This window comes from Hwanghaeella grinnelliae, from assembly GCF_004005845.1.
Lineage (GTDB): Bacteria > Pseudomonadota > Alphaproteobacteria > UBA8366 > Aestuariispiraceae > Hwanghaeella > Hwanghaeella grinnelliae.
Genome location: NZ_SADE01000002.1, coordinates 171,817 through 229,487, shown reverse-complemented (window position 1 = coordinate 229,487; position 57,671 = coordinate 171,817). Strand labels below are relative to the sequence as shown.

Annotated in this window: 49 protein-coding genes and 1 tRNA gene (2 of these 50 only partly in view); 31 read left to right on the top strand and 19 right to left on the bottom strand. The window is 60.7% G+C overall.

The genetic code is table 11. From position 1 onward, the window contains the following. Both EOI86_RS11760 and EOI86_RS11755 read left to right on the top strand, forming a co-directional pair. Positions 1-333, top strand: the end of a protein-coding gene (locus EOI86_RS11760; RefSeq protein WP_127765400.1) for a phosphotransferase family protein. It extends 729 nt beyond the left edge of the window; the window shows 333 of its 1,062 coding nt (coding positions 730-1,062); its start codon lies beyond the left edge, outside the window; its stop codon occupies positions 331-333. A 12-nt stretch (positions 334-345) separates the two neighbouring features. Then, entirely contained in the window at positions 346-1,992 is a 1,647-nt protein-coding gene (locus EOI86_RS11755; protein WP_240035645.1) for an acetate--CoA ligase, read from the top strand. On the opposite strand, the gene EOI86_RS11750 is transcribed toward EOI86_RS11755, so the two are convergent. Together EOI86_RS11750 and pdxA are read right to left on the bottom strand one after the other, a co-directional pair. Then, a complete protein-coding gene (locus tag EOI86_RS11750) occupies positions 1,989-2,684 on the bottom strand; it encodes a 4-hydroxythreonine-4-phosphate dehydrogenase (RefSeq protein WP_127765399.1) in 696 nt (231 codons plus the stop codon). The two genes, EOI86_RS11755 and EOI86_RS11750, sit on opposite strands and share 4 nt — an antisense overlap. A gap of 17 nt (positions 2,685-2,701) precedes the next feature. Beyond that, on the bottom strand, positions 2,702-3,703 hold the full coding sequence (pdxA, locus tag EOI86_RS11745) for a 4-hydroxythreonine-4-phosphate dehydrogenase PdxA (protein WP_127765398.1): 1,002 nt from the start codon (positions 3,701-3,703) through the stop codon (positions 2,702-2,704). 201 nt (positions 3,704-3,904) lie between these two features. Between pdxA and EOI86_RS11740 the strand changes: the two genes are divergently transcribed. Together EOI86_RS11740 and cueR are read left to right on the top strand one after the other, a co-directional pair. After that, positions 3,905-6,160 carry a heavy metal translocating P-type ATPase gene (locus tag EOI86_RS11740; protein ID WP_127765397.1) on the top strand — a complete coding sequence of 752 codons (2,256 nt, stop codon included), beginning with the start codon at positions 3,905-3,907 and terminating at the stop codon, positions 6,158-6,160. Continuing rightward, the gene (cueR, locus tag EOI86_RS11735) at positions 6,157-6,543 is read left to right on the top strand and encodes a Cu(I)-responsive transcriptional regulator (protein ID WP_127765396.1); all 387 of its coding nucleotides are present in this window, start codon (positions 6,157-6,159) and stop codon (positions 6,541-6,543) included. Before EOI86_RS11740 ends, cueR begins: the two co-directional genes overlap by 4 nt. 9 nt (positions 6,544-6,552) lie before the next feature. On the opposite strand, the gene EOI86_RS11730 is transcribed toward cueR, so the two are convergent. Next, positions 6,553-7,341, bottom strand: coding sequence for a 2-keto-4-pentenoate hydratase (locus tag EOI86_RS11730; RefSeq protein ID WP_127765395.1), 789 nt, complete (start codon positions 7,339-7,341; stop codon positions 6,553-6,555). 178 nt (positions 7,342-7,519) lie between these two features. Here EOI86_RS11730 and EOI86_RS11725 point away from each other — a divergent pair, with 178 nt between their 5' ends. The 3 genes from EOI86_RS11725 to EOI86_RS11715 are packed head-to-tail and all read left to right on the top strand — an operon-like array spanning position 7,520 to position 10,365. Then, the gene (locus tag EOI86_RS11725; protein WP_127765394.1) at positions 7,520-8,923 is read left to right on the top strand and encodes an FAD-binding oxidoreductase; all 1,404 of its coding nucleotides are present in this window, start codon (positions 7,520-7,522) and stop codon (positions 8,921-8,923) included. Positions 8,924-8,956: 33 nt separating this feature from the next. Next, positions 8,957-9,862: a dihydrodipicolinate synthase family protein gene (locus EOI86_RS11720; RefSeq protein WP_127765393.1), complete on the top strand. Its 906-nt coding sequence runs from the start codon at positions 8,957-8,959 to the stop codon at positions 9,860-9,862. 2 nt (positions 9,863-9,864) lie between these two features. Next, a complete protein-coding gene (locus tag EOI86_RS11715; RefSeq protein WP_127765392.1) occupies positions 9,865-10,365 on the top strand; it encodes a GNAT family N-acetyltransferase in 501 nt (166 codons plus the stop codon). Positions 10,366-10,477: 112 nt separating this feature from the next. On the opposite strand, the gene EOI86_RS11710 is transcribed toward EOI86_RS11715, so the two are convergent. Further along, entirely contained in the window at positions 10,478-11,677 is a 1,200-nt protein-coding gene (locus tag EOI86_RS11710) for a mandelate racemase/muconate lactonizing enzyme family protein (RefSeq protein ID WP_127765391.1), read from the bottom strand. A gap of 252 nt (positions 11,678-11,929) precedes the next feature. On the opposite strand from EOI86_RS11710, the gene EOI86_RS11705 reads away from it, so the two are divergent. Together EOI86_RS11705 and EOI86_RS11700 are read left to right on the top strand one after the other, a co-directional pair. Continuing rightward, positions 11,930-12,430 carry a MarR family winged helix-turn-helix transcriptional regulator gene (locus EOI86_RS11705; protein WP_127765390.1) on the top strand — a complete coding sequence of 167 codons (501 nt, stop codon included), beginning with the start codon at positions 11,930-11,932 and terminating at the stop codon, positions 12,428-12,430. 11 nt (positions 12,431-12,441) lie between these two features. After that, the gene (locus tag EOI86_RS11700; protein WP_127765389.1) at positions 12,442-13,782 is read left to right on the top strand and encodes an HlyD family secretion protein; all 1,341 of its coding nucleotides are present in this window, start codon (positions 12,442-12,444) and stop codon (positions 13,780-13,782) included. A gap of 40 nt (positions 13,783-13,822) precedes the next feature. Here EOI86_RS11700 and EOI86_RS11695 read toward each other — a convergent pair whose 3' ends face one another. Then, on the bottom strand, positions 13,823-14,218 hold the full coding sequence (locus EOI86_RS11695) for an ACT domain-containing protein (RefSeq protein ID WP_127765388.1): 396 nt from the start codon (positions 14,216-14,218) through the stop codon (positions 13,823-13,825). A 9-nt stretch (positions 14,219-14,227) separates the two neighbouring features. Then, positions 14,228-14,956, bottom strand: a complete 729-nt coding sequence (locus EOI86_RS11690; protein WP_127765387.1) for a 3-deoxy-manno-octulosonate cytidylyltransferase — start codon at positions 14,954-14,956, stop codon at positions 14,228-14,230. A 278-nt stretch (positions 14,957-15,234) separates the two neighbouring features. Between EOI86_RS11690 and EOI86_RS11685 the strand changes: the two genes are divergently transcribed. The 6 genes from EOI86_RS11685 (at position 15,235) to EOI86_RS11660 (ending at position 22,592) form a co-directional block, all read left to right on the top strand. Beyond that, positions 15,235-15,780, top strand: coding sequence for a c-type cytochrome (locus EOI86_RS11685; RefSeq protein ID WP_240035644.1), 546 nt, complete (start codon positions 15,235-15,237; stop codon positions 15,778-15,780). Between the two features lie 67 nt (positions 15,781-15,847). Then, complete coding sequence (gene hisN / locus EOI86_RS11680) at positions 15,848-16,639, top strand: histidinol-phosphatase (RefSeq protein WP_127765386.1); 792 nt, start codon at positions 15,848-15,850, stop codon at positions 16,637-16,639. A gap of 212 nt (positions 16,640-16,851) precedes the next feature. Next, positions 16,852-18,711: an extracellular solute-binding protein gene (locus tag EOI86_RS11675; RefSeq protein ID WP_240035643.1), complete on the top strand. Its 1,860-nt coding sequence runs from the start codon at positions 16,852-16,854 to the stop codon at positions 18,709-18,711. 40 nt (positions 18,712-18,751) lie between these two features. After that, the gene (locus tag EOI86_RS11670; RefSeq protein ID WP_127765385.1) at positions 18,752-19,852 is read left to right on the top strand and encodes a microcin C ABC transporter permease YejB; all 1,101 of its coding nucleotides are present in this window, start codon (positions 18,752-18,754) and stop codon (positions 19,850-19,852) included. Further along, positions 19,853-20,911 (top strand): ABC transporter permease, encoded by a 1,059-nt coding sequence (locus EOI86_RS11665; protein WP_127765384.1) that lies wholly within the window; start codon positions 19,853-19,855, stop codon positions 20,909-20,911. 37 nt (positions 20,912-20,948) lie between these two features. Beyond that, a complete protein-coding gene (locus tag EOI86_RS11660) occupies positions 20,949-22,592 on the top strand; it encodes an ABC transporter ATP-binding protein (RefSeq protein ID WP_127765383.1) in 1,644 nt (547 codons plus the stop codon). Positions 22,593-22,604: 12 nt separating this feature from the next. On the opposite strand, the gene EOI86_RS11655 is transcribed toward EOI86_RS11660, so the two are convergent. From EOI86_RS11655 to EOI86_RS11645, 3 genes are all read right to left on the bottom strand, one after another. Next, positions 22,605-22,943, bottom strand: coding sequence for a MarR family transcriptional regulator (locus EOI86_RS11655; protein WP_420810087.1), 339 nt, complete (start codon positions 22,941-22,943; stop codon positions 22,605-22,607). Positions 22,944-23,116: 173 nt separating this feature from the next. Continuing rightward, complete coding sequence (locus tag EOI86_RS11650; protein WP_127765381.1) at positions 23,117-24,493, bottom strand: leucyl aminopeptidase family protein; 1,377 nt, start codon at positions 24,491-24,493, stop codon at positions 23,117-23,119. Between the two features lie 88 nt (positions 24,494-24,581). Then, positions 24,582-25,415, bottom strand: a complete 834-nt coding sequence (locus EOI86_RS11645) for an EipB family protein (protein ID WP_127765380.1) — start codon at positions 25,413-25,415, stop codon at positions 24,582-24,584. Between the two features lie 198 nt (positions 25,416-25,613). Between EOI86_RS11645 and EOI86_RS24925 the strand changes: the two genes are divergently transcribed. The 8 genes from EOI86_RS24925 (at position 25,614) to EOI86_RS11605 (ending at position 35,669) form a co-directional block, all read left to right on the top strand. After that, positions 25,614-29,372, top strand: a complete 3,759-nt coding sequence (locus tag EOI86_RS24925) for a hydantoinase B/oxoprolinase family protein (protein ID WP_161973803.1) — start codon at positions 25,614-25,616, stop codon at positions 29,370-29,372. A 245-nt stretch (positions 29,373-29,617) separates the two neighbouring features. Continuing rightward, positions 29,618-30,628, top strand: a complete 1,011-nt coding sequence (locus EOI86_RS11635; RefSeq protein ID WP_240035642.1) for an AAA family ATPase — start codon at positions 29,618-29,620, stop codon at positions 30,626-30,628. 11 nt (positions 30,629-30,639) lie between these two features. After that, complete coding sequence (locus tag EOI86_RS11630; RefSeq protein WP_127765378.1) at positions 30,640-31,536, top strand: DUF58 domain-containing protein; 897 nt, start codon at positions 30,640-30,642, stop codon at positions 31,534-31,536. Then, complete coding sequence (locus EOI86_RS11625; protein WP_127765377.1) at positions 31,520-31,909, top strand: hypothetical protein; 390 nt, start codon at positions 31,520-31,522, stop codon at positions 31,907-31,909. Before EOI86_RS11630 ends, EOI86_RS11625 begins: the two co-directional genes overlap by 17 nt. 1 nt (position 31,910) lies before the next feature. After that, positions 31,911-32,867, top strand: coding sequence for a VWA domain-containing protein (locus tag EOI86_RS11620; RefSeq protein WP_127765376.1), 957 nt, complete (start codon positions 31,911-31,913; stop codon positions 32,865-32,867). Beyond that, positions 32,864-33,817, top strand: a complete 954-nt coding sequence (locus EOI86_RS11615; RefSeq protein ID WP_127765375.1) for a VWA domain-containing protein — start codon at positions 32,864-32,866, stop codon at positions 33,815-33,817. Before EOI86_RS11620 ends, EOI86_RS11615 begins: the two co-directional genes overlap by 4 nt. Beyond that, positions 33,814-34,440 (top strand): hypothetical protein, encoded by a 627-nt coding sequence (locus EOI86_RS11610; protein WP_205032181.1) that lies wholly within the window; start codon positions 33,814-33,816, stop codon positions 34,438-34,440. Before EOI86_RS11615 ends, EOI86_RS11610 begins: the two co-directional genes overlap by 4 nt. After that, entirely contained in the window at positions 34,434-35,669 is a 1,236-nt protein-coding gene (locus tag EOI86_RS11605) for a BatD family protein (RefSeq protein WP_161973802.1), read from the top strand. Before EOI86_RS11610 ends, EOI86_RS11605 begins: the two co-directional genes overlap by 7 nt. Positions 35,670-35,676: 7 nt before the next feature. Here EOI86_RS11605 and EOI86_RS11600 read toward each other — a convergent pair whose 3' ends face one another. From EOI86_RS11600 to EOI86_RS11585, 4 genes are all read right to left on the bottom strand, one after another. Then, positions 35,677-37,641 carry a sensor histidine kinase gene (locus tag EOI86_RS11600; RefSeq protein ID WP_127765373.1) on the bottom strand — a complete coding sequence of 655 codons (1,965 nt, stop codon included), beginning with the start codon at positions 37,639-37,641 and terminating at the stop codon, positions 35,677-35,679. Then, a complete protein-coding gene (locus EOI86_RS11595; RefSeq protein WP_161973801.1) occupies positions 37,638-38,726 on the bottom strand; it encodes an ABC transporter substrate-binding protein in 1,089 nt (362 codons plus the stop codon). Before EOI86_RS11595 ends, EOI86_RS11600 begins: the two co-directional genes overlap by 4 nt. Positions 38,727-38,782: 56 nt before the next feature. Then, entirely contained in the window at positions 38,783-40,009 is a 1,227-nt protein-coding gene (locus EOI86_RS11590; protein ID WP_161973800.1) for an ATP-binding response regulator, read from the bottom strand. A 261-nt stretch (positions 40,010-40,270) separates the two neighbouring features. After that, positions 40,271-40,360, bottom strand: a tRNA-Ser gene (locus tag EOI86_RS11585). Positions 40,361-40,700: 340 nt separating this feature from the next. Between EOI86_RS11585 and EOI86_RS11580 the strand changes: the two genes are divergently transcribed. Beyond that, positions 40,701-41,039, top strand: coding sequence for a hypothetical protein (locus EOI86_RS11580; RefSeq protein WP_127765370.1), 339 nt, complete (start codon positions 40,701-40,703; stop codon positions 41,037-41,039). Between the two features lie 56 nt (positions 41,040-41,095). Here EOI86_RS11580 and lepA read toward each other — a convergent pair whose 3' ends face one another. Beyond that, complete coding sequence (lepA, locus tag EOI86_RS11575; RefSeq protein ID WP_127765369.1) at positions 41,096-42,904, bottom strand: translation elongation factor 4; 1,809 nt, start codon at positions 42,902-42,904, stop codon at positions 41,096-41,098. A 192-nt stretch (positions 42,905-43,096) separates the two neighbouring features. On the opposite strand from lepA, the gene EOI86_RS11570 reads away from it, so the two are divergent. From EOI86_RS11570 to EOI86_RS11560, 3 genes are all read left to right on the top strand, one after another. Beyond that, a complete protein-coding gene (locus EOI86_RS11570; protein WP_127765368.1) occupies positions 43,097-44,194 on the top strand; it encodes a quinone-dependent dihydroorotate dehydrogenase in 1,098 nt (365 codons plus the stop codon). Positions 44,195-44,321: 127 nt separating this feature from the next. Continuing rightward, complete coding sequence (locus EOI86_RS11565; protein ID WP_127765367.1) at positions 44,322-45,695, top strand: EAL domain-containing protein; 1,374 nt, start codon at positions 44,322-44,324, stop codon at positions 45,693-45,695. A 60-nt stretch (positions 45,696-45,755) separates the two neighbouring features. Further along, positions 45,756-46,625 carry a TIGR01459 family HAD-type hydrolase gene (locus tag EOI86_RS11560; RefSeq protein WP_127765366.1) on the top strand — a complete coding sequence of 290 codons (870 nt, stop codon included), beginning with the start codon at positions 45,756-45,758 and terminating at the stop codon, positions 46,623-46,625. Between the two features lies 1 nt (position 46,626). Here the strand turns inward: EOI86_RS11560 and EOI86_RS11555 are convergent, their stop codons facing one another. The 5 genes from EOI86_RS11555 to EOI86_RS11535 form a co-directional block, all read right to left on the bottom strand. Beyond that, entirely contained in the window at positions 46,627-47,838 is a 1,212-nt protein-coding gene (locus EOI86_RS11555; protein ID WP_127765365.1) for an aminotransferase class V-fold PLP-dependent enzyme, read from the bottom strand. Positions 47,839-48,047: 209 nt separating this feature from the next. Continuing rightward, positions 48,048-50,147 carry a hypothetical protein gene (locus EOI86_RS11550; RefSeq protein ID WP_127765364.1) on the bottom strand — a complete coding sequence of 700 codons (2,100 nt, stop codon included), beginning with the start codon at positions 50,145-50,147 and terminating at the stop codon, positions 48,048-48,050. Further along, positions 50,144-52,879: a DUF4159 domain-containing protein gene (locus tag EOI86_RS11545; protein ID WP_127765363.1), complete on the bottom strand. Its 2,736-nt coding sequence runs from the start codon at positions 52,877-52,879 to the stop codon at positions 50,144-50,146. Before EOI86_RS11545 ends, EOI86_RS11550 begins: the two co-directional genes overlap by 4 nt. After that, on the bottom strand, positions 52,876-53,802 hold the full coding sequence (locus EOI86_RS11540; RefSeq protein ID WP_240035641.1) for a DUF58 domain-containing protein: 927 nt from the start codon (positions 53,800-53,802) through the stop codon (positions 52,876-52,878). Before EOI86_RS11540 ends, EOI86_RS11545 begins: the two co-directional genes overlap by 4 nt. Before the next feature lie 76 nt (positions 53,803-53,878). After that, the gene (locus EOI86_RS11535) at positions 53,879-54,844 is read right to left on the bottom strand and encodes an AAA family ATPase (RefSeq protein WP_240035700.1); all 966 of its coding nucleotides are present in this window, start codon (positions 54,842-54,844) and stop codon (positions 53,879-53,881) included. Positions 54,845-54,977: 133 nt separating this feature from the next. Here EOI86_RS11535 and EOI86_RS11530 point away from each other — a divergent pair, with 133 nt between their 5' ends. From EOI86_RS11530 to EOI86_RS11515, 4 genes are all read left to right on the top strand, one after another. After that, positions 54,978-55,679, top strand: coding sequence for a DUF1285 domain-containing protein (locus tag EOI86_RS11530; protein ID WP_240035640.1), 702 nt, complete (start codon positions 54,978-54,980; stop codon positions 55,677-55,679). Between the two features lie 37 nt (positions 55,680-55,716). Further along, positions 55,717-56,367, top strand: coding sequence for a CoA pyrophosphatase (locus tag EOI86_RS11525; RefSeq protein ID WP_127765361.1), 651 nt, complete (start codon positions 55,717-55,719; stop codon positions 56,365-56,367). Further along, positions 56,364-56,648, top strand: a complete 285-nt coding sequence (locus EOI86_RS11520; RefSeq protein WP_127765360.1) for a DUF6111 family protein — start codon at positions 56,364-56,366, stop codon at positions 56,646-56,648. Before EOI86_RS11525 ends, EOI86_RS11520 begins: the two co-directional genes overlap by 4 nt. 123 nt (positions 56,649-56,771) lie before the next feature. After that, positions 56,772-57,671, top strand: the 5' portion of a protein-coding gene (locus tag EOI86_RS11515; RefSeq protein ID WP_127765359.1) for a CCA tRNA nucleotidyltransferase. Its footprint extends 297 nt past the window's final position; only the first 900 of its 1,197 coding nucleotides appear in the window; its start codon is at positions 56,772-56,774; the stop codon falls past the right edge of the window.

Below are 57,671 nucleotides of genomic sequence, written 5' to 3'. Positions count from 1 at the left end.
CCCCTGTTCGATCTGGCCGTCACGCTCGCCTATTGGACGGAACCGAACGACCCCCAAGTCATGCACAAGCTGAACCAGATGCCGACCGCCGCCCCCGGCTTTCCGACAAGGGCGGAGGCGATGGAAGCCTATGCCGAAGCATCGGGCCGGGATTTGTCGGATTTCATCTTCCAGCGGGTGTTGGGGCAATTCCGCTTGGCGGTGGTTTTCGCGCAGCTCCACCGGCGTTGGCGTGAAGGCGGAACGATGGATCCCAAATTTGCGGAATTCGGATCGCTCGCCGAGGATCTGCTGACGTTTACCCATGACATCGCCCAAGGCCGGGTAGATTAAAAGGGAGGTTGGATGATGGTCGAGAAAGCCGTCCCCGTACCGGACCGCATGAAGGACTACGAAAAGACTCACGCGGCGTTCGAGTGGGAAATACCCAAGACCTTCAATTTCGGCGGCGATGTCGTGGATGTTTGGGCCCGGGATCCCGAAAGGCTTGCGCTGATCTGGTGCAACGCCGAAGGGGCGGAAGCGCGCTACACCTATGCGGATATCGCCGCGCTGACCAACAAGCTTGCGACTGTACTAAAAGCCGCTGGGTTGGAGAAAGGCGACCGCATCCTTGTCGTCCTGCCGCGGATTCCCGAATGGCAGATCGCAATCGTTGCCTGCACGAAATTGGGCGTGATCCCGATTCCCTGCATCACCATGTTGACGCAGAAAGATTTGGACTATCGTTTCGACCATAGCGAGGCGAAGGGCGTTATCACCACGCTTGAGAACTGTGGCAAGATCGATCCGGACCGGCCGCTGGCGCTACGCTTGGCGGTCTGTAGCGGGGATGCCGCGCCGGCCGGGTGGTCGTCCTATGAAAAGGAAATGGAGGCCGCGAGCGATGTGTTCGATCCAGTTTCCGTGGCGATCGACGATCCGGCCATCCTCTATTACACCTCAGGCTCCACGGGTAATCCCAAGGGCGTCGCCCATGGCGCGCGGGCACTTTATACGTGGCGTGGGTCCGCCTGGTATTGGCTTGACCTACGGCCGGGCGACACAATCTGGTGTACCGCCGATACTGGCTGGAGCAAGGCCGGGACAAGCATTCTGTTCGGCCCTTGGAGTTGCGGGGCGACGGCGCTTTTCTACGATGGCCCTTTCGAACCGGCGAAACGTTTCGGGATTCTGGAAAAATACAATGTTTCGGTATTTTGTGCGGCGGCCACTGAATTGCGCCGCCTGATCGGCGAGGAACCACCGGCGGCTGGGTTGCCCGCGCTGCGGCTTACCGTGTCGGCGGGGGAATCCGTGAACCCGGAAGTCGTCACCCGCTGGAAGGACCTGACCGGGGCGCAACTGCTTGATGGGTATGGGCAAACGGAAACCCTGATGACGGTCCTGAATTATCCGTCAATGGCCGTCAAGCCGGGCTCCATGGGGCGACCCTTGCCGGGTGTTGAGATGGCGGTATTGGCCGATGACGGAGATGGCTTGGCGGCAACCGATCAACCGGGTCGGCTGGCGATGAAGCTGCCGAACCCACAGGTCATGCTGGGCTATTGGCGGGACGCGGACAGGACGGCGGCCAGCATCGTGAAAATCGACGGAACGGACTGGTTCGTCACGGGTGATCGGGCACGCTGTGATGCGGACGGCTATCTGTTCTACGAGGGCCGGGACGATGACGTCATCGGGTCCGCCGGGTATCGCATCGGGCCGATGGAGGTGGAAAATGCCTTGATCGAACATCCCGCCGTGCAGGAATCCGCGGTCGTCGGCAGTCCCGATCCCGACCGGGGTGAGATCGTTTGCGCTTATGTGGTTTTGAATGCCGGGTTTCAAGCGGACGACACCCTCATCAAGGAACTGCAGGATTTCGTGAAAGCATCGACCGCACCCTACAAATACCCCCGCAAGATTGTCTTTGCCGATGAGCTTCCCAAGACCGTTACCGGAAAGATCCGGCGGCGCGATTTACGCGACCTTGAATACGGCCACGCCTAGGCGGCGATGCCGCCGCCATATTTTCCGGCCAGTGCGCCGATCGCTTCGACCTGTCCGCGCAGGCCGGGCGCGGCTGCGGGAAACCGGTTGTCGAAAGCGGCGGTTCCGACAGTGAACCCCAATGCGCCGGCGGCGCCGACATCGGCGATCTTCTGCTCCCCGTCGATGCTGCCCGCCATGATGACGGGCTTCCCCGCCGCATCGCAGACTTGCTTCATCAAGCTTGGCACATCACCGGCATAGCGATAGGCAAGCAGGTCCAGGCCATGCACATCGTCGCGAGCGGCGAGGTCCCGGGCGCTGGCCGCTATTTCCGCCGCGTCACCTTCCAGCACGCTGGGATGTCCGACGATCCTGCCGGGGAAGGGGAAATATTGGATCGGTGTGCCGTGCAGAAGCGGGGCGACGTCCGCCGCGCGTGTCCCTCCCAGCAGGTAATCCACTTCAAAACCCAAGGCCGCCTTGGCCGACGTCAATTCGCTTTCCCGGTTCAAACTCACGACTTCCAGATAGACGGTGCCGCCGGCCGATTTGATGTCATGGGACAGGCGGGTGAGTTCGTCGAAGGGCAGACCCACATCCTTGAAGCCGATATGCCGGCACCCGCCGGCCAAGACATCTTCCAGGCGGTCCCTCGCGTCGGCAACGGTCCGGTCGTTATGGGTCAACATGAAGATGAAGGTCAGTGCCATCTCAGCCTGCGACTCCCCTACAACACACGGGCATCGGCCATGCGCGCGGCATAGCGCAGGGCCGTTCGAAGGCTTTCCGCATCGGCCGTTCCCGTCCCCGCGATGTCGAAGGCGGTGCCGTGGTCCGGGCTTGTGCGAATGAAGGGCAGGCCCAGGGTGACATTCACGCCTTTCTCTATCCCCATATACTTTACCGGGATCAAACCTTGATCGTGGTATTGTGCGACGACGATGTCGAACCGACCCTGCCGGGCTTGCATGAAAACCGTATCGCCCGGCCAGGGGCCGGTGACGTCCATGTTTTCGGCGACCGCGGCGCGAATGGCGGGCGAGATGATCTCAATCTCCTCCTGCCCGAACAATCCGCCTTCGCCCGCATGCGGGTTCAAACCGGCAACCGCGATGCGGGGCTTTTCTATGCCAAGGGCCAGGCATCCTTCATGCGCCAACCGGATGGCCGCCAGCTGGGCGTCGAAATCCGCGCGTTCTATCGCATCGCGCAAGGAACAATGGATCGTTACCAGAACGGTACGCAATTCGTCATTGGCCAGCATCATGGCGACGCGTTCCGCGCCCCCTTTGTCTGCCAGGACTTCCGTATGCCCCGGATAGCGGATGCCGGCCGCCGACATGGCTTCCTTGTGCAAGGGGGCGGTCACTATTCCGGCGATCTCGCCCGTCTTGGCAAGGTCGATGGCGGCAATCACGGCATCATAGGCGGCCTTGCCGCTGGCGGCGGAAACAACCCCGAATTTGGGCGGTTCCGACATGTCCACGGCGGGCAGGATATCGATCGTGGTTCCGATCCCGGCATCGTCGAAATCGCCCAGCCGATCGAGAATGCGGCATGACAGGGCCGCGCCGGTGATGTCGATGGCCCGTTCGATCACCGCGGGGTCGCCGATCACGACCACCGGCCGGTCGACGACGCGGTCGACCAATGTCTTGACCACGATCTCGGGCCCGATACCGGACGGATCGCCCATGGTGATGGCCAGCGGTTTCTTGTCGATTCCCATAGGTTGCCTTAGCCCTCAACCTCTGCCGATACGGTGCTGTTCAGTCTATCGTCTGGCCCAGAATTCTAAAGTTGGAATTCGAGAGGCTCTTCGCCGGTGCTTTTCGTGACTATGAAGGATTCGACGGCAAAACCCAGCACCTTGCCCTTGACCTTCCAGTAACTGGAAACCCTATATGGGATGGGAAAGGATACCAACCCTATGTCCGAAGCGACCGCCCAATTCTCGTCCGCCACCCTTCCCGAAGCGGAGAAGACAACCGTCTTCGAGTTCGGTGTCAGCGGCATGTCCTGCGCCGGATGCGCGGCGCGGCTTGAAAAATCGTTGAACGCGGTCCCGGGCGTGTCGCTCGCAACCGTCAACTTCGCGCTGGAAAGCGCGCGGGTGGAGGCGTCCGACGGTATCAATGCCGACACGATCACTTTTGCGACGGAACAAGCCGGTTTCGGCGCTCAATTCGCCGACCAGGTCGCCAAGGGCGGCCCGTCCGAAGACAAGACGGTTCTTTACCTGTGTATCGCCTCGGCGCTGCTGACGCTGCCGCTTATGGCGGAAATGCTGTTGATGCCTTTCGGCGTATCGGTCCACGTGACGCCCTGGATTCAACTGGCCCTCGCCGCGCCGGTTCAATTCGTCATCGGCTGGCGGTTCTATCGCGGCGCCTGGGCCAGCCTGCGCGGTGGGGTCGGGAATATGGATGTCCTGGTCGCGTTGGGCACCACGACGGCCTTTCTCTACAGCACTTATCTGACGGTGACGTTGGGGGATGCGGCGCGTGGATCGCTGTATTTCGAAGGGGCGGCGGTGGTCATCACGCTCGTCCTTCTCGGCAAATATCTGGAAGCCCGCGCCAAGCATAGGGCAACCAGCGCATTGCAGGCCCTGCTTGCCTTGCGCCCGGCCCGCGCCCGGCTGGTGACGGCGGAGGGCGAAAAGGATGTCCCCATCACACGCGTCGCGGTTGGTGATTTGATACGGGTACGGCCGGGTGAAGCCTTGCCGGTCGATGGCGAAATCACCGAAGGCACGGCCGATATCGATGAAAGCATGCTGACCGGCGAAAGCATGCCTGTGACGGCGGCGGTTGGCGCATCGGTCATCGCCGGGTCCACCAACCTGACCGGTCTTTTGACGATCCGCGCGACGCAGATCGGCAAGGACACGCGGCTCGCCAAGATCGCCGACCTGGTCCGTGCCGCACAGGCGGAAAAGGCGCCGGTGCAAAAACTGGTCGACCGGATCAGCGCGATCTTTGTGCCCACGATCGTCGCGATCGCGGCGCTCACCTTTCTGGGTTGGATGGTCTTCGGCCCGGGTGTCGAATCCGCCGTCGTCGCCGCCGTCTCGGTCCTGGTTATTGCCTGCCCCTGCGCCTTGGGACTCGCCGCCCCCGCCGCCATCGCAGCGGGGCTGGGGGCCGCCGCGCGGAACGGCATTCTGGTTGGCGATGTCACCTCGCTTGAGCGCGCCGGGCGCATCGACACCGTCGTCTTCGACAAGACCGGAACCTTGACGGCGGGTCAGCCCACCGTGCGCCACATCGCCTGGGCCGGGGGTAAGGAAGACGGTTTCGCCCTGGCCGCGGCAATTGCCGTGCAGCGCCAAAACAATCATCCGCTGGCCAGGGCCTTTCAGGACCTACCGGTCAACCCGTCCCAAGCCGCGCTCCAAGCAACGGATTTCCGGTCCGTTACCGGCCAGGGCGTCGCGGCGACAGTCGACGGCAAGCCGGTCCTGATCGGTAAGCCGGCGCTGTTAGACGTCGAAGGCATCGCCCTTCCAGAGGCTCTTGGCAATTGGAGCGAAGAGGAGGATGTCGGCACCCATGTCTGGCTCGCCGTGGACGGTGTCTGCGTCGCCCGCGTCGATATCGTCGACCGCATTCGCGACAAGGCGGTGGCGGCCGTCGCCGCGCTGCATGCCTCGGGCCGGTCGGTCACTTTGCTTTCGGGCGATACAAAGCGTGAATCGGAACGGGTCGCCGGTCTGGTTGGCATTGACGCGGTGGTCGCGGAAGTCAGCCCGGAAGACAAGGCCGCTGAAATTGTGGAAATGCAGAAACAAGGCCGGTCCGTCGCCATGGTCGGTGATGGCATCAACGATGCTCCGGCGCTAGCCGCGGCAAGTCTCGGCATTGCCATGGGCGGTGGATCCGACGTGGCCGTCAATTCCGCCGGCATAACGCTGCTGCGGGACGATCCGCGCCTTGCGCCGGCCGCCTTGGAGATATCGGAACGCACCCTGGCCAAGATCCGCCAGAACCTGTTCTGGGCCTTCGCCTATAATACGGTCGGCATTCCGCTGGCGGCGCTTGGATATCTCAGCCCCGGCATCGCGGGCGCGGCCATGGCGTTGAGTTCCGTCTGCGTCGTCACAAATGCACTGCTGTTGCGCGGGTGGCGCCCACGGTTGGACGAAATGGGCCGGCTGGAAACGAGGGGGAGGGCCAATCCATGAATATCGGGGAAGCCGCCAAGAAGTCGGGCCTTCCGGCCAAGACCATCCGGTATTACGAGGAAACAGGTCTGATCGCACCGGCGGGGCGGACGGCGGCGGGTTACCGGTCCTACAGCGAAGCCGATGTTCATACGCTAAGCTTCCTGAAACGCGCTCGCGACCTGGGCTTTTCGGTCAAGGATTGCGCGGTGCTGTTGTCGCTGTATCAGGACAAGAACCGGTCGAGCGCGGATGTGAAAGCAGTGGCCCGGCAGCACATCGACAGGATCGTCGCGAAGATCGAGGAGTTGGAGCAAATGCGCTCGACCCTGGAAACCTTGGTCAGTCAATGCCACGGGGACGACCGCCCGGACTGCCCGATCCTGGAAGACCTGGCGCACTAGCCGGACCGGTTATTCCACGATCAGCGTTGCGACACCCAACCCGTCGATTTCGGTCACGACCTCATCTCCCGCTTCGATCCATTTGGTTTTGACGATACTGCCCAAGGTCACGAATTCGCCGGCTTTCAGGAGCTGGCCCCGACCCGCTCGGAATTCCGCCAGCCAGGCAAGCGCATCCATCGGATGGCCCAGAATGTCACGGCCGATGCCTTCGCCGATCAGTTTGCCGTTGATGCGCAGCCGCCCGGTCAAGCTGTCCATGGCCAAGGGATCGAGATCGACCGGCGTGCTGAACACACAGCCCGCGTTGAAGAAATCGTCGGCGACGAGGGAGGATGTCGGCCTTTCCCGAAAATCGGTCCACCGTTCGTCCACCAATTCGATGCTGGCCATGGCGCCGGCGACGGCTTGAGCGGCCGAGATGCGGTCATATCCTTCTGCGCGGGCAGGCAGGTCTTTGGCGAGGGCGACCGCGATTTCGCATTCGATCCCAGGGCGCACCAACTCGGCCCGTTTGAAGCGGCCAGTACCTTCATGAACCATCGCGGCCGGTACCATACCGGCACAAGGGTGATCGATTTTCAGATATTCCTGCATGACTTTTGTCGTGCACCCGATCTTATGGCCCCGCATTGGGCCGAACCGGTCCGTCAGGCGCTCATGCAGCAGGTCCTGAATCCGATAGGCGGTATCCAGATCGACGGATTCGGGTTCCATCGGCAGGCGATCCAGCGCTTTTGCCGAAATGCGCGCGTTGGCCAAGGCGTTTGCGGCTTCCGACAATGTCGTTACGTCCATGGATGTTTTCCCCCGAAGTACATATTGGACTCAAGCTGGCCCGTTGGCAGGCGCATTTCTGATGCTATTGTATAAGGAATAAAAGGAAACGCACTCGGTCGGAAGGACGTTCCCGGAAAGCACGCTATCTCAGCGCCCCGGGCAGGGCCACGACCGCTTTCAGAAAAAGGAATATGATATGGCTTCAGTAACGGCGCGGCTCGCCGAAACCGATACCGGCAGTTTGATTGCTGAATTGACGGAAGCCTTCGGCGATCAAGTGTCGACCTCGGCCGCTGTGCTTGAGCGCCATGGCAACGACGAAAGCTATCACAAGGGCGAACCGCCGGATGCCGTGGTTTTTGCCCGCTCGACCGATGACGTCTCGAAAGCGGTCAAGATCTGCGCCAAGTTCAACGCACCGATTATCGCGTTCGGAACCGGTACCGCGCTGGAAGGGCACATCACCGCGCCTTTCGGCGGCGTATGCATCGATGTTTCCGAAATGAACGAGATTATCAAAGTGAACGCCGAAGACCTCGACGTCACGGTGCAGGCGGGTGTCACGCGCAAGCAGTTGAACGAATATCTGCGCGACACGGGGCTGTTCTTCCCGATCGATCCGGGCGCCGATGCCTCGCTTGGCGGGATGGCGGCGACGCGGGCGTCGGGAACCAACGCGGTGCGCTATGGCACGATGCGTGAAAACGTCCTGAACCTGACGGCCGTCCTGGCCGACGGACGCGTCATCAAAACGGCGCGTCGGGCTAAGAAGTCATCGGCGGGTTATGACCTGACCCGGCTTTTCGTTGGGTCGGAAGGAACGCTCGGTATCATCACGGAACTGACCGTGAAGGTCTATGGCGTGCCGGAGGCCACATCCGCGGCCGTCTGCGCGTTTCCCAGCCTGGAAGACGCGGTAAATACGACGATCCTGACGATCCAGTCGGGTGTTCCGGTCGCGCGGGTTGAGCTTGTCTCCAAGGAAATGATGGGGGCCTGCATCAACTATTCCAAACTGGAAGGTTTCGATGTTTCCGATCACCTGTTCTTCGAATTCCACGGGTCCGAAGCAGGCGTGAAGGAGCAGGCGGAAACCGTTCAGGCCATCGCGGCGGATTTCGGCGGTGAGAATTTTAAATTCGCGACCAAGCAGGAAGATCGGAACGCCTTATGGACGGCCCGGCATAATTGCCATTACGCCACCAAGTCGCTTCGTCCGGGCTGTGAGGTCTGGTCGACCGATGTCTGCGTCCCGATTTCGCATTTGGCCGAGATCATCGCCGATGCAAAAACCACGATGGACGAACAAGGCATCGTTGGCACCATTGTCGGCCATGTGGGCGACGGCAATTTCCACATCGGCTATGTCGTCGACCCCAACAATCCCGAGGAATTGGCCAAGGCGGAAGAGCACAACAAGCAGCTCGTCTACAAAGCCCTCGCGGTCGATGGAACCTGTACCGGTGAACATGGGATCGGGTCCGGCAAGCGGAAGTTCCTGGAAGCGGAACACGGCGAAGCGGTCAGCGTGATGCGCATGATCAAGAATGCGTTGGACCCCGAAGGCATCATGAATCCGGGCAAGGTTTTGCCGGCCTGACCGTCGGGATTGCTTGAGAGGGGGGGAAAGGTCATGGGCATCGATCCGTCGCAGGTTCGGGGCGTCTACCCGATCCTCTATGCCTTTTTCGACGAACAGGGAAAACTCGACCGCGACCTGATGCGGCGGCAGACCCTGGCTTGTGTGAAACACAATCCGCATGGGATAGCGGCCCTGGGCTTGGCGACGGAAGTCACCAAGCTATCGACCGCCGAACGCCGGCAAGTAATGGAATGGCTGGTCGAAGATGTGGCGGGTGCCTGCCCCATAGCGATCACCATCGCGGAGCCGACGGTCGAGGGGCAGGCGGATTTCGCCAAGGCGGCGGATGCCCTCGGTGTCGACTTCGTCATCCTGCAGCCGCCGCCGGTCGGTGGGTTGCCGGAAGCGGAATATGTTCGGTTCTTCGGCAGTGTCGCGGAAAAGGTCTCCATCCCTGTCGCCATTCAGAACGCTGCCGCCTATATCGGCGTGGGCCTGTCGATCGATGGGCTCAAGACGCTGAATCGGAACCATCCCAATGTCGCCCTGTTGAAGGGCGAAGGCCCTGCCATCGAAATCGCCGGTCTGGTCGATGCGACCGACGGTGTCTTCCGCGTATTGAATGGGCGCGGCGGATTGGAATTTCCCGACAACTTGCGCGGCGGCTGCGTCGGCATGATTCCGGCCCCTGACTGCTTCGACCGGCAGATCGACCTGTACACGGCATTCGAGGATGGGCGGGTCGAGGATATGGAAGCCATCTACCGGGAAATCCTGCCGGTCATCATCTTCTGTATGCAGTCCGTGCAGAACTTCTTGTGCTACGGAAAGCGGATTACCGCCTTGCGGATGGGGCTTTCCCTGGACCGGGTCCATGACCGCGCCCCGGCCCAGCAACCCACGCCGCACGGGCTGGAATGGCTGAAACGCTACGCGGGTGAATTGGGGGCTTTCTGACGATGGCGGGGTTTACGGTTCGTCCGGGATCGGCGGCGGACGCCGGCGCGATCCATAGGATCCACGCGCATGCGGTTGAAACCGGCACGGCCAGTTTCGCCCTGGAACCGCCTAGCATGGAGGAAATCACATCGCGAATAGAGCGGATCGTGGAGCAGAAGCTTCCGTTCCGCGTCGCCGACGACAATGGCGTGGTCGTCGGGTATGCCTTCGCGGATTGGTTCCGGCCTAGACCCGGCTATCGGTTCACGCTTGAGGATTCAATCTATGTCGACCCGTCCGCGCAAGGCCGTGGGCTTGGCCGGTCGCTGCTTTCCGCGGTGATCGAAGACGCCCGTGCCGGCGGGTTCAAACAGATCATCGCCGTGATCGGCGATATCGAGAATGCGGGCTCGATCGGCGTGCACAAAGCTTGTGGCTTCATGTATGCGGGCGTCTTGAAGAATGTCGGCTACAAGTTCGACCGCTGGCTCGACACGATCTATATGCAGCGGGAACTTTGAACGCCCCGCCGACGTCGATATCGTCCTTGGCGTCGAAGCTCGGGGTTTTTGCGGGAATGATCCCCTACATATCCGTTGTCTTTCCGTCGGCCCCAATCATTTTTTCGGTTGGTTAGGCGTCGGTAACTTTCCGGTTGGCGTCGTCGCGGGTCCATAGTTCCGGCAACAGGTTCAGGCCCAGGCCCGGGCCTTCCGGCGGTAGGAAAAAGCCGTTTGTTGGCCGCGGAACCGTATCCACCAATTCACCATACCAACCGTCATAGAAGGCCCGGACCGATTCCTGAACCAGCACGTTCGGCAGGGCCAAGGACATGTGGACGGAAGCGGCAAGCACCACCGGTCCCTGGCAATCATGCGGCGCGACCGGGCGTTGATAGGCTTCCGCGATGGCGGCGATCTTCTTGGTTTCGGTGATTCCGCCGCACCAGCCGACATCGGGCATGACGATATGGGCGCATTGCGCTTCCATCAGGCTGCGGAAGTCGCGGATCGTGCCCAGCGTCTCACTGGCGCAAATCGGCGCGGAGGTTCTTTCCGACAGGGTGCGAAGGTCGTCGAACCCATCCATGCGGATCGGATCTTCAATCCAATAAGGATCGAAGGGTTCCAACGCCTTCACGACCTTCAAGATACCTGGCAGTCGCCAAAGCGAATGCAGTTCGACATGAATGTCCATCTTGTCGCCGACGGCCTTGCGGATCTTTTCGAACGGGACGAGGGCGGCGTTCAGATCGGCTGAGGATATGTCATAGCCATTGTTCTTCACGGCGGCGGTATCGAAGGGCCAGATCTTCATGCCGGTGATGCCTTGTTCCAGCAGGCTGTGGGCCAGCTCGTCGGCATTGTTCAGGAAGGCGTCGAGGTCCTCGTAGGGACCCTCGCTCTTTTGCTCTAGCCCCCAATCATCGGTGCCCCAGGTCGGGCGGTTGCGGACATATTTGTAACCGGCACAGGTATTGTAGGTCCGCACCTTGTCCCGGCACAGCCCGCCCAATAGCTGGTATACCGGCTGGTTCACGACCTTTCCGAACAGATCCCACAGGGCGATGTCGATGGCTGACCGCCCGCGCTCTTCGGCACCCTGGCCGGAAAAACCGACATAGGTCAGAAGCTCCCGGTTCAGATGTTCGATCCGCATCGGGTCTTGCCCGATCAATTTCAATGCGGCGGTTTCATGGATGAAGGCTTCGACCGCTTTCGACCCGGAAAACGTCTCGCCAAGGCCCGTAATGCCTTCGTCCGTATGGATCAGGACCCAAAGAACGTTCGAGAATTCGTTCAGCCAAAGCGTCTCAATGGACGTAATCCGCATGTCGGCAATCTCCCACCCTGTATGACGGCCCTGCCGTCCGATGCGGTTCTTGTGACCGCACTTCCTGAATAGCCCGATTTTGAGTCTGTTCACCGTTGTCCCGCAAGGGAAAACCGGTTCTTGGAATCTGTCAGCTTTGCAATTATAGTCTACGCAATTGTAAGCTATGCAACAAAAATACCGCGAAATCTTGGCCCGTGCTCGAGTTTTGCCGCCGGCGGCGAGGCTGCGGGTTAAAGGGAATTGCACCGCATGGATCGTGAACGTTCAAAACCCGATTTCACCGACCGGTCCGATTTGGACCGGAACTTCGGATTTCTGCTGCACGATGTCGCGCGGTTGATGCGCGCCGAGTTCGACCGGCGCAGCCGGGCCTTGCAATTGACCCGCTCGCAATGGTGGGTGCTGAACTTCGTCTATGCCTATGAAGGCGCGACCCAGACGGAGCTTGCGGATCAGTGCGAAGTGGAACGCGCGACGATGGGCCGCTTGCTCGACAAGCTGGAGGAAAAGGGCTGGGTTCGGCGGGAATCGGATTCCCAGGACAGGCGCATCCGCCGGGTCTATCTGACGGGTGAGGTTTTGGACCTGATGGTCACCCTGCGTGGAATTGGCGCGAGCGTGCGCGAAAGCGCCATGGCCGGGATCGATCGCGCGGAACAGGACCGGTTCGTGGACACGCTTTTGAAGATCAAAGGCAATATGTTGGCGCTTGGCCGTGATGAGCCGATCGCCATGGCCGGCGACGACTAGGGGGCGAAAAGATGAGCGACCAAGCAGCCCAGCGTGAAATGCCGACCGGCCCCAACCGCCCGCACCCGCAGCAGGATGCCCGTCCGGCGATCGCGCCGGCGGCCCCAGCGCCCGAAGCGACGGCGACTGCACACGCGGAACCCGCCAACGAGGGCGGGGCCCAGGCGAAGGATACGAAGCCCGCGGAAACCCGTGCACCTGAAGCTCCGTCGCAAGGTGGGACGGGCGAAACCACAGCACCGAAGAAACCCATCCGCCGCTTCATGCGGCGCACGACCCGCGCCCTGCTGCTGTTGGCGGTGCCGATCTGTGTCGTGCTGGCCGGTGCCTATTGGTACATGACCTCGGGACAATATATTTCGACCGAGAACGCTTATGTGAAGTCGGAGATCATCACGATCAGCCCGTCGATCGATGGGCGCGTCGTGGATGTCCTTGTATCCGACAACGAACATGTGAAACGTGGCGATGTCCTGTTCCGATTGAACGCCCGGCCGCATCAGATTGCCGTCGACCAGGCGGAAGCCAAACTGGATGGCGCGCGCCAGGAAATAGCCCGCCGCCGGGCTGAATTCAGGCAGGTCCAGGCGGAAATCGAAGAAGCGAATGAGCGTGTCGCCTATTTCAACTCCGAATTCGAACGCCAACAGGCCTTGGCCAGCCGGGGGGTGGCGACCCGCGTCAGTCTGGACGACGCGCAATTCGAATTGATGACCGCGAAGCAGGCCGTGAACACCTTGCGCCAGAAAAGCCAGACGGTCTTGGCCAGTCTGGGCGGAGACCCGCTGAAGGCCGTGGAACTTCACCCGCTTTATATGGAGGCGGAAGCAGAACTTCACCAAGCCCAACTGAAGCTGGAATTCACGGAAATCTCGGCCCCTCATGACGGCATCGTCAGTCAGATGCGTCTTCAGTCAGGCGAATGGGTGGAGGAAGGTGACCCGGTCTTCGGCATCATTTCGACGGAAGGGATTTGGGTCGAGGCGAACCTGAAGGAAACGAAATTGACCCATATGCGGGAAGGTCAGCCTGTGGAAGTCGAAATCGATGCCTTCCCGGGTGTTGTCTGGCCTGCGACGATTGGCAGCATCAGTCCGGCGACCGGCGCGGAATTTGCCGTCCTGCCGCCTCAGAATGCGTCGGGGAACTGGGTAAAGGTGGTTCAGCGCCTGCCGGTTCGAATCGAAATACTGGAATTCGGCGACCGGCCGGCTCTGCGGGCCGGCATGACCGCGACGATCACCGTCGACACCGAGCAGGACAAGAGCTTCGACACGGTCTGGGCGCAGTACGTGGAGAAATTCAACGGCTGGAAGGACTCTTTGCTGGCCTCCAACGCATTGGCGAACTAACCACACGGGGCGCACCCGCCCTAAAACGGCCCCCGACGGGTCACGCCCAGCGGTGGCCGGCTTCGGTCAACAGTGCCTGGGCTTTCTCCAGACTTTCCGACCGGACCAGCAGATAGTCCCGGTGGAAGGTTGAGACGACGAAAACGCCCAATTCGGCTTCGGAAATCGGGCGAACGACCGACAGGACGATCCCCGGTTGGTCGAACGCGAAGGCCCCGGTCAGTTTCAAGGCGCGCCAGCCCTTATCCGTTTCAACCCCGTCGGGCACTCTGTCGGCCGGTGTGACGATGGAAATCTCGTCGTTGCAGAAACTGACATTCACGAAACCGCCTTCCGGTTCTTTTTCCGTAACCCAGTTCGGCACGGCGCTGTCCGGCGGCAGGAAGCTGACCGCATAGAATCCTTCCAGAAGCCGTAAGTCCACGGTGGCGCCCATCTGCCGCGCCTATCCCAGAACGTCCAGGACCGGTGCAAGGTCTTCCGGCGTATCCACGGTCAACGGGATCGTGTCGATCAAAACCGCGTCTATCCGCATGCCGGCCTCCAGGGCCCGCATCTGTTCCAGCTTTTCGCGCTTTTCCAGCACGCCGGGCGGCAAGGCGACGAATCGCTCCAAAGCGCTGCGTCGATAGGTATAGATGCCGAAATGATAGTATAGCGGCCCATCGCCCCATGGCGCGGTCGCGCGGGTGAAGGCCAGGGCCCGCGCTTGACGGGCGCCGTCGGGGAAGCCGGCAATGGCTTTGACCACATTGGGATTATCCCGGTCTTCCGGGTCGGTGATGATGGCGACCGATGTGCCGATATCCACCTGTGGGTCGGCCAAGGGATCGGTCACGGCACGCAGGATGCCGGGTTCCATCGCGGGCAGGTCGCCCTGCATGTTAACGATCACGTCGTGTTTGCCGTCCGGGTCGATTTTGCAGGCGGCCTCCCAGATTCGATCGGACCCGGACGGATGATCCGGATCGGTCAGCACGGCTTTGCCGCCCGCTTGTTCCACAGCATCGACGATTTCCCGGTCCCCGGCAGCCACCCAGACCGGGCCGAGATCGGCTTCCTGCGCCCGTTCGACGCAGTGAACGATCATGGGTTTGCCGTGAATATCCGCCAAAGGCTTGTTGGGAAAGCGCGAGGCGGCGAGGCGGGCGGGGATGAGAACAATAGGGTTCATGGAGGGTTCGGGTTCCACTTTGGTTGTATACGCGGGGGCTGCTGGTGCCGCGGCGCCTGGGAGATGCCGGGGCTACCCGGTTTCCGAAGGCTAGACTGTTGATTTCGCGCGGTTGATTCGCGCGTGACGACACGATATACCCCAAAGACACCGGGGAAAAGATACGGGTGGGGCAAGGCTCGCTTGCGCGGGCGGATCCCGGCCAGGATGTCCCGGATTCAATCACCTGTGGCATGCTATGAGGGCATGAGCCACACGGAGCGTTTGGGGATTACGCTATGCATGACGAAGATCCGCTTATGATCAACAAGGTCGCCGCCGCCGTTTTGACGGCTGGGCTGATCGCCATGACCGCGGGATTCATTTCCAGTTTCGTTTATCATCCGAGCACTCCTGTAGAGAATGCTTTCGTGATCGAGGTTCAGGAAGGCGCCGGCGGCGCCGCGCCGGTTGAAGAGACCGGGCCGGAACCGATTGTGCCGCTTTTGGCCTCCGCCGATATCGCGAAGGGTGAAAAGCTGACCAAGAAATGCGCCTCCTGCCACAAGTTCGAAAAAGGCGGAGCGAACGGCGTGGGTCCGGGACTTTACGGCGTGGTCGGTAACGCCAAGGCCAGCCATGACGGTTACACCAAATATTCCGACGGCATGAAGGAAAAGGGTGGCGAATGGACCTACGAGGACCTGAATCACTTCCTCTACAAGCCGAAGGATTTCATTTCCGGTACGGCCATGTCGTTTAACGGTCTGAAAAAGACCCAGGATCGCGCCGATCTGATCGCCTATCTGCGGACGTTGAGCGATAATCCGGTTCCGCTGCCGTAAGGCGTCGGACTGGACTGAATTTGGAAGGGCGGCCATGGGGCCGCCCTTTTCGTGACGGGGAAGGCCTATGCCCGACGAAACGGTTGCTGAAGAATTTATCGGCTTCGCGAACGAATTGGCCGATGCCGCCCGGGACGTCGTTGCCCGGTATTTCCGCACACCCTTCGACGTGATCGCCAAACAGGATGAAAGCCCCGTGACGATCGCGGATAGGGAAGCGGAATCCGTCATCCGCGCCTTGATCGAGGACCGCTACCCGGACCACGGTATTTATGGCGAGGAACACGGTCAGGTCCGCCTTGATGCCCGCTATGTCTGGGTCCTGGATCCAATCGACGGCACCCGCGCCTTTATTGCCGGCATGCCTGTTTTCGGCACGCTGATCGCCTTGGCGGATCGGGGCGTGCCGGTCCTGGGCGTATTGGATCAGCCGATTCTGAAGGAACGATGGCTCGGCGCACTGGGCCATGGCACGACGTTCAACGGGAATCCGGTCGGGACGCGCGATTGCGGTGGATTGGACCGGGCGAGGCTTTATACGACCGCCCCTGACCTGTTCAATACCGAGGCCCGGCGGGATGCTTTCTATCAGCTATACGGCCAAGTGGACCTGCCGCGCTATGGTGGGGATTGTTATTCCACCGGCCTGATTGCCAGCGGTTGCGTGGATCTGCACGTGGAATGCGGATTGAAACCCTACGATTATATGGCCTTGGCGCCGATCATCCGGGCCGCGGGCGGGGTGGCGACCACTTGGTCGGGCGACCCGCTGACGCTGACCTCGGGCGACACCTTCCTGGGCGCTGCGGCTGAAAGCGTGCATGCGCCGGCCGTCGCGATTTTGGGGGCGGCGGGCTGACGAACCCACAAGGACCATCCAGACATGGTTGGGCCGCAAGCGGGGGTTGGGAATGAGGCATTTTTATGGCAAGGCTTGATTGCCGGTGCCGTCGATCTTCATTAGTGACAAGATAAGGTACATGGGGCCGAATCGGCTGCGGGGACGAACCGGCAGCCGACAAAGCCCCGGCCAAAAGGAGCGGGTTCATTAACGATCGGATGACTGTAGTCATGACGGGTCTTACAGGTGCTGCAGGCTGGCGCCATGTTATTGGCGCCGTGGTTGTCGTTGTAGGAATGGTCGGTATGGCGGGCGGGGCGGCCGCGTCGGGAACGAACGGCCCGTCCCATGGTTTCGCTTTGAATCATGCGCTGAAATACCCCGCCGATTTCAAACATCTCGACTACGCCAATCCGGATGCGCCGAAGGGCGGCCTCGTGATCCAGGAAGGGGCAGGGACCTTCGATTCCCTCAACCCTTTCATCATCAAGGGCAACGCCGCGTTTCAAACGGCCGCCATCTACGACACGCTGATGAAACAGGTCGGTGACGAGGATAGCGCCGTTTACGGTCTTGTCGCCGAAACCATCGAGGTGCCGGCGGACGAATCCTGGGTCGAATTCAAACTGCGCCCAGAGGCGCGCTTCCACGACGGCCAGCCGATCACGGCGGAGGACGTCGCCTGGACCTTCAACACGCTGCGTGAAAAAGGCAGTCCCAGTTATCAGTACTACTACGCCGCTGTGGAGAAAGTGGAGACGCCTGACGACCGCACGGTGCGTTTCATACTCTATCCCGGTGAGAACAAGGAAATGCCCCTCATTCTCTCCGAACTGATGGTCTTGCCGAAGCACTATTACGCGGACCGCGCCTTCGACCAGACGACGCTGGACCCGCCTTTGGGATCGGGCCCGTATCGGATATCCAAGGTCGATCCGGGACGGTCGCTGACCCTGGAAAGGGTCGAGGATTATTGGGGACGGGATCTGCCCGTGAACCGCGGTTTCGATAATTTCCAGACCATACGCTATGACTTTTACCGCGACCGCACCATCTCGCGGGAAGCCTTCAAGGCGGGCGCCATCGATATTTGGCGGGAAAACAGCGCCAAGGAATGGGCCACGGCTTTCGACATTCCCGCGGTCAAATCGGGCGATATCGTGAAGAAGGATTTCCCCAATGAGCGTGTCGCGCCGATGCAGGGCTTCGCCTTCAATCTGCGCAAGCCGCTGTTCCAGGATATCCGGGTGCGCGAGGCGCTGACCTATGCCTGGGATTTCGAATGGGTGAACAAAACCATCATGTACGGGGCCTATAAGCGCACCGACAGTTATTTCGACAATCATGAACTGGGGTCGACCGGCCTGCCTTCCGAGGCGGAATTGGAAATCCTCGATCCCTATCGCGGCCAGATACCCGACCGTGTCTTCACCGAAGAATTCGTTCCGCCGAAGACGGATGGCAGCGGCAATAATCGCGACAACCTGAAAAAGGCGGCGATGCTGCTGAAGGACGCGGGCTGGAGCATCAAGAACAGGGTTCTGACCAATAACGATACCGGCGAGGTTTTCGCTTTCGAGATCTTGCTGCGGTCTCCCCAGCTTGAACCGCACAGCCAAGCCCTGGTGCGCAGCCTTGAACGGCTCGGCATCAAGGCGACGATCCGGGTCGTCGATGACGCGCAATACAGGCGCCTGACAGAAACCTTCGATTTCGACATGATGGTCACCGTGTTTGGACAGTCGGTCTCGCCCGGCAACGAACAGCGTGAATATTGGGGATCGGCATCGGCCGCGCGGGAAGGCAGTCGGAACCTGATGGGCATAACCGACCCGGCGATCGACGAATTGGTCGAATTGCTGATCGCGGCGCCGGATCGGGAAAGCCTTATCACCCGGACCCGCGCGCTGGACAGGGTGTTGCTCTGGAATTTCTTCATGATCCCGATGTTTCACGGCGAAGCCGATCGGCTTGCCTATTGGAACCGTTTCGGCTTGCCGGATATCATCCCAAAACGGGGCGTGACGTCCGACACTTGGTGGATCGACCCTGAAAAGGATGCCGCCTTGACCCGCGGCAAGGGCAACTGATCGCCCATCCCGATCTGGCATAACGAACGGCGGAAGAACCGTGCTGGCCTATATCATCCGACGGCTGCTGTTGATCATCCCGACACTCTTCGGGGTCATGCTGCTGAGCTTCCTGATCATCCAGGCTGCCCCCGGCGGACCGGTGGAACGCATTCTGGCGCAGATCGAAGGCACGGCGGTTGGCGCCTTGTCACGGGTCACCGAAGGGGCGGGCGGCGATTTCGCGGCCGGGTCGGGTCAATCCGGCGGGCAGGGGGAGCAGTCGCGCTATCGCGGCGCCCGGGGGTTGGACCCGGAATTCATCGCCAAGCTGGAAAAGCAATTCGGGTTCGACAAACCGTTGCACGAACGGTTCCTGATAATGATGGGCAATTATCTGACCTTCGATTTCGGGGAAAGTTATTTCCAGGACCGCCGTGTCGTCGATCTCGTCCTCGACAAAATGCCGGTTTCCATCTCGCTCGGCCTGTGGACGACCTTTCTAACCTATCTGATCTGTATCCCGCTCGGTATTGCCAAGGCGGTGCGCGACGGCACGCGGTTCGACATGTGGACCAGCACGGCGATCATCATCGGCTATGCGGTGCCTTCTTTCCTTTTCGCCGTGCTGCTCATCGTGGTCTTTGCGGGTGGACGGTATCTGGACTGGTTCCCGCTACGCGGTCTGGTGTCGGAAAACTGGGACCAGATGTCGACCGGGGAGCAGATCCTTGATTATCTCTGGCACATGGTCTTACCGGTAACCTCGCTGGTCATTTCCGCCTTCGCGACCCTCACCATGCTGACCAAGAACAGCTTCCTAGAGGAAATCCGGAAACACTATGTCATCACGGCCCGCGCCAAGGGACTGACCAAGAACGCGGTGCTTTACGGCCATGTCTTCCGGAACGCGATGCTGATCGTTATCGCCGGGTTCCCCTCCGCCTTTATCGGAATCCTCTTCACCGGCGCCTTGCTGACCGAGGTGATCTTCTCTCTGGACGGGCTCGGCCTGCTCGGTTTTCAGGCAGCGATCGACCGCGATTACCCGGTGATGTTCGCGACCTTGTATTTCTTCACGCTGATCGGGTTGGTCCTGAACCTGGTCAACGATATCACCTACACGGTCATCGATCCCCGGATCGATTTCGAGGCGCGATAGATGACCCTGGCGGAACCGAAAAAGACCCGTCCGTTCAGGCTATCGCCGGTAACCCAACGGCGGCTCGGCGCGTTTCGCGCGAACCGGCGTGGCTGGTGGTCCTTCTGGATCTTCATGACCCTGTTCGTCTTGTCCCTGTTCGCGGAGTTCATTGCCAACGACAAGCCGATCCTGGTTTCCTTCGACGGCAGCTATTACGTCCCGGTCCTTCAATCGGTGCCGGAGACGGAATATGGCGGCTTCTTCGAAACGGAAGCCGAATACAAGGACCCTGAAGTCCAATCCCTGATTAATGAAAAGGGTTGGATGATCTGGCCGCTGGTCAAATACAGCTACAACAGCGCGGTATTGGACCTGACCGAACCGGCCCCAACGCCGCCCGACTCGAAGCATTGGCTGGGAACGGACGATCAGGCGCGGGACGTCGTCGCGCGGACAATCTATGGGTTTCGCATCTCCGTCCTTTTCGGCCTGGCCTTCGTCGCCGTCAGCAGTGCGATTGGGATCACGGCGGGGCTCAGCCAGGGCTTCTTCGGCGGGATGTACGATCTGCTGGGCCAGCGATTCATCGAGATTTGGACCAGCCTGCCGACGCTTTATCTGTTGATCATCCTGGCCAGCATCGTGACGCCCACATTTTGGTGGCTGTTGGCGATCATGGTCGCCTTCGGCTGGACGGCGCTGGTCGGCCTGGTGCGGGCGGAAACGTTGCGTGCCCGGAACCTGGACTTCGTGAAGGCGTCCCGCGCGCTCGGCGTTTCCAACATCGTGATCATGGTGCGCCATATCCTGCCCAATGCGATGGTGGCGACGCTGACCTATCTTCCCTTCGTCTTGAGCGGTGCGGTCGTATCGCTGGCGTCCCTGGACTTCCTTGGTTTCGGATTGCCGCCCGGTTCGCCCTCATTGGGTGAGTTGCTCAAACAGGGGAAGGAAAATCTGCAGGCCCCCTGGCTCGGCATAACTGCCTTCGTCACGGTCGGTGTTATGTTGACCTTGCTGGTGTTTATTGGCGAGGCTGTGCGGGACGCCTTCGATCCCAGAAAAGTGCACGATTGAAAGTTCATGAATGATGGTGCGTAAGTGAGATGACCGAATGACCGACGCCTCAACAAGCGGCCCCTTGCTTTCGATTGCCGATCTTTCGGTGAGTTTCCGTGGATCCGACGGGGATGTGGAAGCGGTACGCAACGTCTCCTTCGATCTGGACAAGGGGGAGACGCTGGCGCTGGTTGGTGAATCCGGGTCCGGCAAATCAGTCACGGCCTTGTCGATCCTGCAATTGCTGCCTTATCCCGCCGCCTATCACCCATCCGGCTCCATCACCTTCGGCGGGGCCGAATTGATGGCGGCGACGGAGCCCGACCTGCGGAAGGTGCGCGGCAACCGTATTTCCATGATTTTTCAGGAACCGATGACCTCTCTCAATCCGCTGCACACGGTAGAGAAGCAAATTCGCGAACCGCTGCTCATCCATAAGGGATTGTCGATCACCGAGGCGCGCCCGCGCGTTCTGGAATTGATGGACCTCGTCGGCATTCGCGATCCGGAGAAACGCCTGAACTCTTTCCCACACGAATTGTCGGGCGGCCAGCGCCAGCGCGTGATGATCGCCATGGCGCTGGCCAACGACCCGGAACTGCTGATCGCGGACGAACCGACGACGGCGCTCGACGTCACGATCCAAGCGCAAATCCTGAAGCTGCTGCAGGATATTCAGCAAAAGATGGGCATGGCGATGCTGTTCATCACCCATGACCTGGGCATCGTTCGCCGTGTCGCTGACCGCGTCTGCGTGATGAATGACGGACGAATTGTCGAGCAAGGCGCCACCGGCGATGTCTTCGACAATCCGCAGCACGGGTATACCAAGCGGCTATTGGCGGCCCAGCCCAAGGGCCGGAAGGACCCGGTTCCGGAAACGGCGCCGATCGTCATGTCCGGTGAGCAGGTGAAGGTTTGGTTCCCCATCAAGTCCGGCGTGTTCCGGCGCAATGTGGACTATATCAAGGCCGTTGACGGAATCGACGTGACGATCCGCGAGGGGCAGACGCTGGGCGTTGTCGGCGAATCCGGGTCGGGCAAAACGACACTGGGCATGGCCTTGCTTCGGCTGCAGCAATCCGAAGGGGCGATTGCCTTTGAGGGGCAGGATTTGCGCGGCCTGTCCAACAAGCAGCTTCGCCCCTTGCGGCGGGAAATGCAGGTCGTGTTCCAGGACCCTTATGGCAGCCTCAGCCCCCGCATGTCGGTTGGTGAGATCGTCGAGGAAGGCCTGAAGGTGCATGACTTGGGCGATGATGCGGAAGGGCGCGAAAAGCTGGTGATCGATGCCCTGCGCGATGTGAACCTGGATCCTGAATCGCGCCACCGCTATCCGCACGAATTCTCAGGCGGACAGCGACAGCGTATCGCCATCGCCCGGGCGCTGGTCCTGAAACCGCGTTTCATTGTCTTGGATGAGCCGACATCCGCCCTGGATATGTCGGTTCAGGCGCAAATCGTGGATCTGCTGAAAGACCTGCAGGAACGCTACAAGCTGGCCTATATGTTCATCAGTCACGATTTGAAAGTCGTGCGCGCCATGGCCGATACGGTGCTGGTGATGCGCGACGGCAGGGTCGTCGAACACGGTTTGGCGGAGAATATCTTCGATAATCCGAACACACCCTATACCAAGGCGCTGATGGCGGCCGCCTTCCGGATGGAAGCGGTCGAATCGGGCGTCGTCGCCATGTAGGGGAGGCGCAGGCTAGTCCGCTTTCGCCGCTTCGATGATCAACTCGGCGAATTCCGTCAGATAAACCGACCCCTTGACCGTCCGTTGGATCAGGACGGACCGCCGGTCTTCCTCATCCGGCTTGCGCCGCACCAATCCCAGCTCCGACAGCCTGTCCAGCGCCCGGGTTACGGCGGGTTTGGAAACGTTCAGGGAATCCGCCAGGCCGCGGACCGTATGCGGGGAAGGTTGCAGATAGACCGTCGTCAGCACCGCCATTTGCCGGGCGGAAAGGTCGGGCGAATCGCGCCGGACACTTTCGACTATGGCGCCGCGCCAGATTTCCAAGGCTTGATTGGGCGTCAATTCCATCACTATCGCTGGCGGTTGATGCGAAGACCCTCTTTATGCTCACAAAATTGGTGCAAGGGTCGGCAAAATTGTTTCGTATCCGTTCCGAATATCCCGACTATCCATTGACTCGCCATCAATGACAAGGGGCACGGCCGGGAATTGCCGGTCGCTGACCTTTGATTCGGGCCGCCCTATGAGAACCGTTGTTTGATCGCCTCGAACATCGCGCGGACGCCCATCGCCTCACCCCCTTCCGGCCGGCCCGGACGGGTGGCGGTGTTCCAGGCCATGATGTCGAAATGAATCCAGGGCGTCTTGCTGCCCGCGAATTCCTGCAGGAAGAGTGCGGCGGTCGTCGCCCCGGCATAGCCGCCGCTGCCGGTGCTGCTGATATCGGCGATCTTGCTGTCCAGCATCTTGCGATAGGATGGGTGCAAGGGCAGACGCCAGACCGGATCGTCCTCGCCCTTTGCAGCGGTTTCCAATTCGCCGGCCAAGGTGTCGTCGGCGCAGAAATAGGCGGCGATCTCCGTGCCCACCGCGACGCGCGCAGCCCCGGTCAGGGTTGCGAAATCGACCATCAGGTCCGGCTCGTCTTCCAGGGCGGCGGTAATGGCGTCGGCAAGGACAAGCCGGCCTTCCGCGTCGGTATTGCCGACTTCGACCGTGATGCCCTTCCGGGTGGAAAGCACATCCCAGGGGCGGAAAGCATCGCCGGAAACGCTGTTCTCCACAGCCGGGATCAAGACCCGCAGGCGCACCGGCAGGTCCGCCGCCATGATCATATGCGCAAGCCCCAGCACATGGGCCGCGCCGCCCATATCCTTTTTCATCATCAGCATGCCGCCCGATGTCTTCAGGTCCAGCCCGCCGGAATCGAAACACACGCCCTTGCCGATCAGCGTGACCTTGGGATGTTTGGTCTTGCCCCAGCTCATGTCGATCAGGCGCGGCGCGCGGCTTGAGGCCCTGCCGACAGCATGCACCATCGGGAAATTTTCGGACAAAAGGTCGTCACCGACGGTGATGTCGATCTTGCACTTGAATTGCCGGGCCAGTTTCCGCGCTTCATGCGCCAATTCGCCGGGTCCCATGTCCGAGGCCGGCGTGTTGATCAGATCGCGCACCAGATAGAGCGCCTTCGCGGTTTCCTCGACACGTTTCTTAATGGCGGGGGTGGGCAGAACCAATTTTGAAACCGGGCCACCCTTCTTGGCATAGCGGGCGAAACGATAGCTGCCCAAGGCCCAGCCCAGGCCGGCCGCTTCCGCATGGTCGGTCTTCATGCCCTTCGGCAGATCATAACGTCCCTCCGGAAGGCGTGCGGCGGCCGCCCCCCAGCTCCACTTGTCCGGCATGTCCTTGGCAACACCAATCAGTGCCTCACCCGGCTTTCCCGCCTCACCGGGCAACAGCAGAACGGAACCGGGCGATGCCTTGAACCCATTGGCGTCGATCCAATGCTGCTCAGCGGCCGACCTTTTTTCCACCCAATCCTTGAAACCGTCCTCGGAAACGGCGGTCAGGGTGACAGTCGATTTATTGGCTTTCGAAGCGAAGCAATCCATTGCGGGTTCTCTGGGCTTTTACGTTGATGGACAGATGTAGAAGTAAAACGTGATCGGTCGGACCGGCTGTTTCTAAGCTCGACAAACTCTATGGACAGGAAGGTTCGGGCAGGCCTTGCAACAAGGTCAAGGTTCCTTCAGTTACCGCCAGGCCGATATCCAGCGAAATCCGTGTCGTTATCCCATTGGCATAGACATGCGCGGTATTCGTCACCAGGGGGTGTGAATCCGTATCGTTCAGGCCGTAGAACGAGGTGACGACCTGCCATCCCGGTCCTGCGATCAGGTCCGCATCCCCTTCCGGCGGTGTTTCCATGGGTTTGGCGGGTCCTACGACAACGTCGGTTCCCCGAATCGGTTCGGGCGTCGAGCCGTCGAACAGGATGTAGCTGACGATTTTCTCGCCCGCCATGATCTTGCCGACCGTCTCGTGAAAGGCGGAAACGGAAAAGATCGTATCCTTGGGCAGGGGAAGGGTTTTAGGGCCGGGTTCGGTCACATTGACGACCCCACCGCCATCGGCGTTCAACCGGGCGTTCCCCTTTAGGGATTCAATCAGCTCGTTGTTCATCCGAAGCGTGGACTCGAAGTTCATCGAACGGCCGTCCAAAGATTCTTCCGCCGCGCCGATGGACTGAATTTCGAGGATCTGGCCGTTGGCGACCTCAAGCCCCAAAGTGAGCTGTGTCAGCAAAACCCAGCCTGTGCAGCGCTTCTGAAGCCGCACGATAAACTCGCCCGGAAGGGACGCGTTGGCGCCCGGCATGCGGATTTCCGTTGTTTCCAGCCGATAATGCGCCTGGTGCGGCTGCAGCGCGATATCCGCGGCGTTGGTTTTCTGCGTCAAGGCGGCATGGGCCAAGAGCGCAACTCCAACGACGCCGAGGAAGCGCACGACCGGCAGCAAGCGGATTTTCATCATCGGTCCTTTTCGCGAAAAATCGATGCTTCAACCTTGTCGGTGAAAGCCTTCGAATGCAACAGTCAGGGCAGCGCACAGAACGGTGACGGGACGGCACCTGCCGACCGTTGCCGATCGTGATGCTGCTTCGGATGATATGTTGGTATTTTGGTAGGGCGGTCGTTTGTAATGGGGCGCCCCGTGTCGAAAGGAATTGTAATGGGTGAGCAGAGCCGGGTGCGTTTGGCGGTAGATATCGGCGGGACCTTCACGGATATTGTCCTGGAGGCGCCGTCGGGGCATTGGACCCAGAAAGTCCTGACCACGCCCTCAAATCCGGCAGATGGGTTCATGACCGGCGCCAATGCGGTCCTGGAGCGGGCGGGGATTGCGCCCAGCCAGGTGGATTTGATCATTCACGGAACGACGCTGGCCACCAATGCGTTGATCGAACGGAAAGGCGCGAAAACCGCCCTGATCGTGACGGAAGGGCATCGTGATTCCCTTGAAATCGCCTACGAAAACCGTTTCGACCAATATGATCTCTATGCCGAACGCCCGGCGCCCTTGGCGACGCGCGACATGCGTTGGCCGGTTGTCGAACGGCTCGACTGGCGCGGCAATGTGCTGACGCCGCTGGACGAGGCAAGTGTCGAGGCGTGGTTGCCGAGGATCGAGGCGGAAGGGATCGAAAGCCTTTCCATCGGCCTGCTTCACGCCTACGCGAACCCGGCGCATGAGGAACGCGTCGCGGAAATCATCGCCAAGGCCTATCCGGACCTTCCCTTGTCGCTTTCCGCCCAGGTTTGCCCGGAGGTCCGCGAATTCGACCGCCAGTCTACCACCGTGGCAAATGCCTATGTGAAGCCGCTGATGGGGCGCTATCTGGCCGACCTCGACAAAAGGCTGGCCGAACGCGGATTCACCTGCCCGTTCCTGATGATGACCAGCGGGGGCAGCTTGGTGACCGCCAAGACCGCGGCTGACTTCCCGATCCGCCTGGTGGAATCCGGGCCTGCGGGCGGTGCGATCCTTGCCGCTGCGATCGCGAAAGCCTTGGGCGAGGATAGCGTTCTGTCCTTCGATATGGGCGGCACCACCGCGAAGATCTGCCTGATCGACGATGGGGAGCCATTGTTGTCCCGCAGTTTCGAGGTCGACCGAACCCACCGTTTCATGAAGGGCAGCGGTTTGCCGGTGAAAATTCCCGTGGTCGAAATGGTGGAAATCGGCGCTGGCGGCGGATCCATCGCCTCCGTCGATGCCCTGGGCCGGATTCAGGTCGGTCCGGAAAGCGCGGGGGCGGATCCCGGCCCTGCCTGCTATGGCCGGGATGGAAACAAACCGACGGTCACAGACGCAAACCTGCTGCTGGGCCGGATCGATCCGAAGGATTTTGCCGGCGGCAGCATGCAGTTGGATGTCGAGGCGGCCAAAGGCGCCATGAAGCGGGATTTGGGCGACGCTTTGTCCATGGACGCGTCCGGCGCCGCATTGGGGCTGATCGAAATCGTGGATGAGAATATGGCTTCGGCCGCCAGGGTGCATGCGGTTGAGCGCGGCAAGGAAATCGCGGACCGCACGATGATCGCCTTTGGCGGTGCGGCCCCATTGCATGCCGCCCGTGTGGCGGAGAAACTTGGCATCGACAAGGTCGTCATTCCGGGCAATGCGGGGGTGGGCTCCGCTTTCGGATTCCTGCTGGCCCCGGTCGCGTACGAAGTGGTGCGCAGCCGCTATATGCGCCTTTCCGACTTCGATCTGTCTGGCGCAAACGAACTGATGGACGAAATGTACGCGGAAGCTGAGGTCGTCGTACGTCTCGGCGCACCCGATGCCGATTTGGTGACGCAGCGGCACGCTTTCATGCGGTATGTGGGGCAAGGACACGAAATCAAGGTTTCCCTGCCGGATCGGCCGTTTGAGGCATCTGATGCGGATGCGTTGCATGCTGCTTTCGAAAAGGCGTACAGCGAACAATACGGGCGCGTGGTTCCAGGCCTGGAGGTTGAGATTTTGACCTGGACCCTAACCCTTTCCGCCCCCTCTGAAACGCAGTTGTCTCTTTCTGCAAATAGCGAATCGGCGGAGGTTTCAACCGGTGACGCGTACGGTGTACGTGATCTGCTTCAGCCGGGACGAGGGGACAAGCCTGCGGAAGCGGGTTTGTATCGGCGCGTGGATTTGTCCGCCGGGGCCGAATTGTCCGGTCCGGCCGCCTTGGTGGAAGAGCAGACGACGACGATTGTTCCATCCGGCTTTTCAGCCGTAATAAACCCGATGGGCGATATTGTCCTGACCCGGGACGCGGATGCAGGGGCGGCCGCCAGTGATTTGGCCGAGGATATCCGCCGTCAGGTCGTTTGGGACCGGATGATCTCTGTCGTGGAGGAACAGGCCCAGGCCCTGATCCGCACCGCCTTTTCCACCTCCGTCCGCGAGGCCGGGGACCTGTCGGCCGGTATTTTCGACACGGATGGCCGCATGCTGGCCCAGGCCGTTACCGGCACGCCGGGCCATGTGAACGCCATGGCCGCTTCCGTCGACTTCTTCCTCGAAAAATACCCGATTGAGACAATGGCCGAAGGGGACGTCTATTTGACCAATGACCCCTGGATGGGTACCGGTCATCTTTTCGACTTCACGGTCGTGACCCCGGCTTTCCGCAAGGGCAAGGCGGTGGCGCTCTTCGCGTCCACGGTCCATGTCGTCGATATCGGCGGCCGGGGCTTTGGGCCGGATGCCGGGCAGGTCTTCGAAGAAGGCCTGTGCATCCCGATCATGAAGTTCTTCGACAAGGGGACGGTCAGCGAACCCTTGATGGATATCGTCCGCGCCAATGTGCGCGAACCGGTCCAGGTGGTCGGCGACCTTTATTCACTTGCCACCTGTAACGAGATCGGGTGCCGCCGGCTTGATGAGATGATGGCGGATTTCGACCTCGACGACCTCACCGAAATCGCGGACCACGTGATCGATACGTCCCGTGCGGCGATGTTGGACGCGATCCGGGAATTGCCGTCAGGCGTGTATGAAAACAGCATGACCGTCGACGGTTATGATCATCCGCTGACCCTGACGGCGAAACTGTCCACCGAGGCGGATGGGCTGAAGGTCGATTTCGACGGCACGTCGGCGATGTCCGCCTATGGCATCAACGTGCCGCTCACCTATACCCAGGCCTATGCCTCCTTCGGGGTGCGCTGCGTTGTCGGACCGAAAGTTCCGAACAATGCAGGGTCGTTGGGAACGATCCATGTTACCGCGCCGGAAGGCTGTATCCTCAACGCGCCGCGCCCGGCGGCGGTGAATATCCGCCATGTGACGGGTCAAATGCTGCCGGATGTGGTGTTAGGGTGTCTGGATAAGGCGAAACCGGGCTGCGCGCCGGCGGAAGGTTCATCCTCGTTGTGGAACCCGATGTTGTCCGGCGGGCACGGCATCGTCGGCGATGCGGATTATGGCGACGCTACGCCCTTCACCGCGATGATCTTCCATTCGGGCGGCACCGGCGCGCGCCCGGGCCGCGACGGATTGTCGGCTACCGCTTTCCCATCGGGCGTGCGCTGCACCCCGGTGGAAATCACCGAAACCATCGCCCCCGTGATATTCCGTCGCAAGGAATACCGCGCCGGATCGGGCGGGGAAGGGAAGTACCGCGGCGGGCTGGGCCAGGCGATGGAGATCGAGCATGCGGAAAGCGCGCCTTTCGCCATTTTCGCCTTGTTCGATCGGATCCAGAATCCGCCGCGCGGGCGGGCTGGTGGTGAGATCGGCTCATCGGGGCAGCTCTCCCTGCGGTCGGGCGAGCGCTTGCGCGGCATGGGGAAACAGATCGTGCCCGCGGGCGATGCCCTGATCATGTTGACGCCGGGCGGTGGCGGGTACGGCCCGCCGGAGGAACGCGATCCCGGTGCACGGGCGACAGACGATCGGTTCGACTTGACCCCGCAGCGTCCGGCCGCGGCGGCTGAGTGAGTGAGCAAAACCGGGTCGGCCGACGGGGCTTTGCTCCGTTGGCCTTCTCGTCCGAAAGTCGGTGTTGGCCGGTGTTCCTGTTCACCGTTAAGATATTACTCTTGCTTGAATCGCCGGTTTCTCTAACCGGCGATGTCTGAAAGGTAGATTGTATGCATTCAGCCTGATCGGTCCCGATTGGGTTAAAACCCCCGCCGCATCGTAGATAGAAAAAGAAGATTGGCGGGAACAGGGAAGGAAATACGTTGGATACTTCCGTACCCAACGGCGCGCCGGATTCCGCCGCGCCGCCGCCGAGCAACCAGAATGCCGCGGGCCCGATACATGATCTGGTCGGGAATGTCTGCGCCGGCCTGATCGGTCATGAAGGTATGGTCGAGCGTTTGGCGATCGGTTTGTTGACCGGCGGTCATCTGCTGATCGAAGGTCCGCCCGGCTTGGCAAAGACGCGGGCGGTTAAGCGGCTCGCCTCCGGCCTGGAGGGTAGTTTCGCGCGTATCCAATGCACACCCGATCTGATGCCGGCCGATGTCACCGGCACCCAAGTCTTTCGACCCGACACGGGCGTTTTCGAATTTGTTAAGGGTCCGATTTTCCACGCGCTGGTGCTGGTGGACGAAATCAACCGCGCCCCGCCCAAGGTTCAATCGGCCCTGCTGGAAGCGATGGCCGAAGGGCAGGTCACGGCCGGTGGCGTTACTCAGGCCCTGCCGCCCTGTTTCATGGTGGTGGCGACGCAGAACTCCATTGAACATGAAGGAACCTTTCCCCTTCCCGAAGCGCAGCTCGACAGGTTTCTGATGCATGTGATGCTGACCCTGCCGGATGCGGTGACGGAAATGTCGATCCTGAATTTGGTTGAGAGTGAGGCGGCGCAGCCGGCGGTGATCTCATCGTTGACGAATTCGGATGCGATCCTGGCGGCCCGGAAAGAAGTTGAGACGGTTCACCTCTCCGCCGCGTTGAAGGATTTCATCGTCCGATTGGTGATGGCGACGCGCGACGGTTCGCCTGTTCCCGAAGTGAGCGAGGCAATCGAACACGCGGTTTCACCGCGCGGAACGCTGTCGCTGGCGGCTTCCGTGCGCGCCCGCGCCTATTTACATGGCCGCGACTATGGCGTGCCCGAAGACGTTCAGGTCCTGGCGCCTGACGTTCTGGCGCACCGGATCATTCCGACCTGGCGCGCGACGGCGAATGGCGACACGGCGCGCAGCCTCGTTGCGCGGCTGCTCAATGATGTGAAACCGCTTTAGGAGCGACGGCAATGGACTGGCATGGCCATCCCGGCGCGTCGGTCGATGCGGATCGGCTGATCCGTCTCCGCGCGTTGGCGCAATCCTCCTTGCCCCATCTCGCCGAGACCGGTCGTCCGGGCAGTCATGCCGGAAAAAAGCGCGGCAGTGGATTGGATATCCGCGATATCCGTCCCTATGCGGATGGCGACGATATCCGGCATATGGATGCGATGGCCACGGCCCGGACCGGTAAGCCGCATGTGCGCACCTTCCATGAAGACCAGGACCGCACGGCCATGCTGGTCGTTGATTTCCGCCACACCATGTTGTGGGGAACCAGAAACCGTCTACGGTCGGTTCTGGCAGCTGAATTGGCGGCCTTGGCCGGATGGCGCAGCTTATATGCCGGCGGACGCGTAGGGCTGTTGGCTTTTTCCGATCGTGAATCCATGTTCCAGCCGCCGCGGGAAAGGGATACGGCGATGGTACGCATCGCCGGGTCGCTCGCCCAAGCGCATCGTCAGGCTTTGGAAGGGTTGGCGTCCGGCGACCGGGTTCCAAGTGCGGGCCTGGATAGTCATATCGACCGTGTCGCGCGACTTGTTCCGCGCGGGGCGACCGTGGTTCTGACGACGGGCTTCGACGATGGGGACGATGTTGTCGAACAGGCTATTCGGCCCCTGTTGCGGCTGGCGAGTGTAGAGATCTTCCTGATCAGGGACGCATTCGAGCGGGATCCGCCGCAAAGAAATCTACCGTACTTTTCGGAAGATGGTGCGCTGAAATGGGGTGCCTTTACAAAGGGTGCGGCATCGGCGGAGAGGCGTGTCCAAGCCCTGCGCGATGCCGGGGCAACGGTCAGGGTCGTCGACGCCGATACGGTGTTGGAAGAAACGGTGGGGGCGATTTATGCAGACGCCGTCTGACATCGTCAGCAAATTGCATCCGCCGCGCCTGCCCGCGGGATTCGCCGACCTGACCTGGCAGGACGGTTGCGCCGCCTTCGGCGTTGGTCTGGCGCTCGGCATCGTTCTGTATCTGCTGCTACGGCCGTTCCTGGCCCGCCGTTTAACCAAACGCGAGCAGGTCGCGCAAAACCTCGACTCGTTCCGCGCATTGCCCGCGTCTGACAGGCTTGTCCGGCAGGTGCGGCTCTGGTCGGAATTGCGCCGGTCGGCCGCCGAGGAACAGGATACCGAACCCGCCTGGCGCCAGGATCTGTATCGCCCGGACGCAGATATCGACCTTGAAGCCCTGGATGCGGAAATTCTGCGCTTGGCCGCAGAGCGGGGAGGCTAGCATGTGGAGCCTCGCCGACCCTCTCGCCCTGATGTTGCTGCCCCTGCCTTTCCTGGCGCGGTTCCTGTTGCCCCCGCGCCGTCGAGAGAGCGGCGCGTTCTTCGTACCCTCGGCCATTGCCGGCGCGATGGCGGAAATCGGCAGCATCGGTTACGCCACACATGTACGCCGGGCGCTGCCCTCGCTGTTGTGGCTCATGCTCGTCGTGGCGCTTGCCGGGCCGCGCATGCTGGGGACCAGCGACGCCATACCGTCTTCCGGCCGGGATATCGTCCTGGCGCTCGATCTATCCGGCAGTATGGAGAAGGAGGATTTCAATCTCGACGGCCAGGACCTCACCCGCTTGCAAGCGGTTCAGAAGGTTGGCGCGCATTTCGTCCGACGCCGGGTCGGCGACCGGATCGGTCTGGTGATCTTCGGGGATCGTGCTTATTTCGGCTCGCCGCTGACCTTCGACACGGTAGCGGTCGCCCGCGCGATCCAAGAGGCGGTCATCGGTATATCCGGTCGCTCGACCGCGATCAGCGATGGGTTGGGTCTGGCGGTGAAACGGTTGTCGAAATCGGATGCGCCCAGCCGGGTCGTCATTCTGTTGTCCGACGGGGTCGACACCAAGGGCACGGTCTCGGCCATCGACGTGGCCGGACTTGCCAAGGAACATGGGATCCGCGTCCACACCATTGCGCTTGGCCCCGTCGATTTGGAGACGGCGCCGAAAACACGGGACGCGGTCGATACTAAAACCCTGCGTGAGGTCGCCGAGGAAAGCGGCGGCCAAAGTTTCCGCGTCAAGAATATGAGCGATCTGACCGCGGTGGCGGACGCCTTGGATGCATTGGAACCAAGCCCGACCCTGCAGCCGCCGCTGGAAGTGCATCACGAATATTGGATGCTGCCGGCAGCCTTGGCGCTTCTGCTGGCTGTCTTCATCGCCTTCATGCATCGGACAACGGAATGAGCGGAACCTACGAACTGTTCCAGGACTTCTGGTTGCTCCGTGCCTATTGGCTGGTGGGCCTGCCGTTCCTGATTCTTCTTTTCTTTTGGCTGCGTCACAAGCGCGGTGGTCTTGCCGGTTGGAATGCGGTGATCGACACGGCGCTGATGCCGGTTTTGGTTAAGCTAGGCCATGTTGCCTATCCGCAATCGCGCTGGGGCCATCTGGCACCGCTTGCGGCCGCCGTTGTGCTTTGCGTCGCATTGAGTGGGCCGGCACGGCAGAACGACGATGCGCCGTCCTTTCAAAACCTCGACGGCATCATGCTGCTTATGGATATGTCGCCATCGGTCACGAAGGGCGGCAGTTTGGATGACGCCCAAGCGGCGGCGGCCTATCTGCTGCAGCGGGTCGGCGCGCGCCCGGTGGGGCTTATCCTCTATACCGGCGACCCCTTCCTGGTCAGCGCGATGACCATCGATACAGCTACGCTGGAAGGACCGATCGCGGTCCTGGATGCTGAGCTGATGCCCAGTGTCGGCAGCCGGCCGGAACGTGCGCTCGGCATGGCCAGGGGCCTATTCCAGGAAGCAGGGATTCTATCCGGCGATATCGTGCTGATCACGGATGGCGGCGGCATGAACACGGCGGCGTTGCAGGAAACTCTCGACATTGTCGAAGCGGGAGGCCGTGTATCGACCATCTTCATTCCGCCTGACGCACAAATCGCCGAAGCCAATCCCGAGATGCCGCCGCCTGACGAGAAGGCGCTAAACCAATTGGCGGATGCCGGTGGCGGACTGGCCATCGGTATGAAGGAACTGTCGGACCTGTCAGATCTGTTGAAGGACTCGCGCACCGAATATCTGGCGAAGTCCGAACTGGCGCCGCTGCTGTTCGACGATTTGGGCCGGTATCTGGTGATACTCGCCATGATCCCGGCCCTTGTTCTGTTCCGAAGGGGTCGATGATGCGGCGTTTGATCCTGCCTTTTCTGATCGCTCTTTGTGCCGCCTGCCTGTGGGCTGCGGGCCCGCATTCCCTTGGCAAGATCGCCCTGTTGTTGGGTCAGCCCTCGGTGGCGGCCGAGCTGCTGGAGGAACCGGGCGCCAAGGGCGTCGCGCTGTATCGTGCGGGACGCTATGCGGAGGCCGACGCCGCCTTCGAGGAGGCAGGCCGATCGGTGACCTATAACCGCGGGCTGTCCTTGGCGGCCACTGGCAAATACAAGCTTTCGGTCGCCTATTTCAACGCGGTTCTTTTCGCCCGGCCTGAGGACAAGCAGGCGGAGGAGAACCGCGATGCGGTCGGTGCCTTGCTGGTACCCATCATCGGCGATGGGCGCGGGACCGGGCGGATCGCCGCGCTGGCGGCTAGACGCAAGCAACATCCGGAAGATGCCGTGCTGCCGGGCCTGGCCAACCAATACAAAGTACGCCGCAAGACCCGAGCGCGCAGCACCATTGCCAGCGAAGAATGGCTTGAGACCTTATCAGACGAACCGGGTGAATATCTGAAGAAGCGGTTGGAAGCGGAATACGATCGGCGTAAGGGGCTTGGGCAGATCATTCGCGAATGGGGGCAGGGATGGTGACCCGAAACGCGATGCTCATTGCGCGGTTTCTGTCATTCCTTTGCGTCCTGACTCTGGCCGTCGGTGTGCTGCTGCCGGCCTCTGCCCAGGCGCAAACGCAAGAAGGAACGGCTGAACTATTCATCGAATTGGACGATCCGGACGTGAAACCCGTTGTCGGTGAGATGATCCTGATGACGATTCGCGGTGTGTACGATGTCGTCATTACACTGGAAAAAATGGAACTACCGCGCGTCGAAGGATTCGATTGGGTCCAAATCGAAAATGACGAATGGAGCCGGGAGCAGGTCGACGGCAAGGAAAAGAGCGTATTCCGCCGGCGGATCGCGCTGTTTGCAAAAAAGGCCGGAGACCTGAAAGTTGGTCCATTCGTACATCGACTGACCGTGCAACCGCGGTCCGGCGGGCGCATCAAGATGAATATTGAAGCGGCGCCGATTACCTTATCAATCGCGCCCTATCCCGGCGGACCGGATGCCTGGCCTTTCTCGGCAAAGCTTCTTGAATACAGCGACGAGTGGAGCGCCGACCCCTCGACCCTTGGGGATGGGGACACGGTGGTCCGCACCGTGACGCTATCCGCCCTGGGCGTCGTGCCGGAACTTATTCCGCCGCAACCGCCGATGCGCGCCTATTGGCTGATAACCTTTTCCCCGCCCGAGGTAAGGGAAATGATCCTCACCGAAAAGGGCCCGATTACGAAAGTGACATGGTCATGGGAAATGCGGCCGATCACGGGGGAACCCGGCGTGATCCGCGATTACACGATCCCATGGCTCAATACGGAAACCAGGGAAATGGAGATGATGGAGCTGGAAGCCGCTCCATTCGGGTATGCGAGTTTTGCGGAAAATAAGAATGCGCTGGCCTTGACTGCCGGTGACGGGCGTCCGGTGCTGGGCGTGATCGCGCTGGCCGGTCTGGCGGTGTCGGGCGTGTTCTTGTTCGGAACATTACGTGCGGGACCGGCGCTGCGCTGGGGTGCCGTCCGGCGTGTTGCCCTGCACGCCCTGGCGAAAGCGGCGATGATGGTTGCCGCCTTTCGGAAGGACCCCGCCGCACTGCGCCGGGCGACCGGTTTCTTCCTCGATACTGCCGCGAACCCACCCGATGCGGAACAGGTCGGTGCTCTTCAAAGGCTGGATTTTATGATCTACAGCCGTTCCGGCGTCGATGACGAATTCGATTATTTTCACCATGTCCGGTGTTTTTGGGCGCCGCTCGGCTGATCCGCGGTTAAGTCACTTTCATATTTTCCCCAAAAGGGGTATTGCCGGCTTCAGGTGCCTGAACCGGTATTTTCAATTGGAATACGGTGCCTTTGCCGACTTTGCTTTTCAGGGTCACCGTTCCGCCAAGCACCGTTTCAACAGTGCGGTGGACGATGTAAAGACCCAGGCCGGTTCCGCCTTTTCCGAGTGCCGTGGTAAAGAACGGGTCGAATGCCTTTCGGATGACATCGGGTGTCATGCCGTTACCGTCGTCGCTAAGATCGATGGTGACGAAGTCCTCCGATGTATGGCCCGCCGTGATCGCGATTCTGCCCGATTCCCTGCCGTGGAAGGCATGGACGATTGCGTTCTCGACCAGATTGGTGATGACCTGTCCCAACTCGCCGGGATAACTGTCGACCCAAATCGTGCCGGGGACATCGACTTCCAAGGTTACCGGACTTCGTTTCAAAGTCGGTGTCAATGTCAGCGTTACTTCGTCCAGCAGCTCTTTCAAAATCACTTTGCGCCTGCGCGACGCTGTCCGGTCGGCGGAGATTTCCTTGAAGCTGCGAACCAGGTTGCCGGCCCTGACCAAATTGTTCTCAGCAATTTCAACACTCATGCCGACGGTTTCCAGGAACTTGTCCAAGTCCTTCTTGTCGACCGGGTCGTTGACGCGCTCCCGGAAGGTTTCCAGGCGTGCCGCAAGGGTGCTGACAGCCATGCGTCCGTTCCCGAGCGGCGTATTCAATTCATGGGAAATTCCCGCGACCATCCGGCCAAGCGCCGCGGTCTTCTCCGATTGGATTAGTCCGTCCCTTGCCTGTTGGATCTCGTCCATCGCTGTCTTGAGGTCATCGTTGATGCGGATAAGTTCTCTTGTCCGCTCCTCGACCCGGGACTCAAGACCTTCGTTGAGGTCGCGCAACTCCACTTCTCTTTTCGAGATTGCGTCGGACATCGCTTTGAGGTCGTCGATCAAAGTGTTGAATTCACGAATGGCCCCACGCGGCCAACGGACCGGCCGTTGACCCGCCGTAATCTGGCTTGCCAATTCCGTCAGCGTGCCCACGGGTTTGGTAATCCGCCGTGCCCAGATCGGGGCCAGCAACAACCCGAATACCGCCGTCCCCAATGCGAAAGCAAGAACCGTGTAAAGAATTTCCCGCAAGTCGGGGTTTGCGAGTCCAGCCGGAACACGGCCGACGAACAGCCAGCCGAGCTGTTCGGAATAGGTTGCCGATACGGTGTAGTTCTGTCCGCGAAAATTCATGAGTGTCGGTTGCTCGGCGCCTGTAAAGCCGGCCTGAACGATCTCCAAACTGGACAGGTTCATCAATTGGGTCCGAACGCCACTCGTATCGGCGACGACCTCGCCTTTGCTGTCGATCACCCAATAGTCCAGATGGCCCTTCTCGCGAAAGACATTGCCAACCTCAACAATGGTTTTCAGCGGGAACTCTACGATAACGGCTTCGCCACTGGTGAGGGGAACCGCAAGGCCGACTGTCACATCACCGGTAATGGCGGAAATATGCTTACCGCTCCAGGTCGGCCGGGATGCCGCGCGGGCGTCCGATAGAAGGGGATAGGAAGAAAGATCGACGCCACCCAATTCCGCTTCGCGGGCCTTGTTGCCGCTGGACAAGCTGGCCACTTTCAGGATGTCGTCCGATCCGACGATAAAAATGGCGCTGAACCGCTTCCTTCGCGCCGCTTCAAGGAACGTGCTGATATCGGCAGTGGGGTGCGTCTCATAGTGTTTGCCGATCAGGAGTACGTCTAACGTCAAGCTCTCAAGGAAATCTTCCACGCGCTTGGCCATGGTTTCGCTGGCGCGTGTTGCGTATAGCAAATTATCCCGGGAAAATTCAGTGATGACATAAGTAAGCAAGGCCGTACCAACCACGGCCAAGGTGATGATGATCGTGCTGAATTGCAGAAGAACGACGGACGTTCTCAACCGCAATTCCCTGACTAGGCTCATTGCTGGACGAAGCTTCCATCCTGTACGGTCACGAAGAAGGCACGCCGTTCCGCGTCACCGTATTTGTTGAATTTGAGCGGTTGCTGAAGACCATCGATAACAGGCAATCCAATCAGGTTTTTCTTCAATGTCTTCGGGTCGTCGTCCTTCCGAAGAGCAGCGAATAGCATGAGTGCGGCATCGTAGGACGCAACGCTGGCATATCCGGGCAGGCGCTTGAACCGTTCGAAGTAGGCGCTCTTGAAATCCAGGTACCGTTCCGACTGATTGTTGCGATCATAGGATTGGACCATTTCGATGCCTTCGATCGCCTTTCCACCCAGTTGCAGCAACCGCTCGGAAGCGGCCCATTCCGCGGCGACGATCAAAGTCTGCTTGTCCAACTTTCGGATTTGCTGCGTGATTTGGGCTGTATCGACACTGTTGGCGATCAAAAGAACGGCATCGGGTTGAGACTCAAGAAGCTTACGCGCCGTGCTCGAATAGCCTTGGTCCGAATTTGCGTCGAACAGGTCGGAAACGACGGTAACGTCACCCAGTGCTTCGAATGCGGATTTGAATTCGTTCAGCCAGCTTTCCGAAAAGGCGCGGTTGTTAGCGTCGATGGCCGCGGCGACATTCCTTATACCCATGTTGTGGTAATGCTTCGCATATATCGTCGCGTTCTCCCGGGTTGACCAGTTTATCCGGAACAGGAAGTCGTCGATGTCCACGAAGTCGAGAGATGAAGCCGTGGGCGAAATCGTGATGACTTCCAGTCGGTTGATTTCCGGCAGCATGCCGGTCGTGGTTGAACTGAGGTTCGGTCCGATAATCGCCACGACTCCCTCTTCATGGGCGCGCCGAACCGCGGCCGCGGCGGCCTCCGGCTTGCCTTCGTCGTCAAGCGCGATGAGGGAGATCGGGCGGCCATTTATCCCGCCCGACTGATTCACTTCGTCCGCAGCGAGTTGCACGGCATTGCGCGACGCTTCGCCAAGATCGGCGGACCGTCCCGTCAAGCCGACGATGATTCCTACCTTGATCGGCTCGGGATCCCCACAGGCCGCCAAAACGGCAAGGGCCGCGAGCGCAAACGAACGCACGGCAAATCTATCCAAGGAGGGTCTTATCATTTTCAATCACCGGTTTGTTTGGTGTGTCAGTTTACTTTTGTAAGGCTGCCCGGCGGAAAGATCAGTTGGGCGCGGGTCCCGTTCCCGTTGGATGATTCTATTTTCAAACTGCCACCATGTGCTTCGATCAGGGATTTTGTCATGACCAGGCCTAGGCCCAAGCCGCCGCGCCCCGCGACATAGGGGTCGTCGGGTACAGCAAGTGAGCCGTCCAATTGCTCAAGAAGACTTTCACTGATCCCGATACCATCGTCGATTACGGTCAGAACCAAGCCTCCGTCATCGGTTGGGCGTGCGGTCACACGGACCCTACATCCGGATGGATTGTGCTGCACTGCGTTGGAAATCAGGTTGGAAACCATGCTCTGGACGGCTTCCTTGTCGGCACGCAGCATCATGCCTGGGCGCTGGTCGCCCTCGCCCTCATCTGCGCCCGGCTCGTTAACCGGCGTGGTTAGCGATTCGGTATTTCCGATGCCCGACAGGTTGGAAATCAATTCCCGCAGGTCGAATGCTTCTTGGACAATCGGCCGGCTGCCGCCGCTTTCGGAGAAACGGAGCAAACGCTCAACCATCTCCTGAAGGTGCCGTCCGGAAGTGACGATATCCCAGGCGTATTCGCTGTACTTCCTCGTTCCGATGGGCCCCAGTGCCTCCAAGGCGATCATCTCGGACAGGCCGATGATACCGTTCAGAGGGGTTCTGAACTCGTGGCTGACATGCGCCAGGAAGTTCGTCTTCGCCTGATTGGCCTTTTCCGCCATGGCGAGCGCGCCCTGCAACCTTTCGGACTGGTCTTCGAGCTGGATGATGTCCCGGAAGGACCGAAGGGCCGTATACAATGTGGCGGTCAGCTTATTGACCGTCATCTGACTCTTTTCACGGTAGTCGTTGATGTCGAAATTCCGAACGACATCCAGTTCCGGCGCATAACCGGGCTGTCCGGTGCGTAGAACGATCCGGACGCGGCTATTGGCAAGCTCTTTGCGCACCCAACGTACATAGTCCAGCCCCGCCGTTTCGGATTCCATGACGACATCCAAAAGGATGACGGCCGTGTTCCGATGTTTGCGGAGCAGTTCCTGAGCTTCCTTGATGGAATACGCGCTCGTCAGTTCGAGCCCACGGTTCTCGAATTCGAAATCGTCCAAGGCAAACCGGGTTGATTGGTGAACGGACTTGTCGTCATCCACGATCATGACCTGCCAGGGTAGGGACTCTGTTGCTTCGACCGTAGCGCTACCCGCTTGCATTGCTCTAACGAGTTCCTTTGACGACACATGTGGAAATGGGACCGAGCGTTCCCAGTCTCGGAACACTAATCCCATGGACTTACCATAAAGTTAACAGGTGATGCTAAATTAGATGAATGCGAGGGGTAAGCAGGCGGCTCATGCGGCTTTCGGCCGGGAAGCGGACGGAGAAGGCGCGTGCAAAAGCGGCTGCGGCCCACCGCTTGGTGCGGAAGGCAAATGGCGACCCCGAAAGGTGCTGCATCGATGTCTTGGAAATAGTGGCGGAGAGAAGGGGATTCGAACCCCTGAGGGGCTTCCGCCCCAACACGCTTTCCAGGCGTGCGCCTTAAACCACTCGGCCATCTCTCCCCGGTGTAGACGCGCTTCGAGGGCGAAGCCTCGCGCGACGGCGGCGGAACCTAACCGACAGCGACGGGGTGATCAAGCCTTCCGCGCATTGTTTCGGCCTTTCCCTGGAGAGGAGAAGGAAGAAAGACAATTTTGGCGGTTTCCAGCTGTCGGAAGGCGAAGGCTCACGGCGGTCCAGCCCAGAATTTTGATCTTTGCCAACCCCATGATACTATTTTGGAAATGATGCTTCCTTAAGGAGGCAAAGACCCGCCGTGGGGGGGCAGGGTCGAGGCGGATGTCCGAAAGGCATCGGCCTCGTTGTTCGTGGGAGCGTTAGTAAGCGGGTACGGGATTCCACATGATAGTATTGAGGTTTTTCCAGTGGCTGTTCTTCCTCCTGGCCTTTGTTTTTCTGGGGCTGGGCATTTGGCTTTGGTTAGCCGGCGAAGACATCACGAAAGCGGCCGGGGCATTATGGTATTCGCTGGACGTAAGCAGTTTGAACCTGGCGCAGGTGGTCATACAGCGGCATCTGCATCTGCCCGCGTTCTGGGATAACGCAATTGTTCCCTATCTGCTGCAAAGGGCCGCTTGGGAAAGCATTCTGTGGCTGTTCATCGGCCTGATGTTGATGGGTGGATTACTGTCCGTGATCGGCCGCCGGCCGAAACGGCGCCACACGTTCCGAAGCGAATAGCGCCGGTCGCCTGCCGGAAAGATCGGCTTGGCGACCAGCGATTCATCCTCAGGCCGTCAATTGTCACCCATCTTCAGCGCTTCCAGGAAAGCGGATTGCGGGATGTCGACCTTGCCGAACTGACGCATGCGCTTTTTCCCTTCCTTCTGCTTTTCAAGCAGTTTCCGTTTGCGGGAAACGTCCCCGCCATAGCACTTGGCCGTGACGTCCTTGCGCAAGGCGCCGATGGTCTCGCGGGCGATGACCTTGCCGCCGATCGCAGCTTGAAGCGCGACCTTGAACAGCTGACGGGGAATCAAATCCTTCAGCCGGCCGCAGATGGCGCGGCCGCGGAAATCCGCCTGGGAGCGGTGAACGATCATGGCAAGCGCATCGACCGGGTCGCCGTTGATCAGGATCGATACCTTGACCAGATCGCCTTCCTTATAGCTGTCGATCTCGTAATCGAAGGAGGCATAGCCGCGGCTGATCGATTTTAAGCGGTCGTAGAAATCGAACACCACTTCGTTCAGCGGCAGGCGGTAAACCGCCATCGCCCGTGAGCCGACATAGGTCAGTTCGATTTGTTCGCCGCGCCGTTCCGTACACAGCGTTAGAACCGGGCCAAGGAACTCGTCCGGCACCATGATGGTCGCCTTGATCCAGGGCTCCTCGATACTCTCGATGTGAGTCGGGTCTGGATAGTCCGCCGGATTGTGCAGTTCTATCGTGTTGCCGTTGTTCAGTTGGATCCTGTAGACGACGGACGGTGCGGTCGAGATAAGGTCCAGGTCGAATTCGCGGCTCAAACGCTCTTGGATGATCTCCAGATGCAACAAGCCAAGAAACCCGCATCGGAAACCGAAACCGAGTGCCGCGGAAGTCTCCATTTCGAAATGGAAGCTGGAATCGTTCAGCGCCAGTCTGCCCAAAGCTTCGCGCAGGGTTTCGAATTCCGAACTGTCGACCGGGAACAGGCCACAGAACACAACCGGGACCGAGGGTTGGAAGCCGGGTAGCGGTTCGTCGGTTGGGCGCCGGTCTTCGGTCAGCGTATCCCCGACCTTGCAGTCCGCGACGGCTTTGATGTTTGCGGTGATGAAGCCGACTTCGCCTGGGTTCAACTGATCGACGACAAGACCCTTTGGCGTCAGAACGCCGACGCGGTCCACTTCGTGAACGGCCCCGGTCGATATCATGCGCAGCTTTTGGCCCTTCTTAATCACCCCGTCACGGACGCGCACCAGGGCGACAACGCCTAGATAGGCGTCGTACCAACTGTCGACCAACAGGGCGCGGACCTTCGGGTCAGGCTCTTCGGACGTTTTTGGCGGCGGCAGTTTGGTGACGATAGCCTCCAGGACCGCTTCCATCCCCATACCCGTCTTGGCGGAGATTTCCAGCGCGTCGCTGGCATCAATGCCGATCACATCCTCGATCTGCGTTTTCACACGCTCGGGCTCTGCCGCCGGAAGATCGATCTTGTTCAGGACCGGAATGATCTCATGATTGTTTTCGATCGCCAGGTAGACGTTGGCCAAGGTCTGCGCTTCCACGCCCTGGCTGGCATCGACCACCAGCAGCGACCCTTCACAGGCCGCCAGGCTGCGCGAAACCTCATAGGAAAAATCCACATGGCCGGGGGTGTCGATCAGGTTGATCGTGTATTCCAACCCGTCCTTGGCCGTGTATTTCAGGCGCACGGTCTGGGCTTTGATGGTGATGCCGCGCTCACGCTCGATATCCATCGAATCGAGGACCTGCTGCTTCATCTCGCGGTTGGTCAAACCACCGCAGAGCTGAATCAGCCGGTCGGCCAGGGTGGATTTCCCGTGGTCGATATGGGCGATAATTGCGAAGTTACGAATACGGGCGATATCTGTCATCGCTGGTCGACTGTCCAATCTTGTATGGGGCTGCTGTGCCCGGTACATCTCCGGCGGAGGTTATTTCCTCAAAACACCGTATCTAGCGGCGGCGCACAATAGTGCCAGCCCCTGGAATCCGCAATCTTCTCCTCGCGGGTGCAGAATAAGGCGGTTGCGTGGAATGCGGCAAAGATACAGCAAGGCGCCATCATGATGCTTTTCAACATGGTTATTCGGCCATTTCTAGCGCGGCTCGATCCGGAAACGGCGCATCGGTTGACCATTCGCGCCCTGAAATGCGGTTTCGGTCCGACCGTCCGCGTTGCGGACGACCCGCGCCTGAATATCCGCGTATGGGGCATGGATTTCCCTAATCCGGTCGGGTTGGCCGCGGGTTTCGATAAGAATGCCGAGGTTTTCGGCCCGATGGGGCGGATCGGGCTGGGGTTTGTCGAAGTTGGCTCCGTTACACCCTTGGCCCAGCCGGGCAATCCGCGGCCGCGGCTTTTCCGCCTGCCGTCCGACCGTGCGGTGATCAACCGCATGGGTTTTAACAATGAGGGGGCCGATGCCGCCCGCGCGAATTTGGCGCAACGGGCGTCGAAGACCGACCGCGGGGCTGCATCCGGGGCCATTGTCGGCGTCAATCTGGGCAAGAATAAAACCAGTGAAGATGCGGCCTCAGATTATAGCATTGGGACAGCGGCGCTTTCGGAATTCGCTGATTATCTGGTCGTCAATGTATCCTCCCCGAACACGCCCGGCCTGCGCGCCCTGCAGAGTACGGATGAACTATTGCGGATCGTCGAAGCGGTTAAGACGGCGAAGAGACCCGGCCCAAAGGGCGTCTTGCCGCCGGTTCTGGTCAAAGTCGCGCCCGACCTAACGGATGAGGATGTCGCCGATCTGTCGGTATTCGCGCTGTCGGGCCGCGAAAGCGGACTTGTCGACGGGCTCATCGTATCCAATACGACAATCGCCCGGCCGGCCGATTTGAAGGACAACGCCGTTGCCGAAGAAACCGGGGGGCTGTCCGGGCGACCGCTTTTCGAGCGATCGACAGAGGTTTTGCGCGACTTCTACCGCCGCACCGAAGGACAGGTCCCGCTGATCGGCGTTGGCGGCGTTTCGAGCGGAGCGGACGCCTATGCGAAAATCCGCGCGGGCGCGAGCTTGGTTCAGCTCTATACCGCGCTGGCCTATGACGGGCCCGATCTGGTTGCGGCAATCAAACGCGACCTTCTGGCCCGGATGCTGGCGGATGGGTTCACCCGGATAGGATCGGCGGTGGGGGCCGATCATAAGTAGGTGGGCCACCGCAAAACGGGCGCACCTTCCACTAATCATCGGTATGCGATCACTTGCCGCTCTGTTGCGCTCGCCGTACCCTGGACCCTGAATTGACGCCCGATTTTGAAAAAGGTACCGGTTTCCGATGACCCCTTTTGCCCATGGCGTGGTCGTTGTCGCCTACGGTCTTTTGGCCGTGGTTGTCGGCTTTGCGGCGAATGCGATTTTCGATGAATCGCCTGTCCTGGTCGCTTTGGCGGTATTTCTGATATGCGCCTTGCTGCACGAAGTTTTGGCGCGGCGTGCGACAGAAAAACGGCTGGTGCGAAGCATGTCTGCTTTGAAACGGGCCTATGACAGGATAGAAGACGAAGCTGGGACCACCCCGATGCGCCCCTTGGGTGCGCCGACGACCGCTCCAACGGCCACCCCGGCGCCTCCTGCGGAGACCGCTCCGGCGCGAAACCGGACGGAAACGGCTGCGGCGCCCTCATTTTCCCCCTCCCATAACCAGCCTGCCGATGCGGGGCAGGAACCGAGTCTGGTACGGACGGAGCCGCCGGCGCCACAGGATACCGCCGCTGACGCGGCGGAGCTCGGCGTGCTGCAGCGCTTGCTGGAAACTTTGCAGACCGTAGGGCCGCCAAGGGGTGTGGAGGGCGACGCCGGCGACAGTCCGCCCCCGCCGTCGGACCGGACGCCGTTGCGTGTGGTCGGCGGGGCCGATGGCGGTTCGGCCGATGGCAAGGCAGCAACGGATCCCTTGGCCATGCTGCGTGAAAGTCTGGAACAAGACAGGGTCGATCTGTATTTGCAGCCGATCGTGAGTCTGCCGCAGCGCAAGCGCCGCTTCTACGAATGCTACAGCCGCGTGCGGGATGCGGAAGGGGTGGTCCTGCGGCCGGGCACCTATATCGGCCCGGCCAAGAGCGCCGGCCTGTTGACCTCAATCGACAACATCCTTTTGTTCCGCTGTCTGCAATTGCTCGGCAAACTGCATCGGCGAGACTCCACGGCTGTCTTCTTCTGCAATCTGTCTGCGAATACGCTCCGCGATGACGATTTTGTTCGGGACATCGTGACCTATATGGAACGGCACAAGGAATTGGCGTCGAATGTCGTGCTCGAGGTCGCTCAGTCCGATCTGGCCGATGCGCCGGATGATCTGGACGCGTATTTCACGACCCTGCGGGATGCGGGCTACCGCTTCTCCATGGATGGCGTCACCGACCTCGACTTGGATATGCCGGGTCTTGCGAAAAGCGGCTTCCGGTCGGTGAAGATTGCGGCCAAGCTGTTGCTTGAAGTGATAGAAGCAGGACAAGGCGCGGCCGTGCGGACCTTGAAGCAGCAGTTGGATCAGCACGGTATCGATCTGATCGTCGAGAGGATTGAGAGCGAGCGCATGCTGCTCGATCTTCTGGACTTCAACATCGACTATGGGCAGGGATACCTGTTCGGCGAACCTCGGCCCAGCAAGGACCCCGGTTTGAAAGGGTCGATTGGTTCCGCGGGATAGACGCCCAGCTTATCCAATCCCCACGTAAACTAAACTTCAGCAATAACAGGAAGACAGTAGATGGCCGAACAGGCAGAGCCCTCGGTGCAAATTGTTGACGGAATCGGCAGCCTGGCTGACGACTACGACACCTACCTGCTCGATCAATTTGGCGTCATTCATGACGGTGTGGCGCTTCATGATGGCGCGCACGAAGCCATGCGAAATTTGGCCAACGCGGGGAAGAAGGTCATCATCCTCTCGAATTCCGGAAAGCGGGCGTCTGATTCCCATGGCCGTTTGGACAGTTTGGGCGTCGATCGGTCACTGTATCTGGAAATCATCACGTCGGGAGAGCTCGTCTACCGGAATCTATCGACGAAGACGGATCCCTTTTATGAAGCGCTTGGTCCGCGCTTCCTGATGTTCGCCTGGGACTCGAATCGCGGAATCGTCGAAGGCACCGATTTCGAGGAAGTCGAGCGGATCGGCGAGGCGGATTTTATCCTCTGCGCCGGCACGGACCACCAGGACCTTTCCTGGTACGAACCGGCCTTGGCGGAGGGACTTTCCCGCGACCTGCCGATGATCTGTGCAAATCCGGACCGGGTCGCTGTACAGCCCGACGGCAGTTTGAAAATGTGCCCAGGCGCGGTTGCCGAGGTCTATGAGCAACGAGGCGGCCGTGTCCGCTGGCACGGAAAGCCGACCCTGGAAGTCTATGAAATGTGCGGTGAGATCGCCGGCGGGTTGGATCGGGCGATCGGTGTAGGCGATTCACTGATCCACGATATCAAGGGTGCGAACGATGCGGGGATAGACTCGCTCCTGATCCTGGGTGGTATTCATAGCGAGGAAGTCGCTGCACCTGTCACTCCGCAAGGCGTCGATGCGCTTGCTACCAAGTACGGTGCGCGTCCGACCCACGCGGCCGCCCTGTTCAGATGGTGACTTAAAGCTCTGCCGCGACCTTTGGAGCCAGTTCGGCGAGCCGTTCGAACTCCGACAGGTCGTTGTAAACATAGGCGGAAACGCGGACCCAAAACCTATCGTCGATCGCCTTCACAAAGGTTTCCAGATTGTGGTTCGTCCGCAAAACGTGGCGAATCCTCTCTGCGGCTGCCGGGGTTGCCTTGGTTGGGGAGGGCAGGGCGACGGTTGCGACAAACCCCATCATGCCCCGTGGCGATCCCATATCCGATTGCCATGTGTCGGACAGCAGGCGGGCCGCGCGGGCAGTGAGGCGGCGGCAATAGGCATAGATTTCCGCCTCCCCCAGACTTGCCCTGAAGTCGATGGCCGCGGGAACGCTGAGCCAGGCGGAAAAGTCTTTCGTGCCCGGCCAGTCGAATGCCCGGTTATAGCCGTTGCTGACAAAATGGCTGATGGTCGTTGGGCGGACGCGGGGTTGAAAGTCCGAATAGGTCCACAAGAAACCGCTTCCGCGTGGGGCGCCCAACCATTTGTGACAGTTACCGGCATACCAGGTCGCGTCCAGCTGATCCAACTTGACCGGCAGCATGCCGGGCGCATGGGCTCCGTCGACCAGAACCGGAATATTCCGGCTGCGCGCCAGACGGACGATGTCGTTGATCGGCAGGACAAGCCCGGTTTCCGACGATACATGATCGACCACCAGCAACCGCGTACGCCGGGTCATGGATGACGCGATGGCTTGCACCGTGTCCGCTGGGCTGATCAGCGGGAAAGGAATCTCTGCCGTGACCAGCCGCGCATTCGCGCGTTCGGTAATGAATTCCAATGTCTTCCGGACGGCGTTGTAGCAGAAGGAGGTCGTAACGACCTCGTCACCCGGCAGGAACGCCAGCGAACGTAGGACGGCGTTCACGGCCGTGGTCGCGTTGTCGACGAAGACGATGTCGCGCCCGCGTGCGCCGAGATATTTGCCAAGGCTGTCGGCTGAATCGCGGATCAGATCGGGCAATTCTTCCACCATGAAGCGGGACGGTTGGCGTTCCGCCTGAAGCCGCAATGCGTTGGCGGCATCCGCGACAGGTCGCGCCAAGGCGCCATAGGACCCATGGTTCAGGTAAGTGCATTCCGGTTCCAGTAAGAACTGCGCACGCAAAGTGCGACCGAACTTCTCAGGGGCCTCGGATGAGGGTGGGGCATTGTCTTTTTGGCTACGCTCTTCGACGTCCATGGATTTCCCGGTTCATGCAAAAACGTGGACAGATCGCCACGTAAATAGGCACCAAGTAAATAGGGCGGATACTTTGCCAGCTTCCCGGACCGCATCGCAAGCGGCTAGTAAAAACGGGAAAGGCAATGTGACGATAAGTACCAGCAGGCAAGGTATTCGGGTGCACAGGCCATTTCGCTGGAAACAAAGTCCCTGGAATACGGCATGCCCTATTTGGCTTCGCGCCACCAACCCAAGGCCATCAGGCCGAGCAACAAGGCCAGAACAAGCGCCGCGGGCAACAAGGTCGTCGCGGAAATGCCGGTAACGACGAAGTCGCCGTTTTTGCGCAAGCCGATCCAGCCGGGGCCGTTCGCGGGCCGGTCGGGATCCACGCGACGGATCCGCGGCATGCCGCTTTCCAGCCATCCCGTTTGGCCGCCGGTCACGTCGGATAGCGCGGCCAGTTTGTCGGTCGTCGCCGCTACATCGCTATATTCGATTGGGTTCAAATCGCCGACCGCCGTGATTGCAAACAGGGTCCCGTCGCTGATCCGGTAAACGCCCGCGCGGGTAACCGGCATCGAGCCGCGATGAACGCCGTCCTCACCCACTTCCAGGGGCACGGATTTCTCAACTCCGTCAGGGTCGGTGACCGATGCGATGAAGGCCCTATCTTCCAGCGACCGCCGGGAGATCACCAGCTGGCCGCCTTGCAGTTCGGCCCGCAGGTCGTTCTCTTCCAGATCCGGTTCTTTCATCAGCCAATGCGCCAGACGGCGAAGCAGCTCCCGCTGCGGGCCGCCGCTTTCGAAACCCCGTGCCCAAAGCCAGATTTGGTCGCTCAGGAACTGGGCGACACGGCCTTCCCCCGCCCTGTCCAACACCAGCAGCGGCTGGTTATCCAAACCCCGCATCAGGGTGTCGCCGGCCGGATTGGCGATTTCAATCTGCCGGAACCAGCGGCCCCATTGCGGCTCGCCATTGGCGGAACTTTCGGGACCGCCGGGCAGCAGGCTGGTCACCGGATGGCGCATGCCCACATCGGTGACGTTCGGTTTGAACCCGCGCATCGTGATCGCACCTGTCGGCTCGCCCGGCAGCAGCCGCCCCAAGGGCGTCCGGAACAGGCTATAAGGGCCCGCGAAGCTTGGGCCGCTCGCCTCCAAGAAGGCGCCGCCCTTCTGCACATAGTCGACGATGTTCGATAGATAGAGCGAGGGAAGCACCCCACGGCGACGGAACCGGTCGAACACGACAAGATCGAATTCGTGCAGCTTCACCTCGAACAATTCGCGCGTCGGGAAGGCGATCAGGGACAATTCGTGAATCGGCGTGCCGTCCTGCTTTTCGGGCGGCCGCAGAATGGTGAAATGCACAAGGTCGACCGACGGGTCGGACTTCAACAGATTGCGCCACGTTCGCTCGCCGGGATGGGGTTCACCCGAAACAAGCAGCACGCGCAGGCGGTCGCGCACGCCATTCACCGTCACCACCGCTTCGTTGTTTTGCAGCGTCAATTCCTGTGGCCCTTCGGGAACCGCCAGTTCGATGACCGTCTCACCGCGATGATCCAATGGAACCCGGATTGTCGTGTTTTCGCCCACCTGTGCTCGCACGGGCCGGATAAAGGCGTCATCGACCTTGACCGTCACGCGTACGGATTGACCTTCTGAGGCGGGGTCGTCGACCCGCACGACCAAATCGGCGCTTTCGCCGACCAAACCGAAGCTTGGGCTTTCCAGGACAGACAAGCGCCGGTCCGCTTCGCCCGGTTTGCCGGTGATCAAGCCATGAACCGGCGCCGGGAACAGGGCGGCGCCCTGATCCCGGCCGGCCCCGGCGGTGATCTGGTCAAGGTCGTGAATCTGGCCGTCGCTGACCACGATGGCGCCGGCTACGCGGCGCGGCGGCACGTCGGCCAGCGCGTCGCGCAAGGGGCGCAGTAGCCGGCTTCCGGTGGAGGCTTCCTCGACGGTTGAATGGGACAGGCGCACGACCCGCGTCTCTAGCGTCGCGGAATACCGATCCAATTCCTTTGTCAGGTCCTCGACTGCGGCGTCTGTCTGGGTCTTGCGGTCCGCAAGGTCCTGGCTCGGCGTTTCGTCGACGATGATAACCGCCACGTCCTTGAGCGGTTCGCGGTCTTCGGAAACGGCCGATGGATTAGCCAACGCCAAGGCCAGCACGGCGGCAGCCCCCAAACGGATCAGAGATCCGTTTGCGCCCATGAACAGGCCATATGCAGCGATCAGCACGCTGATGCCCGCAAGGACCGCGATAGACCACCATGGGATGAGCGGTGCGAAACTGATGGCAAGGTCGCTCATTGGCCCAGCCTTTCCAGGATCGCCGGGATGTGAACCTGGTCGGCCTTGTAGTTGCCGGTCAGGGTATACATCACGACATTCACGCCGAACCGATAGGCCATTTCACGCTGCCGGTCGCCGCCGGGGACAACGGCGTAGAGCGGTTGCCCCAGGTCGTCGACAGCCCAGGCGGCGGCCCAATCGTTGCCGCCGACGATAACGCGTGAGACGCTGTCATTCGACACCGCGCCACCGGCTTCGACCCAGACGGGCGATCCGGTCCAGCGGCCCGGGAAGTCTTGCATCAGATAGAAGCTTTTGGTCAGGACATGTTCGGGGCCGACCTGTTCCATCGTCGGAATGTCGAGCCCGCGCGCAAGCTGGCGCAGGTTGCGGGTTTGATTGCCCCCAACACCCCCGGTGGCCTGATCGCGCGTATCGAACAGAATCGTGCCGCCCGATGCCATGAATTCGTTCAACCGGTCGACCGTGGCCGCGGTCAATGGTTGTTGGTTCGGCGTAATCGGCCAATACAACAGCGGGTAAAAGGCAAGTTCATCCCGGTTGATATCGACGCCGACCGGGTTGGATGCTTCCACCGCCGTCCGCCGGTTGAGGACCAGTGCCAGACCATAAAGGCCCGCCTGACTGGTCTTGTCGACTTCCGCATCGCCGGTTTTGACATAGGCCAGAACGGTGCCGTCCAGCGAGTCGATAATCGCCTGTTCCCGGCTTTGCGCGGACGCCCGGTCCGGCGCGGCGACAAGCACCGCCAATATCAGCAGCGCCGCCGCGCCACCGGCCTGCGGCCGTTGCATCGGGTTCACGAAGCCCCGCAACAATAAGGTCACAAGGCCGTCGATCAGAAGCAGCACCATCGCTGCCGTTAACAGGAAGGGTTTCAGGTCGATCGTCGCTGCGGCCTCATACTGTTTTGGCGCGACGCCGGGTGGATAGGTTTCCGGGGCTTCGAATTCCCAGACCTTGTCGGCCAGGTTATAGGCCCGGCGCAGTTCCTTGGTGCCATAAAAGCCGGGCGGGTTCTTGGCGTTGGGCGCGGCTGAGGCAAGGTCTTCGCCGGAAAGCGGCGTCACGGTGACGGAGGGGTCGGAAAGCCGGCCGAAACCATCCAGAATACGGTCGGGCGGCAACAGGACATCGGCGGTTTCCACGGTAGCGGTAATGCCTTTGCTGAGGTCGATCAGCCGTTCCAGGATTTCCACGAAGGTGCCTGAAAGGGCAAGGGTGGACCAATCTGCGTTCGCTGTCGTGTGGATCAGGACGACCCAGCCTTGGCCGCGCTGGGCCGCCGTGATCAAGGGTGTCCCGTCCTGCAGACGCGCCCAGGTCTTGGTATCCAGATCCAGACTGGGTTCTGCCAGGACCTGCCGCGTGACGACCACATCCTCGGGCGGCGTCAGATCGGCGAATGGACTGGTTTGTGAAAAGGGTCCCAGTTTCAACGGCTCTGTCCACAGCATGGCGCCGCCCAGGACACGGCCGCCGCGGCGCAGCCGCACCGGGGTCAGGGAGTCATCGATGTCCTGCGCAAGCCGTGGTCCGGCAAAGCGGACGAGAACGCCGCCTTCCTCGATCCAGTCGGTCAACATACCACGGTCCTGATCGGTCAGCTTGGTACTGTCGGGGGCGACGATGACCGCCTGCTCGGTCTTGAACAGAATGCCCAACGGGCCAAAGCTCAACTGGCCGAGCGGCTCAAGCGCGCGTCGGACATAATAAGCTTCGGAAAGCAGCGCCGGAACGGTATCGAGCGCGCTTTCATCGATAAGACCGACCGGGCGGTCGCGCCAACGCTCGTCGATCAGGCTTACGGCGGCCGCGCCACGTGGCAGTTCCGTTTCCACCCGGGCAAGTTCGTTGCGCAAGGCCACCGGCAAGGTGAAGACGGCTTCCGCGTCGAGTTCGCCGGGGGCAAAGGTGACTTCCTCGCGTGCCAGGGCGCGTCCGTCCACGGCACGGGCGATCAAGGCAATCCGCTCATCCGCATCACTAAAGGCGCGGCGAACCTGGAAGCGTAAATCTGCGCCGCCTTTTTCCGGCGCCGAAACGGCAACGGGACCGTCCGTGACACCAGGTTCCAGAACTGTAAGGGAGCCGATCCTCTGAAGGCCGGTGGCGAAACCTTCATAGTTCTCGCCGGCAAGGCCGTTGGATGCCCAGAAGACATTCGCCGACCCTTCGAACTGCCAACCCTGCGCAACCCGCAAGGCCGCCATGCGGTCACCTTCCCAGGCCTTCGGCTCCAGCGATTGCAACACGGCCTTGGCTTGGTTCGCCCGAAGAACGCCACGGTCCTGGGGTGGTGTGCCGTCTTCTGACGTCGTCGTCACCAGATAGACCGCCTTGTCTGCCCGGTCGGCTTCCTCGGTCAGGCCGATCAGGTAGTCCATTCGCGCATCCCATCCGCCGGCCGAGGCCCAGTCGTCGTCGACAACCAGGATCACCGGTCCGCTGCCCGGCAATGTCTTTGATGGGTTCAGAAGGGGATGGGCAAGCGCCAGAATGACGGCCGCTGCCGCCGCCAAGCGTAACAGCACCAGCCACCAGGGCGCGCTATTGGGTGTTTTCTGGTCGGTCTGCAGCCCCATCAGCAGTCTGAGTGCGGGGAAGGCCAGCCGGCGCGGCGCCGGGGGCAGGACGCGCAGCAGCCACCAAAGCGCCGGCAGCAGCAACAGGCCCGCCAACATCCAGGGCGAGGCGAAACTCAAGGTCTGCAGCAGGTCAAAGCTCATCGGCGCATCCGTTGCTGACCATGTTCAAGGGCCTCGAATAGGCTCAACAGGGCGTGTTCCGGGGGTTTGTCCGTAACGTGGATCAGATAGGTCCAACCAGTCAGCCGCGCGATTTGCCGCAAGGCGTCGCGATGGGCCTCAAGACGGGCCTGGTAGCTCGGGCGAAGGGACTCCACCCGGTTCAGCAATTCCTCGCCTTCCCCTTCCATGCCTTTGAAATGGATGCGGCCACGATAGGGCAGGCTCTCCTCGGCCGGGTCCAGTATCTGAAACATCACGCCGCGCACGTTTCGGGCAGCATACGCGGCGATGCGGTGGCGCAATTCCTCTGGGTCGGCCAGCATGTCGCCGATCAAAACGACTTGGCTGTGGCGCGGCAAATTAATCGCGTCCGGCAGGCTACGGCCGTCTTCAGCCTCGAAAAGCAGATGGCTGGCCAACCGGGTCAGAACCCCGCGCCCGGAGGCAGGCCGGTTCTCACCCCCCAACAGTGCAACACGTTCGCCGCCCCGCAGAAGAAGAGCGGCCAGGGCGATGGTCAGCAGGTCGGCCCGCTCGCCCTTGGTGGAAAGCCGTCGGTCGGACGCGAAATCCATCGAAGGGGACGAATCCCGCCACAGCCAGACGCTTTGGGCCGCTTCCCATTCTGTGTCGCGGACAAAGAGGGCATCGGATCGTGCTGAACGCCGCCAATCGACGTCACGGGCATTGTCCCGTTCGTCGAACGGCCGGTATTGCCAAAAAGTTTCGCCGGGACCGACACGGCGTCGTCCGTGGACGCCTTGTGCGATGGTAAGGGCAACCTGTTCGGCATGGACGATAAGGGCATCCAGGCGTTCACCCAGCAGTTCCGCCTCCGACTCGGCGCGTTTCGCCCGTTCGAGGTCCAGACTGGGGCTGGGGGTTGGTCCTTGTTCCTGCAAGTCGGCCGCCTGTTTCTGTTCGCTTAGTTTCCGTTCACTTGGTGCTCATCCACCCGAAGTCCGTTGCCACAGCCGTTCAGCGGAGGGACTCGGTCAAGGAATCGATGACCTGGTCGATCGTGATGCCTTCGGCCCGCGCCGCGAAGCCCAGCGCCATACGGTGGCGCAGGACCGGTCGGGCCAGAATGACGACATCGTCGATGGATGGCGCCAGGCGGCCGGTCAACATAGCCCGCGCACGCGCCGCCAGCATCAAGGCCTGACTGGCACGGGGCCCCGGCCCCCAACCGACATAGTTCCGAACCATCTCGTTCTCGGTGGATTCCGGCCGCCCGTCGCGGACAAGCGACAGAATCGCATCGACTACTGATTCGCCGACCGGAATGCGGCGGACAAGCTTCTGCGCCTCGGCCAATTCATCGGCCGTCAGGGCCTGTTCCGGCACGGCGCGGCTAAGGCCCGTGGTCTTGATGATGACCTCCCGTTCCGCGGCGATGTCCGGGTAATCGATATTGATCTGCATCAGGAAACGGTCGAGCTGCGCTTCGGGCAGCGGATAGGTACCTTCCTGTTCGATCGGATTCTGCGTCGCCAGAACATGGAAAGGCTGCGGCAGGGCGTGATAGGCGCCCGCGATGGAAACCCGGCTTTCCTGCATGGCCTGCAGCAGGGCCGATTGGGTTCGCGGGCTGGCGCGGTTGATTTCATCGGCCATCAACAGCTGTGTGAAGATCGGGCCGGGCAAAAAACGGAAACTCCGGCTGCCGCCGCTTTCCTCCAACACTTCCGACCCCAGAATATCCGCCGGCATCAAATCCGGCGTGAACTGGATGCGTTTCTCGCTTAGCCCCAAAACCGAACCCAAGGTCTCCACCAGCAACGTTTTTCCCAGCCCGGGCACACCGACCAACAAGCCGTGACCGCCGGCCAGTAATGTTATAAGGCATTGCTCTATAACGGTTTCCTGGCCATAGATGACCCGCCCTATTCGGGTCCGTGCGTCGGAAAGCTGTGTGACGGCGTGTTCGACCTTCGCGGCGATATCCCCGTCGTCGGATTGTGCGTTTGCAGCGGTGCTTTCGGTTCCGGCCAAGACTCTGCTCCCTTGCTTCATCGGGACATCGAACCAATCGATATCGGTCGCATTTATACTATATATGCCTGTGGTCCGTCGCATGAACCCCAGCAACGCCGGATCGGGCGGAATATTCGTGTCGGTGTTCCTGACGACAGATCCGGCGACACAGCCGCCGCTTGGCTGCACCGTGTTAATGAAGGATGATGCGCATACAATGTCCACGCAAGCCAGCACGCCCTCCCGTCTCGCCGATTTGATTGAAAAAGGCGGCGCCCTTTCCGGTTTTCCCTGGCCCGAGGAATCCGGGGATTACGACATGCGGATCGGTCGGGATGGAACTTGGTATTACCGGGGCGAGCCGATCGGCCGGAAAAGGCTTTGCCAGTTGTTCTCCACAATTCTGCAGCGAGACGCGGACGGGGGGTATTGGCTGGTCACCCCGGTGGAACGCGGCAGGATAACGGTCGACGACGCGCCTTTCGTTGCGGTCGAAATGTCGATTGGCGAGGGACACGGCGAGGGACGAAAAGGCGAAGACAGAGGTCAGGTACTGTCGTTCCGCACCAATCTCGACCACTGGGTGACGGCGGATGCCGATCACCGTATTTCGGTGGTTCACGACCCTGACACGGGCGAACCATCGCCCTATATACGGTTCAGGGACAGGCTGGATGCGTTGATATCGCGGTCGGTCTTCTACGAGTTGGCAGACCTTGCCGAAGAGGTCGAGACGGCCGATGGGCAGCGGCTGGTTGTCCGCAGCGGGGACGAATATTTTGATTTGGGGCCTGCGGAATAGCGCCGGTGGGGTAAGATTTCGGTTTGGAAGAAACGAGATGAAAACGGGTGTGGGGATCACGGACGAGGGCGCTTGGCGGGAAGCGATCCGTCAGCGCGTCCTTGCCGCGTCGGAAGGCGGGGTCATCGCCAGCCGCGGCGATAACGATCTTAACCCCGGCATGAAGCCGCTGCGCAAGACGTTGACCCCTGCCGCCGTGTTGGTCGCCTTGGTGGACCGGCCGGATGGCTTCACGGTGCTGTTGACGCAGCGGACAGATCATCTGCGCGACCATGCGGGACAAATCAGTTTCCCCGGCGGCAAGATCGAAGAGCATGACGAAGACCCCGTTGCGACCGCCCTGCGGGAGGCGGAGGAAGAAGTCGGCCTTGCCCCGCACAAGGTAGAGGTTGTCGGCTCGCTAGACCGTTACGTGACGCGCACCGGATTTGCGGTGACCCCGGTGGTCGGTTTCGTGGATCCGCCTTTTACGCTGAAGCTCGATCCGTTTGAGGTCGCCGAGGTTTTCGAGGTTCCGTTGCGCCACTTCCTGACGCCCGGCAACCGACAACAGCATTCCTATGAACTGGAAGGTGTGACGCGGCGTTTCTACGCCATGCCGTACAACGACTATTACATTTGGGGGGCGACCGCGGGCATGCTTGTGAACTTGGCGGACATTTTGATGGCAGAGCGAGTCAGCTCATGATCAGGAAAATTTTGACGATCGCGGTACCGCTGCTTGCCCCGACGCTGGTCTATGTGACGTACCTATATTTCACCGCGAAGAACCGGGAAGCGGAACTGGAAGGCCGGAAACTTCCCGAATGGCGGCGGTGGCCCTGGCTTATCCTGGTGACATCCGGCGCCATTCTGACTGCAATTTCGATCACCGTGCTCGGCCTGCCGGGCGATGAGCATGATCCCGGCGCGTATGTTCCCCCCCACATGGAAGATGGAAAAATCGTTCCTGGCGGTTTCGCTGACTAAACCGTCCAGCTCGGTTCGACGGCGGCGATGGCTTTGGTTTTGCCATTCATCCGACGCGCATGGCAGGTTGGTCCTTAGAAGGTCACCCGAAGAGTGAAACCATAGTCGGACAGGTAAGGCGGGATGCAAATCGCCGTTCAAGATTGGATGCGTTCACCCGGTGTTATCGCGGTGTTCGACGCCTTGTCGGACGGCGTGACCCGGTTCGTCGGTGGTTGTGTGCGCGACAGCATTCTGGGGCGACCGATCCGTGACATCGACATTGCGACCGACTTAGAGCCGAAATCGGTCATGGCCCATGCCGGCCAGGCCGGCATCAAGGCCGTTCCGACCGGTATCGAGCACGGTACCGTAACGCTGGTTGCGAAGGGCACCCCGGTGGAGGTGACGACGTTGCGCCGGGATGTGGAGACGGACGGCCGCCGCGCGGTCGTCGCCTTCACCCGCGACTGGCGCGAAGACGCCATGCGGCGAGATTTTACCATGAACGCGCTTTCCATGGATCCCGACGGTACCATCCACGATTATTTTGGGGGGATCGAGGATGCGCGGGCGGGACGGGTTCGTTTCGTTGGCGCGGCAGAGATGCGGATACGTGAGGACGTGCTGCGGATTCTGCGCTTCTTCCGGTTCCATGCCTTTTACGGTAAGGACGATCCGGATGCGGAAGGATACGCCGCCTGCGTTAAATTGGCGCATCTTCTGCCCAGCCTGTCGGGGGAGAGGATCCGGCAGGAACTGCTGCGTCTTTTGGAAGCGGACGATCCGCTGCCCGCCTTGGAGATGATGTCGGACGCAGGTATTTGGCCGGAAATCGGCATTGCCGCCGTCGATCTGGCTGCATTGGCCGCCTTTATCCGGTTGGAAGGCGGGGCAACGGACCCGATTACACGCTTGGCGGCGCTGTTGGCGCCGGATGCCGATACCGGGGAGATTGCGTCCAAGCTGCGCCTTTCAGGGCGAGAGGCAACCTTGCTGCGCAACATCCGAAAGCTTGCCCAGGACAATCCGCCCGCGCCGGGC

Coding starts and splice junctions, on each gene's coding strand:
- EOI86_RS11755 (WP_240035645.1), top strand. CDS start 346: ATGATGGTCGAGAAAGCCGTCCCCGTACCGGACCGCATGAAGGACTAC.
- EOI86_RS11620 (WP_127765376.1), top strand. CDS start 31,911: ATGTGGAGCCTCGCCGACCCTCTCGCCCTGATGTTGCTGCCCCTGCCT.
- EOI86_RS11530 (WP_240035640.1), top strand. CDS start 54,978: ATGAACCCCAGCAACGCCGGATCGGGCGGAATATTCGTGTCGGTGTTC.
- EOI86_RS11715 (WP_127765392.1), top strand. CDS start 9,865: ATGGCGGGGTTTACGGTTCGTCCGGGATCGGCGGCGGACGCCGGCGCG.
- EOI86_RS11750 (WP_127765399.1), bottom strand. CDS start 2,684: ATGGCACTGACCTTCATCTTCATGTTGACCCATAACGACCGGACCGTT.
- EOI86_RS11695 (WP_127765388.1), bottom strand. CDS start 14,218: ATGGGCGCCACCGTGGACTTACGGCTTCTGGAAGGATTCTATGCGGTC.
- EOI86_RS24925 (WP_161973803.1), top strand. CDS start 25,614: ATGGGTGAGCAGAGCCGGGTGCGTTTGGCGGTAGATATCGGCGGGACC.
- EOI86_RS11615 (WP_127765375.1), top strand. CDS start 32,864: ATGAGCGGAACCTACGAACTGTTCCAGGACTTCTGGTTGCTCCGTGCC.
- EOI86_RS11520 (WP_127765360.1), top strand. CDS start 56,364: ATGATCAGGAAAATTTTGACGATCGCGGTACCGCTGCTTGCCCCGACG.
- EOI86_RS11730 (WP_127765395.1), bottom strand. CDS start 7,341: ATGGACGTAACGACATTGTCGGAAGCCGCAAACGCCTTGGCCAACGCG.
- cueR (WP_127765396.1), top strand. CDS start 6,157: ATGAATATCGGGGAAGCCGCCAAGAAGTCGGGCCTTCCGGCCAAGACC.
- EOI86_RS11580 (WP_127765370.1), top strand. CDS start 40,701: ATGATAGTATTGAGGTTTTTCCAGTGGCTGTTCTTCCTCCTGGCCTTT.
- EOI86_RS11560 (WP_127765366.1), top strand. CDS start 45,756: ATGGCCGAACAGGCAGAGCCCTCGGTGCAAATTGTTGACGGAATCGGC.
- EOI86_RS11625 (WP_127765377.1), top strand. CDS start 31,520: ATGCAGACGCCGTCTGACATCGTCAGCAAATTGCATCCGCCGCGCCTG.
- EOI86_RS11650 (WP_127765381.1), bottom strand. CDS start 24,493: ATGGATTGCTTCGCTTCGAAAGCCAATAAATCGACTGTCACCCTGACC.
- EOI86_RS11655 (WP_420810087.1), bottom strand. CDS start 22,943: ATGGAATTGACGCCCAATCAAGCCTTGGAAATCTGGCGCGGCGCCATA.
- lepA (WP_127765369.1), bottom strand. CDS start 42,904: ATGACAGATATCGCCCGTATTCGTAACTTCGCAATTATCGCCCATATC.
- EOI86_RS11665 (WP_127765384.1), top strand. CDS start 19,853: ATGACCCTGGCGGAACCGAAAAAGACCCGTCCGTTCAGGCTATCGCCG.
- EOI86_RS11565 (WP_127765367.1), top strand. CDS start 44,322: ATGACCCCTTTTGCCCATGGCGTGGTCGTTGTCGCCTACGGTCTTTTG.
- EOI86_RS11525 (WP_127765361.1), top strand. CDS start 55,717: ATGAAAACGGGTGTGGGGATCACGGACGAGGGCGCTTGGCGGGAAGCG.
- EOI86_RS11690 (WP_127765387.1), bottom strand. CDS start 14,956: ATGAACCCTATTGTTCTCATCCCCGCCCGCCTCGCCGCCTCGCGCTTT.
- EOI86_RS11705 (WP_127765390.1), top strand. CDS start 11,930: ATGGATCGTGAACGTTCAAAACCCGATTTCACCGACCGGTCCGATTTG.
- EOI86_RS11740 (WP_127765397.1), top strand. CDS start 3,905: ATGTCCGAAGCGACCGCCCAATTCTCGTCCGCCACCCTTCCCGAAGCG.
- EOI86_RS11725 (WP_127765394.1), top strand. CDS start 7,520: ATGGCTTCAGTAACGGCGCGGCTCGCCGAAACCGATACCGGCAGTTTG.
- EOI86_RS11605 (WP_161973802.1), top strand. CDS start 34,434: ATGGTGACCCGAAACGCGATGCTCATTGCGCGGTTTCTGTCATTCCTT.
- EOI86_RS11590 (WP_161973800.1), bottom strand. CDS start 40,009: ATGCAAGCGGGTAGCGCTACGGTCGAAGCAACAGAGTCCCTACCCTGG.
- EOI86_RS11660 (WP_127765383.1), top strand. CDS start 20,949: ATGACCGACGCCTCAACAAGCGGCCCCTTGCTTTCGATTGCCGATCTT.
- EOI86_RS11545 (WP_127765363.1), bottom strand. CDS start 52,879: ATGAGCTTTGACCTGCTGCAGACCTTGAGTTTCGCCTCGCCCTGGATG.
- EOI86_RS11570 (WP_127765368.1), top strand. CDS start 43,097: ATGATGCTTTTCAACATGGTTATTCGGCCATTTCTAGCGCGGCTCGAT.
- hisN (WP_127765386.1), top strand. CDS start 15,848: ATGCCCGACGAAACGGTTGCTGAAGAATTTATCGGCTTCGCGAACGAA.
- EOI86_RS11610 (WP_205032181.1), top strand. CDS start 33,814: ATGATGCGGCGTTTGATCCTGCCTTTTCTGATCGCTCTTTGTGCCGCC.
- EOI86_RS11645 (WP_127765380.1), bottom strand. CDS start 25,415: ATGATGAAAATCCGCTTGCTGCCGGTCGTGCGCTTCCTCGGCGTCGTT.
- EOI86_RS11710 (WP_127765391.1), bottom strand. CDS start 11,677: ATGCGGATTACGTCCATTGAGACGCTTTGGCTGAACGAATTCTCGAAC.
- EOI86_RS11720 (WP_127765393.1), top strand. CDS start 8,957: ATGGGCATCGATCCGTCGCAGGTTCGGGGCGTCTACCCGATCCTCTAT.
- EOI86_RS11675 (WP_240035643.1), top strand. CDS start 16,852: ATGACGGGTCTTACAGGTGCTGCAGGCTGGCGCCATGTTATTGGCGCC.
- EOI86_RS11700 (WP_127765389.1), top strand. CDS start 12,442: ATGAGCGACCAAGCAGCCCAGCGTGAAATGCCGACCGGCCCCAACCGC.
- pdxA (WP_127765398.1), bottom strand. CDS start 3,703: ATGGGAATCGACAAGAAACCGCTGGCCATCACCATGGGCGATCCGTCC.
- EOI86_RS11555 (WP_127765365.1), bottom strand. CDS start 47,838: ATGGACGTCGAAGAGCGTAGCCAAAAAGACAATGCCCCACCCTCATCC.
- EOI86_RS11685 (WP_240035644.1), top strand. CDS start 15,235: ATGCATGACGAAGATCCGCTTATGATCAACAAGGTCGCCGCCGCCGTT.
- EOI86_RS11550 (WP_127765364.1), bottom strand. CDS start 50,147: ATGAGCGACCTTGCCATCAGTTTCGCACCGCTCATCCCATGGTGGTCT.
- EOI86_RS11630 (WP_127765378.1), top strand. CDS start 30,640: ATGGACTGGCATGGCCATCCCGGCGCGTCGGTCGATGCGGATCGGCTG.
- EOI86_RS11600 (WP_127765373.1), bottom strand. CDS start 37,641: ATGAGCCTAGTCAGGGAATTGCGGTTGAGAACGTCCGTCGTTCTTCTG.